The organism is Actinomadura bangladeshensis (genome assembly GCF_004348335.1).
GTDB lineage: Bacteria > Actinomycetota > Actinomycetes > Streptosporangiales > Streptosporangiaceae > Spirillospora > Spirillospora bangladeshensis.
The window spans coordinates 1-46,442 of sequence record NZ_SMJW01000028.1 but is presented as its reverse complement, the minus strand read 5'-3'; the positions used below and the strand labels follow the sequence as shown (position 1 = coordinate 46,442).

Here is a 46,442-nt window from a genome sequence, read left to right as displayed (position 1 = left end):
TCGCCACGGCGAGGGACGGCAGCATGTCGGTCAGCATGTTCACGACCAGGAGCTGGCGGGTGCTGAGCGGTGCCCGCCCGCCGAGGGCCGTGCCGAGGACGGTGAAGGCCACCTCCCCCGCGTTGCCGCCGACGAGGATCGCGGCGGCGTCGCGCACGCTGTGCCACAGGGCGCGGCCCTCGCGCAACGCGTCCAGGATGAGCGCGGTGTCGGGCGCGGTGAGGACGAGGTCCGCGGCGGACCGGGCCGCGCCGGAGCTGCGGCCGGCGACCGCGATGCCGACGTCGGCGCGGCGGATGGCGGCGGCGTCGTTGGCGCCGTCGCCGGTCATCGCCACGACCCGTCCGGCCTTGCGCAGGTCGCGCACGATGCGGACCTTGTGGGCGGGCGAGACCCGGGCGAAGACGGCGGCGCGCTCGACGGCCCGGACCCGCTCGGCGGCGGGCATCGCGTCGAGCTCGGCGCCGGTGACGACCCGGTCGGCGTCCGGGATGCCGAGCTCGGCGGCGACGGCCGCGGCGGTGTCGGGATGGTCGCCGGTGATCATGGTGACGCGCACGCCCGCCCCGTGCAGCCGCTGCACCGCCTCCTCGGCGCTGGGGCGCGGCGGATCGGCGATGCCGACGAAGCCGAGCAGGGTGAGGTCGGCGACGTGGCCGGCGAGCTCGCCGCGCGCCGCGGCCGCGTCGGGGACGGCGCGCTCGGCGATGGCGAGGACGCGCAGGCCCTGCCCGGCCAGCCGCCGGACCGCCGCGGCGGCCGCCCGGCGCCCGGCGGCGGTGAGCGGCGCGTCCGCCCCGTCCCGCCCGGGGATCCGGGAGCACTTGGCCAGCAGGACCTCGGGCGCGCCCTTCACCGCGATGACGGCCCGGTCGCCGTCGTGTCCGAGGGACGCGGAGAAGCCGCGGGTGGTCTCGAACGGCAGTTCCTCCTCCAGCCGCCACCGGCCGTCGGGCGGCAGGTTCGCGGCGCGGTCCAGCACGGCCCGGTCGGTGGCGTGCGGGGCCTTCCGGCCGCCGGGCGGCGGGCAGGCGCGGGCGGCGGTCCGCAGGATGCGGCGGCCCTCGTCGCCGGTGAGCGGCAGCGGGCGGGCGGGCCCGGCCGCGCGGACGAGGCGGAGCCGGCCCTCGGTGAGGGTGCCGGTCTTGTCGAAGCACAGGGTGTCCACCCGGCCGAGGCCCTCCAGGGCGCGGGTGGAGCGGACGAGCACGCCGAGGCCGGACAGCCGCCGGGCGGCGGCGAGCTGCGAGGCGGTGGCGACGAGGGGCAGTCCCTCGGGGACGGCGGCGACGGCGACCGCGACGCCCGATTCCAGGGCCCGGCGCAGCGGCAGGCCGCGCAGCATGCCGAGGACGGTCACGGCCGCTCCGCCGAGCGCGGTCGCCGGCAGGGCCTGGTGGGTGAGTTCGGCGAGCCGCGTCTGCATGCTGGCGGAGGCGTCGGCGGCCCCGGCCAGCGCGGCGGCGCGTCCGGTCTCGGTGGCGTCGGCGGTGGCGACGACGAGGGCGACGGCGCCGCCCGCGACGACCGTCGTCCCCTCGTAGACCATGCAGTGCCGGTCGGCGGGGTCGGCGCCGGGGGACGGCTCGACGATCTTGTCGACGGGGACGGACTCGCCGGTCAGCGTGGCCTCGTCCACTTCGAGGGACTCGGACCACAGCAGCCGGGCGTCCGCCGGGACGACGTCCTCCGAGCGGAGCAGGATCACGTCGCCGGTGCGCAGGCGGTCGGCGGTCACCTGGTCGCTCGCGGCGTTGCGGAGCCGCGCGAAGTCCGGCTCGCCGGCCGGCGGCGGGACCGCGGACACCCGGCGCGCCTGGATCCGCTGGCCGAGCATCAGCTCGCCGAGGGCGCGCTCGGCCCGCATCCGCTGGACGCCGCCGATGAGGGCGTTTCCGGTCATGACCCCGGCGACCAGCGCCGCGTCCACGCTGGAGCCGACCACCGCCGAGGCCGCCGCGCCGAGCGCGAGGATGGGCGTCAGCGGGTCGTCGAGCTCCTGCCGGACGGCCGCGGCGAGGCGCAGCAGCGTCCCGGCGGGTCCGGGCGCCGGCCGGTGCCGCGGCGGCGCCTGCGGCCGCCCGCCCGCGCCGGGGACCAGCCGCCGGTACGCCTCTTCGGCGGTGAAGACGTGCCAGGCGTCCCGGATGATGGGCGGCGGCAGCGGGCGGTGGTTCAGCCGCCGGGCGCTGAGCGCGTTCGCCAGCATCGCCGACAGGGAGGCGGCGTGCACGGGCGGGATGTCCTGCCAGGAGCCGGTGAGGCGGCGCAGCCTCCCCCGTCCGATGCGGCGGCGCCGTCCGACGATGAGCAGCGCGCCCAGTGCCGACGCGCTCAGCGCGAGCTGCGCGGACCGGTGGGCGGCGCGGCGGGCGAACGGGACGGCCGTCAGCAGCCGCCACGCCTCGGCCAGCCCCGGCCCGCAGACGAGGTCGGCGCGCCAGTCGGCGAGCCCGTGCCCGCGCAGGACGCTGACGCCGACGTCGGCCGCGTCGAGCGCCTCGTCCCGGCCGCAGGCGATGGCGAGGACCCCGTGTCCTTCCTCCTGCAGCTCCCGCACCGACTGCGCCAGGTCCTCGACGGCGGTGGGGGTGTCGTCGCCCCAGGCGAGCAGTTCCCGGGTGCTGGCGTGCTCGGTGAGGACGACCACGTCGGCCGCCTCGTGCGCCGCCGACAGCAGCGCTTCGGCCAGGCGGTCCAGCGAGCAGCCGGCCCGGACCCGGCCGCACCGCTCGCCCCGGTCGTCGAGGAGGTCGAGGGTGACGCCGTCCGGGTCGGCGGGGCCGGCGGACGGTGCGTCGGCCGCCCGCTCCAGCCGCCATCCCGGCTCCGGCCGGCCGGGGTCGGGCTTCTGCGGCCACGGTCCCGGCCGGGCGAGGTCGTCGCGGCCGTACCCGGCGAGCACCGCGCCGGCCAGCCGCCACACGTCCGCGTCATCGAGCGCGCCGCTGGTGGAGACCGCCGACAGCAGCCGCAGCTCCCCGTCGCACAGCACCGCCGAGTCGATGACGACCGCGTCGACCCGGTCGAGCCGGCGCAGCGCTCCCGGGTCCAGGGCGACGACGCCGCGGCGCGCGAGGTCGTGGCCCAGCACGGCGGCGAACGCCTCGCGGCCGGACCGCGCCGCCTTCGGCACGGTCGCGAGCAGCATCTCGGCGACGGCGGACGGGTCGTGGGTGCCGGCCATGACGCCGGCGGAGCCGAGCAGGTCGGCGAGCGCGGTGCGGTTCGCGGCCCGCTCCACCGGCCCGTCCGGCAGCGGGCACGGCCGCTCCGCCGGCCTTCCGCAGTCCTGCGGCAGGCGGCCCGCCACGGCCAGCTGCGGCTCGCGGCGCCGCCACGCGTCGCGGCGCGCCCGGATCTCGTAGAGCTGGAAGACGCGGTGCACGGCGTCGGTGGCCACCGGCGCGACGCCCTGCCCGGCCCCCTGGACGATCGCGTTGGCCGCGCCGAGCAGGGCGTCCGCGCGGAGTCCGCCGAGCCGCCGCTCCAGCGTCGACCGGAGCTGCGGGACCGAGTCGGCCAGCGCCACCGCCGCGCGCACCGGGCTCGGCACCGGCGGGAGGAGCAGCAGCCTGCCGGCCAGGGCCGCCGCGGCGCCCGCGCAGTCGGTGGCGAGCGTCGTCACCGCGCCCGTCCACGCCATGTCGTCGTCCGGCCGCCGGGCGTGCGCGGACTCGTCGAAGCCGCCGGCCTTCTGGGCGTCCTCCACGTCCTCGACGGCCTGGACGAGGGTGTCCAGATCCACGGAGCCCTGCGCGTAGGAGACGAGGACGTGGCCCGCGACGGCGTTGACCTCCGCCCAGCGGACACCGTCCAGGCGCCGCAGCGCCTCGGTCAGCGCCCGCGCGTACCGCCTCTGCCGCAGCCCGTCGCCCGCCAGGCCGTTCGCCTGGATGTGCGCCCGGCCGCCGTGCGCCCACACCCGCCGCGCGGGTCCCCCGGCGGCGAGGACCGCGACGGAACCGGCCGTCCGGCGCACGCCCGTGCCCAGGTCACCGATCCCGTGGGCGGCGCCCGCGGCGGCCCGCGCGCCGGTGCGCGCCCCGGCGGCGGTCGTGCGCGCGCCCAGCGCCGCGCCCTGCAGGGCCAGTTTCGACGCCGTCTCCGCCGCCGCGACCGGGACGGAGAGCGCCGTCCTGGCGAGCGACATCCCCGGAATCCCCACCGCCCGCTCCTCCGACCTGCCGAAACCGAGACCGACCAGGCACCCCGAGTACCCCGCCGGAGGCCCGGCAAACGGTGCGGCCATGCTCGGGGCGGGTCACCACCGGCCTGCCCACCACCGGCCTGCCCACCACCGGCCTGCCCACCGCCTACCTGCCCACCACTGGCCTGCCCACCGGACGCGCGGTGATCGTGCCCGGCCGCCCCGTCAGGGCCGCGGCGCCGGTTCCGGGCGGGGCGCCTCCAGGAGCCGCGTCTGGGCGATCTGGAGCCGGTCGACGACGAGTTCGGTGAAGCGGCGGGTCAGCTCGTAGCCGAGCGCGGGGTCGATCGCGCTGAGCGTGCGGATCAGCCGCCCGTCGAACTCGACGGCCCGCACGTCCGACAGGGCCGTCGCGCCGAAGCGCCACCGGTACGGGTGGAACAGCCAGGACCAGCCGAGGGCGGCGCCGGGCCCGAGCGTGTCGACGACGACCGTGCCGCGGTCGGGCACGCGGAGGTCGAGGGCCACCGTGCCCTCCCGGATCAGCCAGAACCTCTCGGCCGGCTCCGCCTCGGCGATGATCCGGCGGCCCGCCGGGAAGGCGGCGGGACGGGCGGTGCCCGCCAGCCGCGCCAGGTCCGCGGTCCGCATCCCGCGCAGGAAGGTGTCGCGTGCCAGGTCGGCCGCGGTCATGGTGCTCACCGGGTTCGCCCCCCGATCGTGTCTCGAGTGTTCGCGCCCCTCCATCTCACTGCCGGGGTGATCGGCGACACAGGGCCGAAGGGCCCTTTGGCGGCGGGACCTCTGCCGCCCTCCGGGGCCGGGGACGCCCCGGCGGGCCGGGCGATGCCCGGTTCGGGACCTTGGTCCTCCGGATGGCGGGACGTCCGATGATGTGACGCCGCACGGCCGGCGGGTAACGTCCATTCCGTCAGTGACGAGGGGCGAAGGACGATGCCATGACCGGCGATGCCGCCAGGACCGATGCCGCCGAGACCATCCGGGTGTTCCTGCTGGACGACCACGAGGTCGTCCGCCGCGGGGTGGCCGCACTGCTGTCGGCCGAGGACGACATCGAGATCGTCGGGGAGGCCGGCACCGCCGAGCACGCGCTGGCCCGCATCCCCGCCGCCCGCCCCGACGTGGCGGTACTGGACGTCCGGCTGCCCGACGGCGACGGGGTCGGCGTCTGCCGCGAACTCCGCTCCCAGATGCCCGACCTGGCCTGCCTGATGCTGACCTCCTTCGACGACGAGGACGCCCTGTTCGAGGCCGTCATGGCCGGCGCCGCCGGATACGTCCTCAAGCAGATCCACGGCTCGGACCTGGTCGGCGCCGTCCGCACCGTCGCCACCGGCCAGTCCCTGCTCGACCCCCGCTCCACCGCCCGCATGCTGCAGCGGCTGCGCGACCGGCAGGACAAGCAGGACCCGCTCAAGGGCCTGACCGACCAGGAGCGCCACATCTTCGACCTCATCGGCGAAGGGCTGACCAACCGGCAGATCGGCGAGCGCCTCTTCCTGGCCGAGAAGACCGTCAAGAACTACATCTCCAACATCTTCGCCAAGCTCGGCATGAGCCGCCGCACCCAGGCCGCCGCCCTCGCCGCCCGGCTCAAAGCCGATCGCAACGCGCCCCGCCCCTGATGGCGACGGCTCTCGCGCCCTACCGCAGGCCCGCCGGGGACGTCGTGCGCGATCTCGGCGGGGACGCGTCCCAGGGGCTGGCGCCGGCCGAGGCCGCGGCCCGGCTGGAGCGCGAGGGGCCGAACACGCTGCCGGTGGCGCGCGGCCGCGGGCCGGTCGTGCGGTTCCTGCTGCAGTTCAACAGCCCGCTGATCTACGTCCTGCTCGCGGCGGCCGCGGTGACGGCGCTGCTCGGCGAGCACGTCGACGCGATCGTGATCCTCGGCGTGGTGGTCGCGAACGCGATCGTCGGGTTCGTCCAGGAGTCGCGCGCGGAGAAGGCGCTCACCGCGCTCGCCGCGATGGCGCGGACCACGGCGGTGGCCGTCCGGGACGGCGTGCGGCGGCGGATCCCGGCGGCCGACCTGGTCCGCGGCGACCTGGTGGAGCTGGAGGCCGGCGACAAGGTCCCGGCCGACCTGCGGCTGCTGCGCACCGACGAGCTGGCCGTGGACGAGTCGGCGCTGACCGGCGAGTCGGTGCCCGTCGCCAAGGACCCGGCGGAACTGCCCGAGGTCTCCCTCGCCGACCGCACCGCGATGGCCTTCTCCGGGACGCTGGTCACCGCCGGCCGGGCCGCCGGGCTGGTCGTGGCGACCGGCGCGGACACCGAGCTCGGCGGCATCGACCGGCTGGTGCACACCACGGCGACCGTGCAGACCCCGCTCACCCGCAAGATCACCCAGTTCAGCAAGGTCGTGACGGTGGCGATCCTGGTGCTCGCCGCGGTCACCTTCGTGATCGGGATCCTGCGCGGCCGGGACGCCACCGAGATGCTGACCGCGGCGGTGGCGCTCGCGGTCGGCGCGATCCCGGAGGGACTGCCCGCCGTCGTGACGATCACCCTCGCGCTGGGCGTCGCGCGGATGGTGCGGCGCGGCGCGATCGTCCGGCACCTGCCCGCCGTGGAGACGCTCGGCGGCACCACCGTCATCTGCACCGACAAGACCGGCACGCTCACCCAGAACCAGATGACCGTCACCGCGGTCACCGCGGGCGGGCGCGACTACACCGTCACCGGCACCGGCTACGCCCCGGACGGCGGCATCGAGTGCGGCGGGCGCGCGGTCGACCTCGCCGAGCACCCCGTCCTGAAGGAGACGCTGCTGACCGGGCTGGGCTGCAACGACGCGCAGCTCGTCGAGAAGGACGGCGGCTGGCAGATCACCGGCGACCCGACCGAGGGCGCCCTGGTCACCAGCGCCGCCAAGGCGGGGCTCGGCCGCGTCCCGGCCCGCACCGCCACGCAGCCGTTCAGCTCCGAGCGCCGCTACATGGCGACGCTGCACGAGGACGGCACCGTCTACGTCAAGGGGCCGGTCGAGCGGATCCTGGAGCTGTGCGACGGCGCCGCCGGACCCGGCGGTGAGCCGGTCCCGCTGGACCGCGCCGCCGTCGCCGCCCGCGCCGAGTCCTACGGCGGCGAGGCGCTGCGCGTGCTGGCCTTCGCCCGCGGGCGCGCCGCGACGCTGGACGAGCTGCCCCCGCTGACCTTCCTCGGCCTGCAGGCGATGCTCGACCCGCCCCGCCCGGACGCCGCGCAGGCCGTCCGGACCTGCCACGACGCCGGCATCCAGGTCAAGATGATCACCGGGGACCACGCCGCCACCGCCGCCGCCATCGGCGCCCGCGTCGGGCTCGGCGGCACGGTCATGACCGGCGCCGACCTCGCCGCCGACGACTCCCCCGAGCGCATCCGCGACACGACCGTCTTCGCCCGCGTCTCCCCCGAGCAGAAGCTCCGCCTCGTCCGGGCCCTGCAGAGTTCGGGGCACGTGATCGCGATGACCGGCGACGGCGTCAACGACGCCCCCGCGCTCAAGCAGGCCGACATCGGCGTGGCGATGGGCCGCACCGGCACCGACGCCGCCAAGGAATCGGCCGACATGGTGCTCACCGAGGACGACTTCACCTCCATCGAGCGGGCGGTGGAGGAGGGCCGCGGCGTCTTCGACAACCTGGTGAAGTTCATCGTGTGGGCGCTGCCGTCCAACATCGGGCTCGGCCTCGTCCTCGTCGCCGCCATCGTCGCCGGGACCGCGCTGCCGATCCTGCCGCTGCAGGTGCTGTGGCTGAACATGACCGCGGTGCTCGTCCTCGGGCTGCCGTTCGCGGTCGAGCCGAAGGACGAGCACATCATGCGCCGCCCGCCGCGCGACCCGGCGCTGCCGCTGCTCACCCGCGCGATGACGACCCGCATCCTGCTGGTGTCGGCGATCCTGCTCGCCGGCTCCTTCGGGCTGCAGCACTGGGAGCGGTCGCACGGCGCGTCCCCGGAGGTCGCGCAGACGATCGTCGTCAACGTGTTCGCGCTGACCCTGCTGACCTACATGTTCAACTGCCTGTCCCTGGACCGGCCGCTGCTGTGGGGCGGCGTCCGCCGCAACCCGTGGGTCGCCGTCAGTGCGCTGGCGCTCGTCGCGATCCAGGTGCTCTACACCTACACGCCCTTCATGAACGACGTGTTCGGCTCCGCGCCGCTCGACGCGGCCGCGTGGGCCCGCATCGCGGTCATCGCCGCCGCGTCGTACCTGCTGGTGGAGACGTTGAAGCTCGTCCAGCGGGCCCGCTGACAGAGCTACCCGACCTCCGCCTCGACGCGCTGGAGGAGCGTGGCGAGGACCTCTTCGGCCTGGGCGGGGTCGAAGTCCTCGCCCAGGCGCTTGCGGACTCCGTCGTCGCTGAGCCGGTGGTGGACGTCGGGCGCCACGTCGTGCCGGTCGAGGCAGTGGCGGGCGCATTCCAGTGCGCAGCCGTCGATGGCGATGATCCGGCGTCCGCTGGTGGCCTTGCGGACCAGGCTCTTCACATCGCCGCCGACGCCCGCGATGCAGGACATCTCGGCGACGCCGCGGCGGTCGAGCTGGATCGCCAGCCAGTTCGTCATCTGCGCGGCGCTTGAGCAGCCCGAGCACGAGTAGACGAGCGGAAGGTCACGGCGGTCGGTCATGGACGATCCTCCTAGGTGGTGGGCAGGGCGGTGGCGATGAGGACGATGCCGACGGAGCCGACGAGCGAGGTGATCGCCATGGCCCGCGCGAAGGACGGATGCCGGGAACTGGCCCAGCCGTGCACGCCGGCCACGGCCACGACCGCGCCGAACAGCAGCAGCTTCGCGGCCAGGATGCGGCCGTAGCCGGGCTCGGCGAGCGACGCCCACGTGACGCCCTTGTGCCGGGCCATGGCCACGCCCGTGGTGATCTGCACCGGGAGGAAGACGGCACCGGTGAAGATGCCGAACCGGCGGCCGACCTCGCGCGCCATCCCGGCGAACTGCTCCGCGGGCAGCCTCCGCCGGGCGAGCGGCAGCAGGACCAGCGAGATGGTGAGCTGCCCGCCCACCCACAGCGCGGCCCCCGAGACGTGGAGGAAGCGGATGACGGACCACCAGGTCATCGGGTCACCTTCAGGATGCCGTGGGCGCCGGATTCTCCGTGCCGCATGTCGTGGTCGACGAAGGGATAGTGGCCGGGCTCGGGGACGACGGTCTCGACGAAACCGCCCTGGCCGGGCGCCAGGTCCAGGATCTGCGCACCGCCCGGATCGCCCTTGCGCAGCAGGTAGGCGCCCTCCTTATAAACCGTGTCGAACTGCGCGCCGACGATGTGGAACGCGGTCCCGGACGAAGGGCCCGCATCCACCACCCAGACCCGGACCCGGTCACCCGCACGAGCCGTCAGCGGGGCATGGTCGTAGCCGGCAGCGGTCCCGTTGAACATCCACGCGTCCGGACGCCCCTCACGCATCTTGCCCACCTGCGCGTCGCTGCCGGGCTGCCCCAGGTACAGCTCGCCCTGAACGAGGACGTATTCGCGGTCGACACGGGGCAGGTCGGGCGGATCGATGACGACCGCGCCGTACATGCCGTTGGCGATGTGCTGCAGCATCGGCATTGTCGAGCAGTGATACAACCACGCACCCGCACGCTGAGCCTTGAACCGGTAGGTCAAGCGCTCACCCGGCTGAATCGTGCGCATCGGCACATCCGGCGCCAGCGTGCCCGCATGGAAATCGATCCCATGCCCCATGGTCGAGTCGTTCACCAACGTGATCACGAAGACATCACCGACCTTGCCGCGCAGCACCGGAGCCGGGACCGTCCCACCGAACGTCCACATCGTCTGCCGGACCCCGGGCGCCACCTCCAACTCACGGTCGCTGGCACGCAACTCCACACGGTGCTCCTTGGCACCCGGCGCAGGCTTGAGCACCGCGTCATACGGCTTCCAGCCCGGCGACATCGCCGCCGCCAGGTCCAGCTGCCCCGTCCCCATCGCCGTATGGCCCATCGCCTGGTGATCCATCGCCGACGCGGGCCCGGAGGAGGACGCCGTCTTGATCTGCATGGTCATCCCGGCCGCGCGGTGACCGGGCACCGTGCACCAGCCCTCGACCGTGCCCTTCACCGACGGCACCGTCAGCGTCGCCGACTCCCCCTGACCCAGCATCGGCGTCGCCTGACCCGACTCCAGGCGCAAGTCATGCCGCATCGCATCCTTGTTCGTCACCTTCAACACCAGACGCGTACCAGGCGGCGCTTCGATCGTCCCCGGACGGATCCGCATGTTCGCCAGCGTCACCTCCACCACCCGCGTCCCCGACGCGGCCACCGTCTGCACGGGCGCCCCCGTCTGGCCGCTCGACGCGAACGCCACCGCGAGCGCGGTCAGCAGGCAGCCAGCCGCGACGCCCGCGATGGGCGGCGACACACGGGACCTCAGCGAACCGATGACGGCGACGACGGCGAGCAGCACGAATCCTCCGAGGATGGGCGCCAACAGCGGTTCGAGGCCCTGCGCGACCTCGGCCGGCGGCCGGGTGGCGACGACGGCCGCGTCGGCGGCCAGGGCGGCGAGGAACCAGCCGGCCGCGGCGGCGAGCATCCACGCGGCAAAGGCGTGCGGACGCCGCCGGGCGCGGACGAACGGGACGAGCGCCAGGGCGGCGCCCGCCGTGTAGAGCAGGAGCCCGGCCAGCGCGATCCAGCGGGCGCCCGCGGACAGGGCGACCGCGGCCACGACCAGGCCCGGCACGGCCAGCCGCAGGGACAGCCGGGAACTCGCGGCGGTGCCCCGGACGCGCAGCACCGCCGGCCACAGGGCGTGCAGGGTGCCGAGCATGGCCAGGCCGACCCAGCCGAGGAGGTTCACGTGCATGTGCGCGGCCTCCAGCCGCATGTGCCACATGGCCGGGGCCCGCCCGGACGCCATCCAGCCGCCGAGCGTCCCGCCGGCGATCAGCGCGAGGCCCGAGCACGCGTACCAGGCCACCAGGTGGCCGGACCGGCCGCGCCACGCGCGCCGCGACCGGACGACCAGCACGGTCACGTGCGCGCACACGATCCCGACGACGACCGCGGCACCGGCCGTCGCCAGCTCCGGATGCCCGTTGGTGGCGCCGCGCAGGACGGCCGCGATGCCGGCGTTCAGGACCAGGAGCCGGACCGCCGGCCACCACCGGGCCGGGGCGGGCAGCCGCAGCCGCGCGGCGGCGAAGCGGTCCGTCCAGGCGACGACGGCGTTGGTCACCGCACCGAGCAGGAACACGTGGATCAGCAGCCAGTCCGGGGCGGGCAGACGGTCGCGGGCGAGCACGGCCAGCGCGCTCAGGACCAGCCAGGCGGCCACGACGGCGTTCGCGGCGGCATGCCGGGACGCGCGGGGGCGGTGAGCGATCACGATCCCAGCGTTCCGGCCGTCCGCGCGGCGCCAGGAGGGCCCAAGGTCCCATCGTTGGTCCCCACCGTGCGGGACCTTCGGCCCTGGGGCGGCCGAGCGGGCGGGCGGAAGCCTGGGGAGGCACAGCGGCAGCACGAGGAGGTGCGGCATGCCCCATCCGTTCGCGACGCATGTGGGGGTCCGGCGGCTGGTGACCGCGGCCATCGCGGCGCCGTCGGTGCACAACACCCAGCCCTGGTTCTTCCGGCTGGACGAGGACGCGGCGGTCATGGAACTGCACGCCGACACCGGCCGCGCGCTGCCGGTCATCGACCCGCGCGGCCGGGCCCTGCACATCAGCTGCGGCGCCGCGCTGTTCAACCTGCGGCTCGCGATCCGGGTGACCGGGCACCGGCCGCTGGTCGAGCCGCTCCCGGACGCCGGGCGGCAGCCGGCGCTGCTGGCGGCCGTCCGGGCCGCGGACGCGACGATGCCGTCGCCGGGCCAGGCGGAGCTGTACGCGGCGATCCCGCACCGGCGCACCAACCGCGGCCCGTTCGGCAAGCGGCGGGTGCCGCAGATCGTCCGGGACGAGCTGACGGCCGCGGCCCGGGAGGAGGGCGTGGTGCTGAGCCTGCCCGGCCCGCAGACCACGGCGTACCTGCTCAGCCTGATCGCGGCGGCGGACGCGAAGCTCACCGCCGACCCCGGCTACCTCGCCGAGCTGGCCCGCTGGACGCCGGACCGCACCCGCGGCGACGGCGTCCCCTGGTACGCGTTCGGGCCGCGGCCGAGCGGGCGGGGCCTGCCGCTGCGCGACTTCGGCGCGGCCGGCGCGTCCGCCGGGCGGGCGGCCGACGACTTCTCCGCGCGCCCCCAGCTCGGCGTCCTGCTCACCAGGGGCGACGGCCCACAGGACTGGCTGCGGGCGGGGCAGGCCCTGCAGCGGGTCCTGCTCACGGCCGCGCGGCGCGGCGTGGCGACCTCGATGCTCACCCAGCTCCTGGACACGCGCGGTGCCAGGACGGCCGGGGACCGGCCGCACGGCCACATCCAGTCGGTCATCCGGTTCGGCTACGGGCCGACCGTGCCCGGCACGCCCCGCCGCCCGTTCCCCGAGGTCCTCGAACGGGTCTGATCTCCCGAACACAGAAAGGCGAACGATGCCGACACTCGTCCAAGAGTTCACCGACGTCTTCCGGACGGAGCACCGCGGTGTCCGCGACCTCCTGCTCGATCTGGTGGAGGCGTTCCGGCTCCGCGACACCGAGCGGGTGCGCGAGCTGGTCCGGGCCGTCGACGCCGCGACCGGGCCGCACTTCCGCTACGAGGAGGAGTCGATGTACCCGCAGCTCGTCGCCGTCTTCGGCGCCGAGTACGTGGCCAAGCTGCTCACCGACCACGACGGCGCGATCCGCAACGTCCGGCGGCTGTACGGGCTCGCCGAGCACGACCGGCTGACGCCGCGGCTGGCCGAGCACGGGATCGCGCTGACCCGGCAGATCCTGCCCCACGTCAGCGACTGCGACGGGCTGTCGATCATGGTGGAGACGCTCCCCGACGACACGGTCGAGGCGATCCTGGCGACCCGGCGCGACGCGCGCGCCGCCGGCCTGACCCTGCTGACGTGGGCGGCGACCGCGCGGGACCGGGATGTCTGAGCCGGCGGGGCCGCGCATCGTCCAGGGCGGCATGGGCGCCGGCGTCTCCGGGTGGCGGCTCGCGAGCGCCGTCGCCCGGACCGGGCAGCTCGGCGTCGTCTCCGGGGTCGCGCTGGACGCGCTGCTCGCCCGCGGCCTCCAGGCCGGGGACGAGGGCGGCCACCTGCGCCGCGCGCTCGCCCACCTGCCGCTGCCGGGGATCGGCGAACGCATCCTGGAGCGCTACTTCGTGCCGGGCGGGATCGCGCCCGGCCAGCGGTTCCGGCCCGTGCCGAAGCTCGGCCTGCGGGCGAACCGGACGCGGGACGAGCTGACCGTCGCCGGGAACTTCGCCGAGGTGTGGCTCGCCAAGCAGGGGCACGGCGGGCCGGTCGGGATCAACTACCTGGAGAAGATCCAGCTCGCCACCCCGGCCGCCGCCTACGGGGCGATGCTGGCCGGCGTCGACTACGTCCTGATGGGCGCGGGGATCCCGAGCGAGATCCCGGCGCTGCTGGACGCGCTGGCCGCCGGGTCCCCGGGCCGCGTGACCGTGGCGGTCGCGGGCGCCGACGAGGGCCGCCCGTTCGCGTTCGACCCGGCGTCGCTGTCCGGCGGCCCGGTGAAGCGGCCGCGGTTCCTGGCGATCGTGTCGTCGTCCGTCCTCGCCCTGTACCTGCACCGGTCGCCGGTGACCCGCCCGGACGGGTTCGTGCTGGAGACGGCCGTCGCGGGCGGGCACAGCGCGCCGCCGCGCGGGCGGCTGCGCCTGGACGAGGCCGGCGAGCCGGTCTACGGGCAGCGGGACCGGGTCGACCCGGCGAAGGTCGCCGCGCTCGGCCTGCCGTTCTGGATGGCGGGCGGCTACGCGCGGCCCGGCACGCTCGCCGAGGCGCGGGCGGCCGGCGCCGCCGGCATCCAGGCGGGCAGCGTGTTCGCGCTGTGCCGCGAGTCCGGCCTCGAACCGGGGCTGCGCAAGGAGCTGATCGACCGCGCGCTGGACGGCACCCTCCGCGTCCGCAACGATCCCCGCGCCTCGCCGACCGGGTTCCCCTTCAAGGTCGCCGCGCTGCCCGGCACGCTCTCCGAGCCGGACGTCTACACGAGGCGCCCCCGCCTCTGCGACCTGAGCTACCTCCGCACCCCCTACCTGAAGGAGGACGGGAAGGTCGGCTACCGCTGCCCGGCCGAGCCCATCGACGCCTACGTCCGCAAGGGCGGGGCCATCGAGGAGACCGACGGGCGCCGCTGCCTGTGCAACGCGCTCGTCGCGAACATCGGCCACGGCCAGCACCGGCCCGACGGCTATGTCGAGCCGCCGCTGCCGACCCTCGGCCAGGACCTCGGCTTCCTGCCCGACCTCGTCCGCGCGACCGGCGGCGACTACACCGCCGCCGACGCGATCGACTACCTGCTGCGAACGTGAGCCCGCCATGACCGTGGAAGCGACCGTGAAACAGATCCGCGTGCCCCGGCACGACACCGCCGAGCGGCCGTTCATCGTGATCTGGGAGGCGACGCAGGCGTGCCCGCTCGCCTGCCGGCACTGCCGCGCCGAGGCCCGGCCCGACCGGGACCCCGGCGAGCTGAGCACGGCCGAGGCGTTCGGCCTGATGGAGCAGGTCGCCTCGTTCGGCAGCCCGCCGCCGATGTTCGTGATCACCGGCGGCGACCCGTTCCAGCGCCCGGACCTGCTCGACCTCGTCCGGCACGGCTCGCGGATCGGCCTGCCGGTCGCGGTGTCGCCGTCGGGCACGCCGACGCTCACCGAGGCCGGCCTCACCGGGCTGCGGGACGCGGGCGCGCGGGCGATCTCGCTCAGCCTGGACGGCTCGAACGCGCGGATCCACGACGACTTCCGCGCCACGCCGGGCGTCTACGGCTGGACGATCGACGCCTGGCGGACCGCCCGCGACCTGGGCCTGAAGGTGCAGATCAACACCACGGTGACCGGGCACAACCTGACCGACCTGCCGGAGATCGTCCGGATCGTCCACGAACTGGGGGCGCTCACCTGGAGCGCGTTCCTGCTCGTCCCGACCGGCCGCGGCAAGCTGCTCCCCGGGCTCGGCCCGCGGGAGGTCGAGGACGTCCTCAACTTCGTGTACGACGCCGGCGCCCACATCCCGGCCCGGACGACCGAGGCCCACCACTTCCGCCGGATCGCCGTCCAGCGGGAGATCCTGCGGCGGCACGGCGCCGACCACGTGGCCGCGCTCGGCCTCGGCCCGCTCTACGCCGGCCTGCGGCGGCGGCTGGCCGAACTGGACCTGCCGCTCCGGCGCGCCAGGCGCGCGCCGATGGACGTCGGCTCCGCGCGCGGGTTCGTGTTCGTCTCGCACCGCGGCACCGTCCACCCGAGCGGTTTCCTGCCCACCCCGGCGGGCAGCGTCCGGACCGGGCGGCTGCCCGACATCTACCGGACGTCGCCCCTGTTCGTCGGCCTGCGCGACCCCGCCAACCTCACCGGGAAATGCGGCGCCTGCGAGTTCCGGACGATCTGCGGCGGCTCCCGCTCGCGGGCCCTCGCCACGTCCGGCGACCCGTTCGCGTCCGAGCCGTGGTGCTCCTATACCCCCGGCACCTTCCCCTACCAGGAGGAACTCGCCGCCTACGGCGTGGTCGCGCCCGCCCGGCCAGGACCCCTCCCGGAAAGCCGGGATCCCGCGACATATCCGCTGTGAGCTGGGTAGATGACGCCGTAGAAGGGGTTTTCCGTACAACGGCTGGACGAGACATGTTCGAGATCGAGGACATCCGGGAATGGCGCGGCCGGACGGTGATCGACGAGTCCGGCAGCAAGATCGGCGAGCTGGAGGCCGTCTACGTCGACACCCTCACCGACCAGCCGGTCTTCGCCACCATCAAGACGGGCATGCCGATGCGGCAGCGGCTCGTGTTCGCGCCGCTGGACGGGGCGACCGTCGGGCCGGAGCACCTGCGCGTCGCGCACCCGAAGAAGCAGATCAAGGGCGCGCCCGCCATCGGCACCGACGGGGAGCTGCCGGCCGGCGACGAGAGCGCCGTCTTCGCCCACTACGACCTGGCCTACGAGGCGGCACCCGAGGAGCGCCGGCTCGCCCGCCGCTGACGTGCGTCCAGGAAGGATCGAGCCATGGCCCTGTTCCTGTTCATCCTGCTCGTCGCGGTGGCGCTCGGCATCGTCGGCGTCGTCGTGCACGGCCTGTTCTACCTGCTGATCATCGGCATCGTGCTGTTCCTCATCAACCTGGTGTGGAGCGGCATCCGGGTCGGCCACCGCCGCGGCTCCCGCCCGGCCCGCTGACCTGGGCGGCCGGCCGTTAGAGGCGAGCATCCCCGGGTAGCCCGTAGCGCGACGGCCGGACGCGCCGGCGAGCCGCGACGGCGACCGCCGTGACGGACAGACCTGTGAAGCCATACGAGACGGGGGCAGAGATGACCACGCCTGAGGAGAACGCGCCGAAGACCGACGACACCGATCAGGTCGTGATGAAGCGCGGCGGCGGCCCGGACCGGGACGCGGGCCGGGAGAAGCCCCGGCCGGGCCCGGACACGCGCAACGAACTCGGCGCCGAGCTGGAGGACAAGATGGCGGAGAAGGGCCTGTCCCGGGACGACTTCAGCGAGTCCTGACCCGTGGCCCGCGGCTGACGCGCCCCCTCCCCTCCCGGGCCTGTCTTCCGAACCCGCAGCTGGCGAGCCCGCGGCCGGTCCGGCCGCGGGCTCGCTCGCGCATGCCCGCCCGGAAAATAGGTGTATAGCCAAGAGGTCACGGTTGTGACGCAGCGCACCAGGGGGGCCTTGACATGGCAGTGTGACCGGTAACAGTGTGTCCGGGGACACCGGCACCACCCCCGAGGTGAGACGTGAAGCGTAGGAAGTTCGTCAGCCTGGCGCTGGGCCTCGGCCTCGCGCTCGGCATGACCGCGTGCGGCTCGACGCAGAAGACCGTCGACAAGGAGAAGGCCGAGAAGAAGCCGGCGGCCGGCGCCCTGATCGGCGTCACGATGCCGACCCGCTCGTCCGAGCGCTGGATCCACGACGGCGACAACCTCAAGAAGCAGCTGGAGCAGCTCGGCTACAAGGTCGACCTCCAGTACGCCGAGAACGACATCCCGACCCAGGCCAACCAGATCGACAACCAGATCACCAAGGGCGCCCGGCTGCTGGTCATCGCCTCCATCGACGGCACGGCGCTGACGACGCAGCTGCAGAAGGCGGCCGACAAGGGCGTCCCGGTCATCTCCTACGACCGGCTGATCCGCAACTCCCCGAACGTCGACTACTACGCCACCTTCGACAACTACAAGGTCGGCGTGCTGCAGGCGACGTCCCTGCTCGTCGGGCTCGGCCTGAAGAAGGCCGACGGCTCGGAGGGCACCGCCAAGGGCCCGTTCAACATCGAGGTGTTCGCGGGCTCCCCCGACGACAACAACTCCTCGTTCTTCTACAACGGCGCGATGGACACCCTGAAGCCGTACCTGGACAAGAAGACCCTCGTCGTCAAGAGCGGCCAGACCGACTTCAAGACGATCGCGACGCTCCGCTGGGAGCCCGAGCGCGCGCAGAAGCGCATGGAGGACCTCCTCACCCGCTACTACGGCGGCGGGACGAAGGTCCAGGGCGTCCTGTCCCCCTACGACGGCCTGTCGATCGGGATCCTGTCGGCGCTGAAGTCCAACGGCTACGGGACGCCCGGCCAGCCGTACCCCATCGTGACCGGGCAGGACGCCGAGGTCGCGTCGGTGAAGTCGATCATCGCGGGCGAGCAGTACTCGACCGTCTACAAGGACACCCGGCAGCTCGCCGCCGTCACGGTGAAGATGGCCGACGCCGTGCTGAAGGGCGACAAGCCCCAGGTCAACAACACCAAGGACTACGACAACGGGGTGAAGGTCGTCCCGTCGTACCTGCTCAACCCGGTGATCGTGAACAAGGACAACTACAAGAAGGAACTCATCGACACCGGCTACTACACCGAGGCCCAGCTGAAGTGACGCCCGGGTGGGGCGGCCCGCGCCACCTCCGCGGCGGGCCGCCCCACCCGTCCCCGCAAGGAGGACCATGACCGACGCGATACTGCGGATGCGCGGGATCACCAAGACCTTCCCCGCGGTCAAGGCTCTGCAGGACGTGAACCTGGAGGTGCGGCGGGGCGAGATCCACGCGATCTGCGGCGAGAACGGGGCCGGCAAGTCGACGCTGATGAAGGTGCTGTCCGGCGTCTACCCGCACGGCGAGTACAGCGGCGACATCGAGTTCGAGGGCGAGCCGTGCCGGTTCTCCGGCATCCGCGACAGCGAGCAGCGCGGGATCGTCATCATCCACCAGGAGCTGGCGCTCAGCCCGTACCTGTCGATCGCGGAGAACATCTACCTCGGCAACGAGCGCCGCGGCCGGTTCGGGCTCATCGACTGGAACCGGACCAACGCCGACGCCGCGGAGCTGCTGGCGCGGGTCGGGCTGAAGGAGAACCCGGTGACACCGGCGATGGACCTCGGCGTCGGCAAGCAGCAGCTCGTGGAGATCGCCAAGGCGCTGTCGAAGCGGGTGCGGCTGCTCATCCTGGACGAGCCGACCGCCGCGCTGAACGACGCCGACTCCGCGCACCTGCTGGACCTGCTGCGCGGCCTGCGCGACGAGGGCATCACCTGCGTGATCATCTCGCACAAGCTGAACGAGATCCGCGCGATCGCCGACTCCACCACGATCCTGCGGGACGGCCGGACGATCGAGACCCTCGACATGGCCGGCGACGTCTCCGAGGACCGCATCATCTCCGGGATGGTCGGCCGCGACCTCGACAACCGGTTCCCCGACCGCGTCCCCGACATCGGCGCCGAGGTGCTGCGGATCGAGGACTGGACCGTCCACTCCCCCACCCAGCACGGCCGGGTCGTCGTGGACCGCGCCGCGCTCACCCTGCGCCGCGGCGAGATCGTCGGGCTCGCGGGGCTGATGGGCGCGGGCCGGACCGAGCTCGCCATGAGCGTGTTCGGCCGCAGCTACGGCACCGGGATCAGCGGCCGGATCTACAAGGACGGCAAGGAGATCGCGGTCCGGACGGTCACCGAGGCGATCCGGCACGGGCTCGCCTACGCGACCGAGGACCGCAAGACCTACGGGCTGAACCTCATCGAGGACGTCAAGCGCAACGTCTCCGCCGCCGGGCTGCGCGGCCTCGCGAAGGCCGGCTGGGTCGACGAGAACCGCGAGTACGAGGTCGCCGAGCGGTTCCGCGGGGAGATGAACATCAAGACGCCGAGCGTCCTCACGCCGGCCGGGCAGCTGAGCGGCGGCAACCAGCAGAAGGTCGTCCTGTCGAAGTGGATCTTCACGGACGCGGACGTGCTGATCCTGGACGAGCCGACCCGCGGCATCGACGTCGGCGCCAAGTACGAGATCTACTCGATCATCAACCGGATGGCCGACCAGGGCCGCGCGGTGCTGGTGATCTCCTCCGAGCTGCCCGAGCTGATCGGGATCTGCGACCGCCTGTACGCGATGGCGGAGGGCCGCATCACCGGCGAGGTGAGCCGCGCGGACGCGACCCCGGAGCGCCTCATGCAGTACATGACCCAGAACATGACCCGGACCGAGGAGACCAGAGCATGAGCAGCGTCGCGTCGGCCGACAAGGCCGTGTCACCGCCGCCGGCGGAGCGGCCGAAGCCGGGCCGGACCCTGCCGGTCAACCTGCGGCAGAGCGGGATCTACATCGCGTTCGGGCTGATCGTCGCGCTGTTCGCGGTGCTCACCGACGGGCAGCTGCTGTCGCCGCAGAACATCTCCAACATCATCGTCCAGAACTCCTACATCCTGATCCTGTCCATCGGGATGATCATGGTCATCATCGGCGGGCACATCGACCTGTCGGTGGGGTCGGTGGTCGCGGTGACGGGCGCCATCGCGGCCGTGCTGATGGTCGAGCACCACGTGCCGTGGCCGCTGGCGGTGCTCCTGACGATCCTCGCGGGCGCCGTGATCGGCGCGTGGCAGGGGTACTGGATCGCCTACTTCGAGATCCCCTCGTTCATCGTGACACTGGCCGGGATGCTGGTGTTCCGGGCGCTGACGCTGACCGTCCTCGGCAACCAGGGCATCGGCCCGTTCCCGGACGAGGTGCGGACGATCGCCAACGGCTTCCTGGCCGGCTACCTCGGCAACATCGGGCTCGGGCCGCTCGGCGGCGCCGACCTGTTCACGCTGCTCGTCGCGCTGGCGCTGGTCGGCGGGTACGCCGGGCTCGGGTGGCGGAACCGGCAGGGGCGCATCCGCTACGGGCAGAAGGTCGAGCCGCTCACCGTGTTCGTGCTGAGGTACGCCCTCGGCGTCGTGGTCGTCATGTTCATGGCCGTGCAGCTCGCCCGGTTCAAGAACATGCCGTGGGTGCTCGTGCTGCTGGGCGTGCTCGTCCTCGGCTCGACGCTGGTGATGAACCGGGCCGTGTTCGGCCGGCACGTGTACGCGCTCGGCGGCAACCCGCTCGCGGCGAAGCTGTCCGGCATCAAGGTCAAGTCCGTGTCGTTCTGGCTGTTCGTCAACATGGGCGTGCTGTCGGCCATCGCCGGCATCGTGTTCGCCGGGCGGCTCAACCAGGCCGGTCCGACCGCCGGGAACATGTTCGAGCTGGACGCGATCGCGGCGGCGTTCATCGGCGGCGCGGCCGTGCAGGGCGGCGTCGGCAAGGTGGTCGGCGCGATCACCGGCGGCCTCATCATGGGCGTGATCAACAACGGCATGTCGCTGCTCGGCGCGCCGAGCGAGCGGGTCATGCTGATCAAGGGCCTCGTCCTGCTGGCGGCGGTCGCGTTCGACATCTGGGCCAAGCGGCGCGCCGGGGCGTCGCGCTGACCGGTCGGCCCGGGACGGCGGACCCGGTATGTTCCGAGGTGCCATGACCTCCACACCACCCGCCAGACCCGGGCTCCGCGACGTCGCCCGGCTCGCAGGGGTCTCCCACCAGACCGTGTCGCGGGTGTTCAAGAACCATCCGATGGTCAGCGCGAAGACCCGCGACCGGGTGCTGGCCGCCGCCGCGCAGCTGGACTTCCGGCCGAACGCGGCGGCGCGGGCCCTCGCCACCGGCCGGTCCCGGACGCTCGGCGTCGTCAGCTTCGACACCGCCCTGTTCGGCCCCGCGTCGATCATCGCGGCGATCGAGCGGAACGCCCGCGCCGCCGACTTCTTCACCAGCGTCGCGAGCCTGGAGTCGCCGGGGCACGGCGCGGTCGCGGGGGCCGTCGACCGGTTCCGCGACCAGGGCGTGGACGGCATCATCATGATCCCCGGGCACGTCCCGCCGGACGAGGCGCTGCGGCACCTGCCGGGCGACCTGCCGACCGTCCTGCTCGGGCCGGACGCGGCCGTCCCGACCGTGTCCGGCGACCACTACCTGGCGCCCCGCGAGGCCGTCCGGTACCTGCTGGAGCTCGGGCACCGGACCGTCCACCACCTGCCGGGCCCGGACGACTGGTCGGAGGCCACCGAGCGGACGCGCGGCTGGCGGGACGCGCTCACCGAGGCCGGCGCCGACGTCCCCGACTGCGCGCCCGGCGACTGGAGCGCGCGGTCCGGCTACGAGCGCGGCCGGCTGCTCGCCGCCGACGGCGACGTCACGGCGGTGTTCGCGGCCAACGACCAGATCGCGCTCGGGCTGCTGTGGGCGATCCACGAGAGCGGCCGCCGGGTGCCGGACGACGTCAGCGTCATCGGGTTCGACGACATCCCGGAGGCGGCGTTCCTGACCCCGCCGCTCACCACCGTCCGGCAGGACTTCACCGCCCTCGGCCGGCACCTGGTAGAGCAGCTGATCACGCAGCTGACGGGGAACGGCGCCGACCCGACGGCCCCGAAGCTGGTCCCCAGCAAGCTGATCATCCGCCGCAGCACCGCCCCCACCGCCTCCCGCTGACGTTGACCTGCGGCGTGTTGTTGTTATGAGCCGCCGGATAACAACAACACGCCGCAGGTCAACGAAGAGGGGGGTCAGCGGAGGGCGCGGAGGCGGTGCATGATCTCGCCGTCGGCGAAGTGGTCGTGGAGGGTGCGGTAGATCTCGTAGAGGTCGTCGTAGGCGTCGGCTCGGTGCCCGTCCGGGATGTACGCGTTCGGCACGCGGCGGCCCATCTTGGCTGCGGCCGAGGTGATGTCGGGGTAGGCCCCCGCGGCGACGGCCGCGTGGATCGCCGAGCCGAGCGCGGGGCCCTGGGACGACCCGATCACCGAGAGGGGGCGGCGCAGGACGTCGGCGTACACCTGCATCAGGAAGGCGTTCTTCATCAGCCCGCCCGCGACGACGAACTCCTCGACGGCCACGCCGGCCGCCTCGAACGTCTCCACGATCATCCGGGCGCCGAACGCGGTCGCCTCGATGAGGGCCCGGTAGACGTCCTCGGGCTTGGTGGCGAGGGTCTGGCCGACGATGAGCCCGGACAGGTCGTGGTCGACGAGGACCGAGCGGTTGCCGTTGTGCCAGTCGAGCGCGACGAGGCCGTGCCGCCCGACCGGCTGCGCCTCGGCGAGCGCGGTCAGGTGCTCGTGGACGGTCCGCCCCTCGGAGGCGGCGACCTGGTTGTAGTAGGCGGGCACGCAGTTGTCGACGAACCAGCCGAAGATGTCGCCGACGCCGGACTGGCCGGCCTCGTAGCCCCACAGCCCCGGCACGATGCCGTCGGCGACGACGCCGCACATGCCGGGGACCTCGGCGAGCCGGTCCGACGACATGACATGGCAGGTGGACGTGCCCATGATCGCGACCATCTGGCCGGGCCGGACGGCGTCGGCGGCCGCGGCGGTGACGTGCGCGTCGACGTTGCCGACCGCGACCGCGATGCCCGCGGGCAGGCCCGTCCAGCCGGCGGCCTGCGCGGTCAGCGTCCCGGCGAGGCCGCCGAGCGGCGCGAGGTCGTGGCCCAGCTTGTCGGTGACGTCGGCGAAATCCGGGTGGAGGTCGGCGAGGTACTCGCGGGACGGGTACCGGCCGTCCTGGTGGATGCCCTTGTAGCCGGCCGTGCAGGTGTTGCGGGACTCGGTGCCGGTGAGCCGCCAGATGATCCAGTCGGCGGCCTCGATCCAGCGGTCGGCCTCGGCGTACAGCTCCGGGTCCTGCTCCAGGACCTGCAGGGCCTTCGCGAACTGCCACTCCGAGGAGATCTTGCCGCCGTAGCGGCCCAGCCACGGCTCGCCGCGCTCGGCGGCCAGCGCGTTGATCCGGTCGGCCTGCGGCTGCGCGGCGTGGTGCTTCCACAGCTTGGGCCAGGCGTGCGGGCGGTCGGGGTGGCGCTCGCACAGGGGGGTGCCGTCCGCCGCCGCCGGGAGGACGGTGCAGGCGGTGAAGTCGGTCCCGATGCCGATGACCCGCGACGCCGGGACGCCCGCGACCGCCAGCGCCTTCGGCACGGCGAGGCGCAGCACGTCCAGCCAGTCCTCGGGCGACTGGAGGGCCCAGTCCGGCGGAAGCCCGGCCCCCGACGGCAGCCGCTCGTCGATCACCCCGTGGCCGTACTCGTGGACGCCGTCGCCGAGTTCGGCGCCGTCCCGGACGCGGACGACCACCGCCCGCCCCGACAGCGTGCCGAAGTCGACCCCGACGACGTACCGCTCGTCCCCGCTCATGGGGCTCCTCCTCTAAAGGCCCTGCTCATGACAGGCCGCGGGCCAGGCGATGGTACGCCTGGTTCCAGCGGATCTCCTTGGTGAACTGGCGCAGCGTCGTACCGGCGTCGATGGTGAGCAGCTCGACCCCGGCCATCTCGGCGAGATCGTTGAGCTCCTCGGCGCCGAGCGCGGCGGACAGCACGGTGTGGTGCGGCGCCCCCGCCGTCAGCCACGCCTCGGTGGAGGTGCGCAGGTCCGGCAGCGGCCGCCACACCGCGCGGGCGACCGGCAGCATCGGCAGCGGCTCCGGCGGCGCGACGACCTCGATCTCGTTCGCGACGAGCCGGAAGCGGTCCCCCATGTCGGCGAGGCCGGCCACGACGGCCGGGCCCGGCTCGGCGTCGAACACGAGCCGCACCGGGTCCTCGCGCCCGCCGATGCCGAGCGGGTGGATCTCCAGCGACGGCCGCCCGGCCGCGATGGACGGGCAGACCTCCAGCATGTGCGCGCCGAGGATCAGCTCGTTGCCCGGTTCCAGGTGGTAGGTGTAGTCCTCCATGAACGACGTGCCGCCGGACAGGCCGGCGGACGCGGCCTTCAGCGTGCGCAGCAGCGTCGCCGTCTTCCAGTCGCCCTCGCCGCCGAAGCCGTAGCCGTCGGCCATCAGCCGCTGCACGGCGAGGCCGGGCAGCTGCCGCAGGCCGCCGAGGTCCTCGAAGTTCGTCGTGAACGCCTTGAAGCCGCCGCCGTCGAGGAACGTCCGCAGGCCGAGCTCGATGCGGGCGCCGTAGCGGAGGGACTCGTGCCGGTCGCCGCCCGGCCGCAGCTCCGGGACGACGTCGTAGGCGTCCTCGTACTCCTTGACCAGCTCGGTGACGTCGACGTCGGGGACGGCGTCCACCACGTCGACCAGGTCGTTCACGCCGTAGGTGTTGACGGAGACGCCGAACCGGAGCTGCGCCTCGACCTTGTCGCCCTCGGTGACCGCGACGTCCCGCATGTTGTCGCCGAACCGGGCCAGCTTCAGCGTGCGCAGCTCGTGGTGCCCGGCCGCCGCGCGCGCCCACCCGGCGATGCGGGCGCCCACCGCCGGGTCGGAGACGTGCCCGGCGACGGTCTTGCGGGCGACGCCGAGCCGGGACTGGATGTAGCCGAACTCCCGGTCGCCGTGCGCGGCCTGGTTCAGGTTCATGAAGTCCATGTCGATCGAGTGCCACGGCAGCTCGACGTTCGCCTGCGTGTGCAGGTGCAGCAGCGGCTTGGACAGCACGTCCAGGCCGGCGATCCACATCTTCGCCGGGGAGAAGGTGTGCATCCACGCGATCACGCCGATGCAGGAGTCGTCGGCGCTCGCGTCCAGGCAGATCCGGCGGATCGCGTCCGCGTCGGTCAGCACCGGCGTCCAGCGCAGCGCGACCGGCAGCGCCTCGCCGAGCCGCGCGGCGATCGCGCCGGACTGGTCGGCGACCTGGCGGAGGGTGTCGTCGCCGTACAGGCCCTGGCTGCCGGTGAGGAACCAGATCTCGCGGTTCGGAAAGCTCATGCCTCAGCCCCTCTGGCCGTAGACGTTCTGGTAGCGGTCGTACAACCGGTCGATGTCGCCGGCGTCCATCGGCAGCGGCTCGCCGAGCTGGCGGGACAGATGGACGGTGCGGGCGACGTCCTCGCACATCACGGCCGCCTTCACCGCGGCGCGGGCGTCGGCGCCGATCGTGAAGACCCCATGGTTGCGCATGAGGACGGCGGGGCTGCGGTGCCCGTCGAGCGTCTCGACGATGCCGCGGCCGATGTCGTCGCCGCCGATGAGCGCGAACGGGCCGACCGGGATCTCGCCGCCGAACTCGTCCGCCATCGCGGTGAGCACGCACGGGATCGGCTCGTTGCGCGCCGCCCAGGCGGTCGCGTAGGTGGAGTGGGTGTGCACCACTCCGCCGACGTCGGGGCGGTGCCGGTACACGTAGGCGTGCGCGAACACGTCGCTGGACGGCTTGAGCGGCTGGTCGCCGACCGGTTTGCCCTCCAGGTCGCACAGCACCATCGCGTCGGGGGTGAGGTCCGCGTAGGGGACGCCGCTCGGCTTGATCAGGAAGCTGCCGCCGTCCACCCGGGCGGAGACGTTCCCGGCCGTCCACACGACCAGCCCGCCCTCGACGAGCAGCCGGTGCAGGACGGCGAGTTCGGTGCGGAGCGCGGCGGTCTCGGGGGCTGTCATGTCCGCTCCTTTGTTAGCGCTAACATCATCGGGCTGCCGAAAGGCGCCTCGGTCTCGGACGGGGGTCAGGTGCGGCGGCGCACCCCGGTGCTCTCCCGGACGACGAGCTCGGGTTCCACCACGCGGCGGGCGGCGGCCGGATCGGGAACCGGCCGGGAGGCTCCCTCGATCCGGTCCAGCAGCAGGCCGAACGCGCGCCGCCCCACCTCGCCGAAGTTCTGCCGGACGGTCGTCAGCGGCGGCGGGAAGTAGGCGGCCTCGGGCACGTCGTCGAAGCCGACGACGCTCACCTCGCCGGGCACGTCGCGGCCGGCCTCGCGCAGCGCCCGCAGCAGCCCGAGCGCCATCGCGTCGTTGGCCGCGAACACCGCGGTGACCTCGGGCTCGGCGGCGATCTGCCGGCCGATCTCGTAGCCGGACCGGGCGCTCCAGTCGCCCGCCGGCGCGTCCGGGACCTCCCGTCCGGCGGCCTCCAGCGCGGCCCGCCAGCCGTCCGCGCGGCCGCTGGCGTCCACCCAGTCGGCGGGCCCGGCCAGGTGCAGGACGGTCTCGTGGCCGAGGCTCAGCAGATGCCGGACGGCCCGCTCCGCACCGGCCCGGTGGTCGACCGCCACGGCGGGGAACGGCACGTCGCCCCCGGCGCCGACCGCCACCAGCGTGGTGTCGGAGGGCAGCTCCTTCAGCCCCTCGGCGGCCGACTCGTGCGGGGCCACGACCATGATCCCGTCCGCGGACTGGGCGCGCAGCCGCTCCACGCCCTCCCCGATCGAGCGCCGGTTCAGCGAGCTGAGGCTGACGATGCTGACGTTGTAGCCGTGCTCGCGGGCGGCCTGCTCGATGCTGAACACCGTGGACGCGGGCCCGTACAGGGTGGTGTCGAAGCTGACGACGCCGAGCACCCCGGACCGCCCGGTGGCCAGCACCCGGGCCGCCGAGTTCGGCCGGTAGTCGAGGGCCTGCACCGCCGCCATCACCCGGGCGCGGGTCTGCGGGCGCACCTTCTCGGGGGTGTTCAGCACGCGCGACACGGTCATCGCCGAGACGCCGGCCATCGCGGCCACGTCCTCCATCACCGCCAGCCGCCGGCCGTCGGGCGCCTCCGGTGATTCGGCGGCCACATCGCCTCCCCGATTTCCTCGCTACGCCCCGAATGTTTGCGCTAACTCGCCCGAATGTCAACAGCCGGACGCCCCGCCGAGCAGGGCGTCCGGCACCGGACGTCTGGCCGCCCCGCGCCCCCGCGCGGCGAGCGCGAGCACGGCGGCCGGCGCCTGCGGACCGTCCCGTTCTGGACGTGGGGCGACCCGGGACCGCGGGCGGGACTGGACGCGCTCGTCGACCGCCTCCGCACCGGCCCGCCCCGGGCGGCGCCCGACGCACCGTCGCGCCGTGACGCCGGTTGCCTCTATCGTGGGGTACCGCCCGCGACCGTACCGCCCGATCACGGCCGACGTGCTGCGGTGATTCCGCCGGGAGGACGCGGCGGGCGCCCTGGGAACCGGGCCGTCGAAGGGTACTCCGTGCGAAAGGCCGAGCTGTGAGCCAGCGACGACCGCGGACGTCGGGTGACGAACCGGTGGACGATGCGGCGACCGGCGTCCCGGATGACGTGACGGCCGCGGTGGAGCGGGTGCTGAGCACGACGGCGCAGTTGTGGAGCCGCGCGGAGCAGGGGCTCGAACCGGCCATCTCGCCCATCCAGCTGCGCGCGGTGGAGGCGATCTCGCGGTTCGGGGGGCTGAACCTCGGCGGGCTGGCCGAGGAGCTCGGCGCCATCCCCTCGTCCACGAGCCGGCTGTGCGACCGGCTGGAGGCCGCCGGGCTGATCGTGCGCGAGCCCGCCCGCGCGGACCGGCGGGAGATCATCGTCCGGCTCAGCGACCAGGGCGAGCAGCTGCACGCGCAGCTCGTCCGGCGGCGGCGCGCGGCGGTGCGGGACGTGCTGGCGCACCTGTCGCCGGCGTCCCGGGCCCGGCTGATCGACGCGCTGACGGAGTTCGGCCAGGCGTGCGAGCGGCGGGCGCCCGGCGGGCCGCGGGCCGTCGACTCCCGCACCGCCTGACGGCGCGTGCACAACTCGACGTCAAGTATTTGCCATAAGACAAACTCTTTGGCAGTCTTCCCCTGCGGTCCTCCGTCCCCGGGTGCGAGCGGTGGCCGGGACGGACCGGAGCACCGAGCCGCTCCCCCTGGTGGCCGGCCGGACGGGGGGGCCGGCCGGAGACCGGGGCGCGGCCGCGTCCGGCGTCGGCAGACAGCAACGAGATGGGGTCTCGATGAGCACGCAGGGCCGCCTGGCCACGGGTGAGCGGGGCCGCCCGGCCGCCATCGAGCGGGCGCTGCGCGCCGCGCCCGCGCACGCGGTGCCCGAGGCGCTGGCCGCCGTGCTCCGCCGCGAGTACCCGCAGATCTCCGCCGTCCGGCTGCTGGTGAGCGACTACCACTCGCGGGTGCTGCTGCCGGTCGAGCCGGTCCCGGCCGTGCCCGGAGCCGCCGCCGATGCCGCCGACGACGCGCTCCCCATCCGGCAGAGCACCGCGGGCCGCGCGTACGTCACGCGCGGCGTGCTGGTCGCCGGGGCCGAGGACGGCGGCGGGCCGCGCGAGACGCTGACCTACATACCGGTCACCGCGCGGGGCGAGCGGCTCGGCGTCCTCGAGGTCGCCTCGGCGGAGCCGTGGGGCGCCCCGGACGCGCCGGCGGAGATCGGCGAGCTGCTCGGCATCGCCCTGAAGGTCGCGTGGAACTGGACGGACCGGTACGAGCGGGCCAGGCGCCGGCGGCGCCTCACGCTCGCCGCCGAACTGCAGTGGCAGCTGCTCCCCGGGCACGGGTGCGCGGACGAGACGTTCAGCCTCGCGGGCCACCTGGAGCCCGCGTACTCCATCGGCGGGGACAACTTCGACTGGTCCGCCGAGCACGACCATCTGGCGCTGACCGTCACCAACGGCGCGGGCACCGGCATCAGCGCGGCACTGCTGACCTCGCTCACCGTCGGCGCGCTGCGCAACGCGCGCCGCTCCGGCGCCGACCTCGGCGAGCAGGCGAGCCTGGCGAACGACATGGTGCACGTCCGCTACGGCGGCCGGGAGTTCACCGAGACCCTCGTCATGCGGATCGACGTCGGCGACGGCACCGTGCACGTCATCGACGCGGGCTCGCCGCGGATCCTGCGGCTGCGCGGCACCGAGGTGACGCGGGTGCCGCTGGAGCAGCAGCTCCCGCTCGGCATGTTCCCCGACACCGAGTACCGCCCGCAGCGGTTCGCGCTCGAGCCGGGCGACCGGCTGGTCATCGTCAGCGACGGCGTCTTCGCCGCGACGACCGGCCGCGGCGAGTTCGGCACGCAGGCACTGGAGCAGGCGACCCGGCGCAGCCGGCTGCAGGACGCGGCGGAGGTGCCGCTCACCATCATCAACGAGCTGATCGAGTTCCACGAGGGCGCCGGGCTCGCCGACGACGCCGTGGTGGTGTGCCTCGACTGGCACGGCCCCGCGAGCGGCGGGTAACCTCCCGCTTACATCGCCCCGGAGCCGAGGAGTCCCCCATGCCGGAACTGACCGCCGCCGAGACCGTGCGGGCCGCTGACGCGATCGTCCACGACATCGGCTCGAAGTGGATGCTGGACCCGGCGGTCTCCGCGCACGGGAAGGAGCTCGGGTACGGCAACCCGTTCGCGTTCTACTTCGCCGGGCGCGGCGGCGTGCTCGGGGACGTCGACGGCGGCGTGGTGCGGGCCGCGCTCGGCTTCTTCGAGCCCGGGGTCGTCCGCGCCATGTGGGACGAGGGCGTCGCGGTCGCCGGGGCCCGGGAGGCGGCACGGCGGTACGCCACCGCGTTCACCGCGTGGGGCGAGGAGCACGTGCCCGACGACCCCCGCCTGTGCGAGCTGGCCGAGCGGGTCGCGGACGCGGCCGAGGGCGCCGGGCTGCCGCTGTTCTGCGGCTGGCGCGCCGAGCCGCTGCCCGCGAGCGGGCCCGGCCGGCTGGTGCAGGTGCTGCAGGTGCTGCGGGAGCTGCGCGGCGGCCTGCACCTCGTCGCGACGACCGCCGTCGGCCTGTCGCCGCTGGAGGCGGTGCTGGTCGACGAGGGTGAGGGGAAGGCCCGGTTCTGCGGCTGGCAGGGCGACCTCCCCGACTGCGCGCACCTCGAGCCCCGGCTCGCGGAGGCCGAGCAGATCACCGACCGGCTCGCCGCCGAGGTGTACGAGCGGGCGCTGACGCCGTCCGAGCGCGCCGAGTACGCCGACCTGGTGGAGAAGGCGGGCGCGGCCGTCCTCGGCTGACCGTTTTGTCGCGCGGGCACAAGGCGCGCGCGGAGATTGCGCAAACGGACGACTGTCGTCAGGAGAACGACAGGTTCATTGTTGCCCCGTAACCGATCACCTCCGGAAGGAGCGAGTGATGGGGCGACCCACCCTGTTCTCCGCGGACGGACGACCCGCCGCGGCTCTGGCGGTCCTCGCCGCGTCCGCGCTGGCGCTGGGCACGTCGGCGCCGGCACTGGGCGCGGCGGCCGGGCCGGTGAGCGCGCAGGAGGCCGGCCGGTCCGAGACGCCGGTGGCGTCCGGTTCACCGGTCACCGACGTCAGCGAGTCGGTGGTGCGGGTAAAGGTGCCGCTGCCGGCGTCCGCCGGCCCCCACCCGCAGGCCTGCGACTGGCTGTCCTACCTGCGCTTCCGGCACAAGGACGGGCCGGCGGCATCAGCGGACGCCGACAAGATCCTCATCGCGCAGCCCGGCATCCTGGAGGGCGCGGGCGCGTTCGACAGCGTCGCGCGGAACACGGTGTCGGCGGCGGCGAAGAGCGGGCGGCACATCGAGTTCTGGGCGCTCGACCGGCGTTCGAACTGCCTGGAGGACCGCACCGGGATCGAGGCCGGCCTGACGGCGAAGGACGTCCATCTCGCCGTGGACTACTACTACCGGCAGAAGGCGGTGGACGGGCGCGAGTTCGCCGGCTACCAGTCCAACGACCAGGTGAAGTGGCTCCAGAACGTCGGCCTTGAGCAGACCGTCCGCGACCAGTACGACCTGATGGCCCGCGAACTGCCGGACCAGGCGGCGCGCAAGCGGAAGATGCTGTGCGGCGGCCACTCGCTCGGCGGGGTCCTCACCGCCTACTTCGCGGAGTGGGACTTCGACGGGGACCACGCCACCACCGGCGACGCCGGCTACAACCAGTGCTCCGGCTACTTCGCGCTCGACACCCGCATCGCGACGGGCCTGCCGGGGATGGGCGGCCAGGTCCCGGAGGAGTGGGTGCCGATCGTGGAGTTCGGCGCGGGCGCCGTCCAGGCGGGGCTGGAGACCGGGGTGGTGCCGCGGACGCTGTCGGCCCCCGCCGTGATCAACACCGAGACGATGAACCTGCTCGGCATCGCGGGCCTCGCCGCCAACCTCGATCCAGGCGGCCTGTCCGACCTCGCGACCTATGTCCCGTCCAGTTCCAACACCGACATGACGTACCGGGTGCTGTTCTCCAAGGACTACCCGACGTTCCTCAAGGGCTCCCCGACGGTGAAGGACTTCCGCTTCACCAACGCCGCCGCGCTCGGCGGGCTGCTGGACGACAACTCCGAACCGCTCGCGTTCATGCAGGCCAGCGTGGGCTTCTGGGACGGCGGAAAGATCGTCGACAAGGAGTTCCCGGCACCGAACAACCTGGACGAGATCGGCCTCGGCGGCCTGTCCCGGCTGCTCGGCACGGACAAGAAGGCGATCCCCGGCGAGCCGGGCGGCCCGCTCTACACGTGGCGGAACTACGACCGCGTCGGCGCCCCCGACGACCCGGTCCACACCTCGAAGGACGGCACCCCGTTCACGTCCGCCGGCAAGGAGGTCACCGACATCGCCGAGCTGGCCCGCAGCCTGTCGGAGCACCCGCTCGACTTCACCGAGCATTACTTCCCGACGAAGATGATCACCGACATCGCGCTGGCGGGCGCACCCGGCATCGCGGACGACGCCGTCCATGAGGACGGCCTCACGGCGAACCCGACCCTCAATCTGGAGGCGGGCGCCGGGCTCCGGGGCGGCGACCCGCAGCCCGGCGACGTCGTCGCGCCCGGCTACCAGCACATCGACGTGCTGACCGCGTCCGCCGTCCAGAACGACGGGAGGCCGGAGCCGGTCTCGGCGAGCCTGGCCGCGTTCGCCCGCTGATCCACGGGTTTGTTTTGCCGCTCCGGCGGCGGGTAGGTGGACGGCGCGCCGACGGTGAAGGGTGGTGTGGCATGGGCGTTCGTACATGGATCGGGTCATGGCCCGTCTACCGCCAGCTCACCGGCGACGATCCGCTCGGCCGCGGAGCCGCGGCGAAGAGCGCGGGGTCCGAGCGGATCAGGGCGCGGGTGAGCACCGCCGACCGGGTCGTGAAGTCCGTCTGCCCGTACTGCGCGGTCGGCTGCGGGCAGGACGTGTACGTCAAGGACGGCAAGGTCACCCAGATCGAGGGCGACCCGGACTCCCCGGTCAGCCGGGGGCGGCTGTGCCCCAAGGGCTCGGCCAGCCTCCAGCTGACCACCGGGTCGGCCCGCGAGCACCGGGTGCTGTACCGGCGCCCCCACGGCACCGGCTGGGAGCCGCTCGACCTCGGCACGGCGATGGACATGATCGCCGACCGGGTGATCGAGGCGCGCCGGCAGGGCTGGCAGTGGGAGCAGGACGGCCTGCGCGTGCGGCGCACGCTCGGGTTCGCCAGCCTCGGCGGCGCGACGCTCGACAACGAGGAGAACTACCTGATCAAGAAGCTGTTCACCGCGCTCGGCGCGGTGCAGATCGAGAATCAGGCGCGCGTTTGACACTCCTCCACCGTTCCCAGTCTGGGGACCTCGTTCGGCCGCGGCGGCGCGACCACCTTCCAGCAGGACCTGCAGAACTCCGACTGCATCGTCATCCAGGGCTCGAACATGGCCGAGTGCCATCCGGTCGGGTTCCAGTGGGTGATGGAGGCGAAGGCGCGCGGGGCGAAGCTGATCCACGTGGACCCGCGGTTCACCCGGACCAGCGCGCTCGCGGACGCGCACGTCCCGCTGCGCGCCGGCAGTGACATCGCGTTCCTCGGCGGGATCATCAACTACGTCCTGCAGAACGACAAGTACTTCCGCGACTACGTGGTGGCCTACACCAACGCGCCGGTGATCCTCACCGAGGACTTCCGCGACACCGAGGACCTCGACGGCGTCTTCTCCGGCCTGGACCCGGACAAGCGCGGCTACGACCACAGGACGTGGCAGTACGAGGGCATGGAGGTGCAGTCGGCCGCCGGCGAGCGGGACATGGAGTACGACGACCGCGTCTCGGAGGCGGGCCGCGGGGAGGCGCACGGTTCCGGCGGCCCCGCGATCGGCGAGGGCCACCCGCCGCGCGACCCGGCGCTGGAGCACCCGCGCTGCGTGTTCCAGGTGCTCAAGCGGCACTACTCGCGGTACACGCCGGAGATGGTCGAGCGGATCTGCGGCGTCCCGCGGGACCAGTTCCTGCAGGTGTGCGAGATGCTCACCGAGAACTCGGGGCGGGACCGGACGTCGGCGTTCGTGTACGCGGTGGGCTGGACGCAGCACACGGTCGGCGTCCAGTACATCCGCACGGCGGCGGTCCTGCAGAGCCTGCTCGGCAACATCGGGCGGCCCGGCGGCGGCATCCTGGCGCTGCGCGGCCACGCGTCCATCCAGGGGTCGACGGACATCCCGACGCTGTTCAACCTGCTGCCCGGCTACATCCCGATGCCGCACGCGCACACCAACGAGGACCTCGACGCGTTCGTCCGGGCGGAGTCGGCGAAGAAGGGCTTCTGGGGCAACATGCGGTCGTACGCCGTGAGCCTGCTGAAGTCCTACTGGGGCGACGCGGCGACCGAGGACAACGACTACTGCTTCGACTACCTGCCCCGGCTGACCGGCTCGCACAGCACCTACGAGACGTCGATGGCGCAGATCGACGGGGTGTGCAAGGGCTACTTCCTGCTGGGCGAGAACCCGGCCGTCGGGTCGGCGAACTCCAAGATCCAGCGGCTCGGGATGGCGAACCTGGACTGGCTCGTCGTCCGCGACTTCTCCCAGATCGAGTCGGCGACGTGGTGGAAGGACGGCCCGGAGATCGAGTCGGGCGAGATGCGCACCGAGGACATCGGCACCGAGGTGTTCTTCCTGCCCGCCGCCACGCACACCGAGAAGGACGGCAGCTTCACCAACACCCAGCGCATGCTGCAGTGGCACCACCAGGCGGTGGAGCCCGCCGGGGACGCGCGCAGCGACCTGTGGTTCATGTACCACCTGGGCCGGATCATCCGGGAGAAGCTCGCCGGGTCGGCCGACGAGATGGACCGCCCCGTCCTCGACCTGACCTGGGACTACCCGACGCACGGCCCGCTCGACGAGCCGGACGCCGAGGCGGTGCTGGCCGAGATCAACGGCTTCGACGGCGACGGGAACCCGCTGTCGTCCTACACGCAGCTGAAGGACGACGGGTCCACGAGGTGCGGCTGCTGGATCTACTGCGGCTGCTACGCGGACGGCGTCAACCAGACCGCCCGCCGCAAGCCCGGCAGGGACCAGCACTGGGTCGCGCCCGAATGGGGCTGGGCGTGGCCGTCGAACCGGCGCATCATCTACAACCGGGCGTCCGCCGACAAGGACGGCAAGCCGTGGAGCGAGCGCAAGGCGTACGTCTGGTGGGACGCCGAGGAGGGCAGGTGGACGGGCCACGACGTGCCCGACTTCATCGCCGACCGCCCGCCCGACTACAAGCCGCCCCGGGACGCGACGGGCCCGGACGCGCTCGCCGGCGACGACCCGTTCATCATGCAGGCGGACGGCAAGGCGTGGCTGTTCGTCCCGGCGGGGCTGACGGACGGCCCGCTGCCGACGCACTACGAGCCGCAGGAGTCGCCGTTCACGAACCCGCTGTACACGCAGCAGCGCAACCCCGTCCGGCACCTGCCGCCGCCGCATCCCGACAACCGGTACGCGCCGGCCGACGGGTCGCCGGGCGCGGAGGTGTACCCGTTCGTGACGACCACCTACCGGCTCACCGAGCACCACACGGCGGGCGGCATGTCGCGCTGGCAGCCGTACCTGGCCGAGCTCCAGCCGGAGTTCTTCTGCGAGGTCTCGCCGGAGCTGGCGGCCATGCGGGGACTGGAGCACGGCGGCTGGGCGACGATCATCAGCCCGCGCGCCGTCATCGAGGCCCGGGTGCTGGTGACCGACCGGATGCAGCCGCTGACCGTGGACGGCCGGACGGTGCACCACATCGGCCTGCCCTACCACTGGGGCCCGAACGGCTACAGCACCGGTGACGCGGCGAACGAGCTGCTGCACCTGTCGCTGGACCCGAACACCCACATCCAGGAGGCGAAGGCGCTGTCGGTCGACATCCGGCCGGGCCGCCGCCCGCGAGGCCCGGCCGCGCCGGCCCTGGTCCGCGAGTACCGCGAGCGCGCCGGCATCACCGAGGACACCGGAACCGAGCTCTGACCCGCGTTGACCTGCGGCGTGTTGTTGTTATCCGGCGGCTCATAACAACAACACGCCGCAGGTCAACGTCAATGGTCAGCGGATGAGGAGGGGGTGCTCGCCGGCGGGGACGAGTTCGCCGATGATCGGCTCGCCGGGGATCTCGCCCGCCACCAGGAGGCCGCCGGAGGTCTGCGCGTCGGCGAGGAGGAGGCGGTCCTCCTCGGGGGTGCCGCCGAAGTCGGTGTGCGGGGCGACCCAGTCGAGGTTGCGGCGGGTGCCGCCGCTGACGTACCCGGCGCGCAGCGACTCGCGGGCGCCGTCCAGGTAGGGGACGGCGGCGGCGTCGACCACGGCGGTCACCCCCGACGCGCGGGCCAGCTTGCAGAGGTGCCCGAGCAGCCCGAAGCCCGTCACGTCGGTGGCGCAGACGGCGCCGCCCTCCAGCGCGGCGGCGGACGCGTCGCGGTTCAGCTCCACCATGGCCGCGACGGCGTCCTCGAACACCTCGCCGGTCGCCTTGTGCCGGTTGTTGAGGACCCCGATGCCGAGCGGCTTGGTCAGGGTGAGCGGCACGCCCGGCTTGCCGGTGTCGTTGCGGAGCAGGGCGGCCGGGTCGGCGACGCCGGTGACGGCCATGCCGTACTTCGGTTCGGGGTCGTCCACGCTGTGGCCGCCGCCGACGTGGCAGCCGGCCTCGGCGGCGACGTCCAGGCCGCCGCGCAGCACCTCGCGGGCGAGGTCGAACGGCAGCACCTCGCGGGGCCAGGCGAGCAGGTTCACCGCGACGAGGGGGCGGCCGCCGACGGCGTAGACGTCCGACAGCGCGTTCGCGGCGGCGATCCGCCCCCAGTCGTAGGGGTCGTCGACGACCGGGGTGAAGAAGTCGGCGGTGGCGACGGCGGCGAGCCCTCCCCGGGAGCCGGGCAGCCGGACGACGGCGGCGTCGTCGCCGGTGTCGAGGCCGACGATGAGCTCGGTGTTGGGCGCGTCCGGGACGGTGTTCAGGCCGGCGACCACGTCCTCCAGCTCGCCGGGCGGGATCTTGCAGGCGCAGCCCCCGCCGTGCGCGTACTGGGTCAGTCTCTTCATCTACCCCTCCCGGTGCAGCGCCGCCGGAGGTCGTCCACCCGGACCGTGTAGCCCTTGTCGTCCAGGTGCTCCAGGAGCGGGACGGCGACGCGGCGGGTGGTGCCGAGCGCGCGGCGCGCCTCGCTCAGCGTGAACGGGCCGCCGAGGCCCGCGAGCAGCGCGGCGGCACGGGCGTCGTCGCCGGGCAGCAGGACGATGCCGTCGCCGACCCTCAGCAGCGCGCCGGTCGCGGCGGCGACGGCGAGGAGCTTCGGGGTGAGTCCGAGTTCGGCGAGCCGGTCGGCGTCCGGTGCCCGGAACGGCGCCTCCCCCAGGTCCCGGCGGACGGCGTCGACGGCCTTGCGGACGGGCGCCGGCAGTTCGGGCGCGGTCGTCTCGCCGTAGATGCGGCCGTCGCGCCGGCGCAGGCCGCCGGCGAGGGCCTCGACGAGGGCCCGGTCGGGCAGGCCGAGTGCGCGGCGGGCGGCGTCGGCGGGCAGGCCGGGGTCGGTCGGGTGCGCGGCGGCGTGCTCCTCGACGGCCGCGACGAGGCGCTTGCGGAGGTCCTCCCAGTGACCGGGGTCGGCGAGCCAGTCGCCCGCCACCGGTTCGGACGGCACGGGGAAGCCCATCGCGACCAGTTCGGCCCGCGTGATGAGCCCGCGGCGGCGGAGCTCGGCGGCGCCGTCGGGCCGCTCGCCGAACGAGGCGAGGTCGCGGGCGCGCGCCGCCGCGGCGCCGCGCCTGCGGAACGGCTCGGGGCGGACGTCCAGCACCGTGACCCCGGCCGGGACGCGGTGGGCGCCGGGGTCGCGCAGCAGCGCGATGTCGCCGGCCCGCAGCGGCAGCGGCCGGCGCAGCGCCAGCCGCGCGGTGTCGGCGCCGAGCGGCCGCACATGGACCGGGACCGCCGCCGACCCCGCGTGCAGGGTCAGCTCGCGCGGCAGGTCGTGCGCGGGCTCGCCGCGCAGCCGCACGTCGACGACGTCGGCGGTGAGCCAGCGTCCGGGGGTGAGCAGGGCCTCGCCCCGGCCCGCCGCCCGCACGCTTGCGTGCAGGTTGACGGCGACGCGGGCGACGGCACTGACCTCGCCGTGGTCTTCCTTGAGGCTCTGCAGGCCGCGGACGCGCGCGACGTCGCCGCCGACGGCGAGGCGGTCGCCGACGCGGATCGTCCCGGCGCCGAGCGTCCCGGTCACGACGGTGCCCCTCCCCCGGACGGTGAAGACGCGGTCGATCCAGAGCCGCACGTCGGCGTCGGCGTCGGGCGTGGGGAGGGACGCGGCCAGCCGTTCCAGCGCGGCGCGCAGATGGTCCAGGCCGTCACCGGTCGTGCCGCTGACCATGACCGATTCGACGTCGCCGAAGGAGGTGGCCGCGATGTGGGCGAGCGCCTCCTCCCGCGCAAGGTCGGCCAGGTCGGGATCGGCCAGGTCGCACCGCGTGACGGCGAGGAGCCCGTGCCGGACGCCGAGCGCGTCCAGCACCGCCAGATGCTCCTCGGACTGCCGCTGCCAGCCCTGGTCGGCGGCCACCACGAACATGACCGCCGGGACGGGCCCGACGCCGGCGAGCATCGTGCCGACGAGCCGTTCGTGCCCGGGGACGTCCACGAACGCGAGGCGGTCGCCGCCGGGCAGGGTCGTCCAGGCGAAGCCCAGCTCGATCGTCAGGCCGCGCCGCCGCTCCTCCTCCAGCCGGTCGGGCTCCATCCCCGTCAGGGCGCGGACGAGGGTGGACTTGCCGTGGTCCACGTGCCCGGCCGTGGCGACCACGTGCATCATCGCGCCGCCGCAGCCCGGATCGCCGCGGCCAGGTCGCCGTCCCGCTCGGGCGGCACGGGCCGCAGGTCGAGCAGGCAGCGCCCGTCCTCGACCCGTCCCATCACCGCCGGGGCGCCCCGCCGCAGCCGCACCGCATAGTGCTCGGGCACCGACACGGCCGCGCTCGGCAGGACGACGCCCGGCGCGCCGCCGCCCCCGACCGCCGCCTCGCTGTCCACCGCGACCGCGTCGACACCGCCGTCCCGCAGCCGCGCGGCGATCCGCTCGGCCCGCTCGCGCAGGGCCGCCGCGTCGGCGTGCAGCGCCTCCTCGGCCGGGGTGCGCGGCCCTCGGAGCGTCGCCTCCAGCGCCGCCAGCGTCATCTTGCCGACGCGCAGCGCCCGCGCGAGCGGATGCCGCGCCAGCCGCCGCACCAGGTCCTGTCGCCCGAGGACGAGCCCGCACTGCGGCCCGCCCAGGAGCTTGTCCCCGCTGGCCGTCACCAGGTGCGCGCCCGCCTTGAGCATGGACGCGGCGTCGGGCTCGTCCGGCAGCAGCGGCTCGTGCGCGAGCAGCCCGGACCCGATGTCGGCGACGACCGGCACTCCGAGCCCGGCCAGCTCCGCGACGTCCGCGCCCCGCGTGAACCCTTCGATCCGGAAGTTCGACGGGTGCACCTTCAGGATGAACCCGGTCTCCTCGCCGACCGCCGCCGCGTAGTCGTCCGGCGTGGTGCGGTTGGTCGTGCCGACCTCCCGCAGCCGCGCACCCGTCGCGGCGAGCAGCTCGGGGATGCGGAACCCGTCCCCGATCTCCACCATCTCGCCGCGGCTGATGACGATCTCCCGCCCCGGCGCGAGCGCGACCGCGGCGAGCACGAGCGCCGCCGCGCCGTTGTTGACGACGTGCGCGGCCTCGGCCTGCGGCACCCGCTCCGCCAGCGCCGCCAGCGCCGACCGGCCCCGCCTCGCCCGCCGCCCGGTCGCGAGGTCCAGTTCGACGTCGGTCGCGCCGGACGCCAGGGCCACGGCCTCCCGCGCGGCGTCCGACAGCGGCGCGCGCCCGAGGTTGGTGTGCAGCAGCACGCCGGTCGCGTTGATGACGGGCCGCAGCCCGGACGCCGTCACCGGCAGCGCGGCGACGGCGGCGTCGGCCACCGCGCCGGGCGGGATCTCGCCCGCGCGCGCCCTGCGCTGGGCCGCGACGACGGCCGCCTTGACCACCCCGCGCCCGAGCCGCCCGGCCGCCTCGGCGAGCCGCGGCTCGGCGAGCAGCACATCGGTGCGGGCGATCCGCCGCCGCCCGTCCTCGGCCACGACGGGCACGGCTCCACGATCCATCAGCGACCTCCGATGCAGAGCGCTACCCGCCCGCACCGCCCCGAAACGGGGGCCTGCCGCCCGGTCGCGCCCTGTCTCGGCGCGGTAGAACGGAACGGTGACCGGTCCGTTCTCCGGCGTGCCGTTCCACCCCGTATGACAACGAAGGCGGCGGCGTTGTCACCGATGTGAGTGTCGTGTGTGATCCAGGTTACCTAGCCTGGCGGCCCGGGTGTTCGCTGACGGAGGTGGCACTGTGACGGAGCTGTACGAGACGTCCGCGGAGACCGACGACCTGTCGGGCGAGCCCTGGCGGGACGTCCCGCGCGAGGAGGCGGGGTGGATCCGCCCGCACCTCCCGGCACTGGCCGACATCATGGTGGAGGGGGTGCTCCGGCACGTCCCCGAGTACGCCCGCCCCGGCGACCCCGTCTACGTCGAGGTGATGCGCGTCGCGGCCACGCGCGGCATGGGGCATTTCGTGCAGATGATCGCCGACCCGGACGCGTCCTGGAAGGAGGTCCACCAGGTCTTCTTCGACATCGGGTACGGCGAGGCGATGGAGGGCCGCTCGCTGGAGCACCTGCAGAACGCGCTGCGGGTCGCGTCCCGGACGGCGTGGCGGTACCTGTCGCGGGAGGCCGACCGGCTGCAGAAGCCGCGCGAGCTCGCGATCGCGCTCACCGAGGTGAACTTCGCCTACCTGGACCTGCTGGCGTCCGCCGCCGCGCAGGGCTACGCGCGGGCGCGCGAGAAGGCGGCGGGCGAGCGCGAGCAGCGGCGCAGCCGGCTGCTGAGCCTGCTGCTGTCCGATCCGGCGGCGCCGCGGGACGTCGTCGTGGAGCAGGCGAACCTCGCCGGGTGGGCACTGCCCGAGCGGCTCGCGGTGATCGTGCTGACCCCGCGTCCCGGCAGCGGCGGCGAGGGGCCCGCGGGGCTGCCGCCGTTCCTGCTGAGCGGCCTCGACCGGGGCCGGCCGTGCCTGGTGATGCCCGACCCGGACCGGCCCGGCGGGCCCGACCGGCTCACCGCCACCCTCGGCGGCTGGACCGGCGCGGTCGGCCCGTCGGTGCCCGCCGACCGGGCCGGGGTGTCGCTGCACTGGGCGCACCGGACCCTGGACCTGCTGGCGGCCGGGCGGCTCGGCCGGGCCGGGACCGGCCTCGTGCACGCCGACCGGCACATGCCCGACCTGTTACTGCAGGAGGGGTGGACGCTCGCCGAGGCGGCGGCGCGGCGCCGGCTCGCGCCGCTCACCGCGGTCGGCGCGCACCGCGGGTCCCGGCTCGCGGTCACGCTGCTGGAGTGCCTCAAGCACGGCTTCAACGCGACGGACGCGGCCGAGGCGCTGTGCGTGCACCCGCAGACGGTCCGGTACCGGCTCGCGCAGCTCCACGAGCTGTTCGACTACGACTTCGAGGACCCGGCGGTCCGGCTGGAGCTGATGCTGCTGCTCCCCGTCTGGCTGCGCGACCGCGCGGACGGGGAGCAGCAGTGAGCGTCACTCGGCGCGCGCGGCGACCTCCGTGACGGGCAGCGTCCCGTCGAGGTGGGCCCGGCGGCAGGCGGACCGGGCGATCTTCCCGCTGCTGGTGCGGAGCAGGCCGCCGGGCTCGATCAGCACGAAGTCGTGGACGCGCAGGTCGTGCTGCTGCTTCACGGCGGCCCGCACCGCCCGCGCCACCTCGTCGACGTCGAGGAGCGCGACCGGCACCCGCCGGTTCCGCTCGGCGATCACGACGAGGCCCTCGGTGCCGCCGGCGTCGCCGGTCTCGACCGAGACGGCGCAGGTGTACTCGCGGCGGATCGCCTTGTGCGCGCCGGACACGGTGAACTCGATGTCCTGCGGGTAGTGGTTGCGGCCGTCGACGATGACCAGGTCCTTGATCCGGCCGGTGACGAACAGCTCACCGCCGTGCAGGACGCCGAGGTCCCCGGTGCGCAGCCACGGCCCGCGCGGCAGGTCGCCGACCGTGCCGGACAACTCCGCCTCGAACGTCTCCTTCGTCGCCTCGGGACGCCCCCAGTAGCCCGCCGCGACGTTCGGGCCGTGCACCCAGATCTCGCCGACCCTGCCGTCCGGGAGCCGGACGCCGGTCTCCGGGTCGGCGATCACGACATGCTGGCCGTAGGACGTCCCGCACGCGATCAGCTGGATCGCGCCGGGCGCGCCGGCGTCGCACGGCTCGGCCGCGCCGCGGCGGAGCGCCTCGTGGTCGAACGCGACGCGGGTCGGCGTCCGGAACCGGGACGACGCCGACACGTACACGGTCGCCTCGGCCAGGCCGTAGGCGCACACCTGCGCCTCCGGCCGCAGCCCGCAGTCCTTGAACGCCTCGTAGAAGCCGGTGAGCGTGCTCTCCCGGATCGGCTCCGCGCCGTTCATGAAGACCTGCACGCCGCTCAGGTCGAGCTTCGCCTTCTCCTCCTCGGTGACCTGCGCGGTGAGGTACTCGTAGGCGAAGTTGGGGCCGCCGGTGAACGCGTGCTCCTGCTCGCTGAGCAGCTCCAGCCAGCGGACCGGCCGCATGATGAACGCCACCGGGTCCATGATCACGCCCGGGTTGCCGTACACGAGCGGCAGCGCGACCGTGGTGACGAGGCCCATGTCGTGGAACACCGGCAGCCAGTTCACCCCGGACGACTCGCGCGGGATGCCCTCGAACGTCCGCCACAGCTGCTCGGCGTTCGTCGCGAAGTTGCCGTGCGTGATGATGACGCCGGCCGGGGTCCGGGTCGACCCGGACGTGTACTGCAGGTAGGCGACGTCGTCGGGGTCGGTCGGCTCGGGCGCCCAGTCGAGCGCCGCGTCCACCTCGTCCGCGACGATGACCTCCGCCGGCGCGCGCACCGACTCGCCGCCGAGGAACGCCTCGACGGCCGGCAGCGACGCGCGCGTGGTGATGACGACGTCGGGCTCGGCGTCCTCGTAGACGGCGAGCAGCCGGTCGCCGTGGCCGGGCAGGTCCGGGGAGAACAGCGGGACGCCGATGACGCGGGCGTACATCGCGCCGAGGAACCCGGTGACGTAGTGCAGGTCCTGCGGGGCGAGCAGCGCGACGCGGCGCCCCGGCTCGGTCGCGCGGCGGATCGCGGCGGCGATGGAGCGGGCGCGCCGGTCCAGCTCGCCCCAGGTGACGTGCGTGGCGACGCCGTCCGGGTCCGCCGTGTAGTCCATGAACGTGTACGCGCGGTCGCCGGGGAAGTCCTTGGCGAATCGGGCGAGCCGCTCGATCAGCGGGGTCCGGTCGAGTGCGGGGAGGTCGTTCATGCTGCTTCTCCGTCGGGGGTGACGCGCCTGGAGGCGAGGCGCTCGTGGTCGGGCCAGCGGACGTCCCAGACCCAGCCGAGCTTCTCCAACAGCCAGATGACGCGGGCGCTGATGTCGATCTGGCCCTTGAGGACGCCGTGCCGCGCGCAGGTCGGGTCGGCGTGGTGCAGGTTGTGCCAGGACTCCCCGAACGACGGGATGGCCAGCCACCACACGTTGCGGGCCTTGTCCCGGGTCTTGAAGTCCTCCTTGCCGAACACGTGGCAGATGGAGTTGATGGAGAACGTGACGTGCTCGCCGACGAACACGCGCATCAGGCCCGCCCAGAACAGCGCGGTGAGGGCGCCGTGCCAGGAGAACGTGAGCAGCGCGCCGAGCCCCATCGGGACGAGGAACGTCGACAGCACGATCACCGCGTAGACGGGATCGAGGGACAGGAACCGGATGTCCTTGTCCTTGAGCAGGTCGGGCGCGTACTTGCTGCGGGACGTGCGGTCCTTGCTGAACAGCCAGCCCATGTGCGCGTGGTACAGCCCCTTGGTCAGGCCCCACACGCCCGGCCCGTACGCCCACGGCGAGTGCGGGTCGCCCTCCTGGTCGGAGTACTTGTGGTGGCGGCGGTGGTCGGCGACCCACCGGACCACCGACCCCTGCATCGCCTGCCCGCCCAGGACGGCGAGCGCGATGCGCAGCCACCGCTTGGCCTTGAAGCCGCCGTGCGTGAAGTGCCGGTGGTAGCCGACCGTGATGCCGAGCGCGTTGAGCGGATAGAGGAAGGCGAAGATGGCGACGTCCGTCCAGCCGATCCCCCAGCCCCACAGGAAGGGGACGGCCGCCAGCAGCCCGAGGATCGGCGCGGCCACGAACACCACGACCGCGATGCGCTCGGGCAACGGGACCGTGCCGGAGATGTCCGGCTGCGGCGTTCGGTTGCCGACGTCGGCGACACCCGCTGTCATGTCCTGGTTCTCCTTAGCTCAGCAGTTGCCCTGGACGGGCTTGCCCTCGAAGCGGTCGCCGAGGAAGTTCGTCACGTCCCCGGCGGCGCCCCAGTCGGTCGACAGGTGCTCGGTCGGGTAGGTGTTCTTCCACAACGTGGTGATGCCGGCCTTGCAGTACGCCTGCCGGGTGCCGTCCTCGGTCTCGTGCGGGATGATCTCCTCCAGCCAGCCGCGGTACTGGAACACCGGGAAGCCGATCTCGTACTCGGCGCCGGAGGAGGGCGTGCCGATGCCCACACCGAGCTTCTGCCGGTCGACGATCTCGCTCCACGTCACGCCGCCGGGCCCCTTGAGCGCGTAGAGCCGCTCCAGGCTGAGCCCGTCCTTGGAGAAGTTCTCGACGCGTGCGCCGAGGAACACCGCGAGCGTCCCGAACAGGCAGTTGGACTTGACGTCCTCGATGGCCCGCCGGCCCTTGTCGTTCATCAGGTCGGTGAACGGCATCTCCGGGTAGGCGGCGTTCAGGCCGACGAGCGCGTCCGCGAGGAAGCCCGCGAAGAAGCCGCCGTTCAGCTGCTTCGCGGTCAGCTTCAGGTCGCCGGGCACCCCGCCCGCCGCCGCGCCCACCACGTCCAGCTCCGGCGCGTAGGAGGACGCGAGCTGCGCGCCCCACAGGGAGGCGGCGCCGCCCTCGGAGTAGCCGGAGATGCCGACCTTGCCGTCCGCCGTGAGCGTCCCGCCCGGGATCCGGCGGGACGTCCGGACGATGTCGAGCAGCGCGTGCCCGGCGTTCGCGCCGATCATGTACGTGTGGACCCGCCCGTTCAGGTACCCGGCCCCGTCGGTCGCGGCGACCGCGAACCCGGCCTTGAGGAACAGCTGCAGGTTCCCGCCCTCGTACATGTCGACGTACTGGCCGGCGAGCTGCTTGGAGAACGCGCACTGCGGGCCGGAGCCGAGCGTCCCGGGGTTGAACGCGACGGTCGGGCGGGAGCCGCCCTTCGTCCAGGTCGCGTCCGGGATCGCGACCGTCCCGGTCACGATGTTCTTCTGCCCCCCGGCGTCGGTCGAGACGTACCGGACCTTCCACGCCTTCATCGGGACGTCGCCGGGGATGTTCGTCAGCTTCGCCGGACGGCAGGCGAGCAGGTCGCCCGGGTTCCCGGTGACCGCCGCCGGCGGCGCCGCGTAGATGTCGGCGTCGGTGGCGTCGCAGCCCGGCGGCGCCGCCGCGGCCTGCGGCGCCGTGACGGGGACCGCGAGCGCCGCGCCGAGCACGGCGGCGCTGAACAAGGTGCGGAGGCGCATTCCTGCTCCAGGGGGTGGCCGAACACCGAACGCTGACGACTGTGCCGACCACGCCCGCCGCGCGGAATGAAGTCTTCTCACATGCTCGGCCGGTCTTCTTAGCAACCAACCCAAGAACGGCGATGTCGGGAGGGTCGCCTAATGTCACGGGCATGAGCGAGTCGCTGCGGGACGCCGAACGGGCCGGCGGGACGCGTCCGCGCCTGGTCACGCGGCCGCTGGTGCTGGTGCTGGCGGTCACCGTCACGAGCCTGTCGGGCGTCTTCCTGCTGCTGTCGGTCGTCCCGATGTACGCGGTCGACAGCGGGGCGGGCCGCGCGGGAGCGGGCCTCGCCACGGGCGCGCTGATGCTGACGACGGTCCTCGCCGAACTCGCCCTGCCCCGGCTGCTCACCCGGTTCGGGTACCGGACGGTGCTCGCGGCCGGCACGCTGCTGCTCGCCGCGCCGCCGCTCGCGCTGGCGCTCTCGTCCGGCACGGCGGTGATCATCGGGGCGAGCCTGGTGCGCGGGTTCGGCTTCGGCGTCGCGGTGGTGCTGCCGAACGCGCTGGTCGCGGCGCTCGCGCCGGACGGGCGGCGCGGCGAGGCGCTCGGCCTGTTCGGCATCACCTCCGGGGCGCCCGCGGTGCTCGCGCTGCCGCTCGGCGTGTGGGCCGCCGACCGGGTCGGCTACCCGCCCGTCTTCGTCGCGAGCACGGTGCTCGCGCTCGCCGCCCTCGCGCTGCTGCCCGGCATCCCGAACCGGCTGCCGTCGCCGTCGCCGTCCGCCGCCCCGGCCGCGGCGAAGGAGCGACCGCTCGGGATGGTCGGGGGGCTGCGGTCGCCGGAGCTGCTGCGCCCGGCGGCGGCGTTCGCCGCGACGGCCATGGCGGCGGGCATCCTGATCACGTTCCTGCCGGAGGCGGTGCCGGCCGGGGGCGTCGCGGCGGCGGCGCTGTTCGTCCAGCCGGCCGCGACCACGGCCGCCCGCTGGTGGGCGGGGCGGGCCGGCGACCGGCACGGCGCCGCGCGGCTGCTGATGCCCGCGCTGGCCGTCGCCGGGGCCGGGATCGCGCTGCTGGTGCTCGTCCCGCACCCGGCCGCCGTGTTCGGCTCGATGGTGCTGTTCGGCGCGGGCTTCGGCGTCACCCAGAACGCGAGCCTGGCGATGATGTACGAGCGGGCGCCGGCGTCCGCGTACGGGACGGTCAGCGCCCTGTGGAACATCGGCTACGACGGCGGCATGGGCGTGGGCGGCGCCGCGTTCGGCGCGGCCGCCGCCCACAGCGGCTTCCCCGCCGCGTTCGCGCTGACGGCCGTCGTGATCCTGCTGGCGCTGCCGCTGGCACGCCGCTCCTGAGCGGGCGCCGGTCAGCCCTCGGCCGGGCGCGGGCGCTCGGGGGACGGG

35 protein-coding genes are annotated in these 46,442 nt (G+C 74.0%); 20 read left to right on the top strand and 15 right to left on the bottom strand.

Annotated features, from left to right (window positions below; all coding sequences use genetic code 11):
- The coding region (locus tag E1284_RS08275; RefSeq protein WP_131938409.1) for a heavy metal translocating P-type ATPase at nucleotides 1-4,168 on the bottom strand (4,168 nt) is incomplete at its 3' end.
- A gap of 207 nt (nucleotides 4,169-4,375) precedes the next feature.
- Nucleotides 4,376-4,843, bottom strand: a complete 468-nt coding sequence (locus tag E1284_RS08270; RefSeq protein ID WP_131938416.1) for a cyclic nucleotide-binding domain-containing protein — start codon at nucleotides 4,841-4,843, stop codon at nucleotides 4,376-4,378.
- Between the two features lie 266 nt (nucleotides 4,844-5,109).
- On the opposite strand from E1284_RS08270, the gene E1284_RS08265 reads away from it, so the two are divergent.
- Both E1284_RS08265 and E1284_RS08260 read left to right on the top strand, forming a co-directional pair.
- The gene (locus tag E1284_RS08265) at nucleotides 5,110-5,796 is read left to right on the top strand and encodes a response regulator transcription factor (protein ID WP_131938408.1); all 687 of its coding nucleotides are present in this window, start codon (nucleotides 5,110-5,112) and stop codon (nucleotides 5,794-5,796) included.
- A complete protein-coding gene (locus E1284_RS08260; protein WP_131938407.1) occupies nucleotides 5,796-8,408 on the top strand; it encodes a cation-translocating P-type ATPase in 2,613 nt (870 codons plus the stop codon). Before E1284_RS08265 ends, E1284_RS08260 begins: the two co-directional genes overlap by 1 nt.
- 5 nt (nucleotides 8,409-8,413) lie before the next feature.
- On the opposite strand, the gene E1284_RS08255 is transcribed toward E1284_RS08260, so the two are convergent.
- Genes E1284_RS08255 through E1284_RS08245 form a run of 3 tightly spaced genes read right to left on the bottom strand, consistent with a single transcriptional unit; the run spans nucleotide 8,414 to nucleotide 11,513 of the window.
- Nucleotides 8,414-8,785: a putative zinc-binding protein gene (locus tag E1284_RS08255; RefSeq protein ID WP_131938406.1), complete on the bottom strand. Its 372-nt coding sequence runs from the start codon at nucleotides 8,783-8,785 to the stop codon at nucleotides 8,414-8,416.
- 11 nt (nucleotides 8,786-8,796) lie between these two features.
- Nucleotides 8,797-9,231 (bottom strand): hypothetical protein, encoded by a 435-nt coding sequence (locus E1284_RS08250; protein ID WP_131938405.1) that lies wholly within the window; start codon nucleotides 9,229-9,231, stop codon nucleotides 8,797-8,799.
- Entirely contained in the window at nucleotides 9,228-11,513 is a 2,286-nt protein-coding gene (locus tag E1284_RS08245) for a multicopper oxidase domain-containing protein (RefSeq protein ID WP_243714339.1), read from the bottom strand. The genes E1284_RS08250 and E1284_RS08245 overlap by 4 nt, the downstream gene beginning before the upstream one ends.
- Before the next feature lie 148 nt (nucleotides 11,514-11,661).
- Here E1284_RS08245 and E1284_RS08240 point away from each other — a divergent pair, with 148 nt between their 5' ends.
- The 11 genes from E1284_RS08240 (at nucleotide 11,662) to E1284_RS08195 (ending at nucleotide 22,027) form a co-directional block, all read left to right on the top strand.
- Complete coding sequence (locus E1284_RS08240; protein ID WP_131938403.1) at nucleotides 11,662-12,630, top strand: Acg family FMN-binding oxidoreductase; 969 nt, start codon at nucleotides 11,662-11,664, stop codon at nucleotides 12,628-12,630.
- Between the two features lie 25 nt (nucleotides 12,631-12,655).
- Entirely contained in the window at nucleotides 12,656-13,153 is a 498-nt protein-coding gene (locus E1284_RS08235; protein ID WP_131938402.1) for a hemerythrin domain-containing protein, read from the top strand.
- Complete coding sequence (locus E1284_RS08230; RefSeq protein ID WP_131938401.1) at nucleotides 13,146-14,558, top strand: beta/alpha barrel domain-containing protein; 1,413 nt, start codon at nucleotides 13,146-13,148, stop codon at nucleotides 14,556-14,558. Before E1284_RS08235 ends, E1284_RS08230 begins: the two co-directional genes overlap by 8 nt.
- Nucleotides 14,559-14,583: 25 nt before the next feature.
- Nucleotides 14,584-15,816 (top strand): TIGR04053 family radical SAM/SPASM domain-containing protein, encoded by a 1,233-nt coding sequence (locus E1284_RS08225; RefSeq protein WP_243714338.1) that lies wholly within the window; start codon nucleotides 14,584-14,586, stop codon nucleotides 15,814-15,816.
- Between the two features lie 53 nt (nucleotides 15,817-15,869).
- Nucleotides 15,870-16,223, top strand: a complete 354-nt coding sequence (locus tag E1284_RS08220; RefSeq protein WP_131938400.1) for a PRC-barrel domain-containing protein — start codon at nucleotides 15,870-15,872, stop codon at nucleotides 16,221-16,223.
- A gap of 24 nt (nucleotides 16,224-16,247) precedes the next feature.
- Nucleotides 16,248-16,418 (top strand): DUF4175 domain-containing protein, encoded by a 171-nt coding sequence (locus E1284_RS41295; RefSeq protein WP_165965175.1) that lies wholly within the window; start codon nucleotides 16,248-16,250, stop codon nucleotides 16,416-16,418.
- A 131-nt stretch (nucleotides 16,419-16,549) separates the two neighbouring features.
- Nucleotides 16,550-16,747: a hypothetical protein gene (locus E1284_RS08215; RefSeq protein ID WP_131938399.1), complete on the top strand. Its 198-nt coding sequence runs from the start codon at nucleotides 16,550-16,552 to the stop codon at nucleotides 16,745-16,747.
- A gap of 233 nt (nucleotides 16,748-16,980) precedes the next feature.
- The gene (gene chvE, locus E1284_RS08210; protein WP_279433031.1) at nucleotides 16,981-18,111 is read left to right on the top strand and encodes a multiple monosaccharide ABC transporter substrate-binding protein; all 1,131 of its coding nucleotides are present in this window, start codon (nucleotides 16,981-16,983) and stop codon (nucleotides 18,109-18,111) included.
- 67 nt (nucleotides 18,112-18,178) lie between these two features.
- A complete protein-coding gene (gene mmsA, locus E1284_RS08205; protein ID WP_131938398.1) occupies nucleotides 18,179-19,729 on the top strand; it encodes a multiple monosaccharide ABC transporter ATP-binding protein in 1,551 nt (516 codons plus the stop codon).
- The gene (gene mmsB / locus E1284_RS08200; protein ID WP_131938397.1) at nucleotides 19,726-20,967 is read left to right on the top strand and encodes a multiple monosaccharide ABC transporter permease; all 1,242 of its coding nucleotides are present in this window, start codon (nucleotides 19,726-19,728) and stop codon (nucleotides 20,965-20,967) included. The genes mmsA and mmsB overlap by 4 nt, the downstream gene beginning before the upstream one ends.
- Nucleotides 20,968-21,010: 43 nt before the next feature.
- Entirely contained in the window at nucleotides 21,011-22,027 is a 1,017-nt protein-coding gene (locus tag E1284_RS08195) for a LacI family DNA-binding transcriptional regulator (protein ID WP_131938396.1), read from the top strand.
- A 74-nt stretch (nucleotides 22,028-22,101) separates the two neighbouring features.
- On the opposite strand, the gene araB is transcribed toward E1284_RS08195, so the two are convergent.
- From araB to E1284_RS08175, 4 genes are all read right to left on the bottom strand, one after another.
- On the bottom strand, nucleotides 22,102-23,730 hold the full coding sequence (gene araB, locus E1284_RS08190) for a ribulokinase (RefSeq protein ID WP_131938395.1): 1,629 nt from the start codon (nucleotides 23,728-23,730) through the stop codon (nucleotides 22,102-22,104).
- A gap of 25 nt (nucleotides 23,731-23,755) precedes the next feature.
- The gene (araA, locus tag E1284_RS08185) at nucleotides 23,756-25,255 is read right to left on the bottom strand and encodes an L-arabinose isomerase (RefSeq protein ID WP_131938394.1); all 1,500 of its coding nucleotides are present in this window, start codon (nucleotides 25,253-25,255) and stop codon (nucleotides 23,756-23,758) included.
- Between the two features lie 3 nt (nucleotides 25,256-25,258).
- Nucleotides 25,259-25,924, bottom strand: coding sequence for an L-ribulose-5-phosphate 4-epimerase (locus tag E1284_RS08180; RefSeq protein WP_131938393.1), 666 nt, complete (start codon nucleotides 25,922-25,924; stop codon nucleotides 25,259-25,261).
- 65 nt (nucleotides 25,925-25,989) lie between these two features.
- The gene (locus E1284_RS08175) at nucleotides 25,990-27,042 is read right to left on the bottom strand and encodes a LacI family DNA-binding transcriptional regulator (protein WP_425544460.1); all 1,053 of its coding nucleotides are present in this window, start codon (nucleotides 27,040-27,042) and stop codon (nucleotides 25,990-25,992) included.
- A gap of 458 nt (nucleotides 27,043-27,500) precedes the next feature.
- On the opposite strand from E1284_RS08175, the gene E1284_RS08170 reads away from it, so the two are divergent.
- The 5 genes from E1284_RS08170 to fdh all read left to right on the top strand — a co-directional run bounded on the left by E1284_RS08170 (nucleotide 27,501) and on the right by fdh (nucleotide 35,402).
- The gene (locus E1284_RS08170) at nucleotides 27,501-27,986 is read left to right on the top strand and encodes a MarR family winged helix-turn-helix transcriptional regulator (protein WP_165965174.1); all 486 of its coding nucleotides are present in this window, start codon (nucleotides 27,501-27,503) and stop codon (nucleotides 27,984-27,986) included.
- Nucleotides 27,987-28,200: 214 nt separating this feature from the next.
- A complete protein-coding gene (locus E1284_RS08165; RefSeq protein ID WP_131938391.1) occupies nucleotides 28,201-29,433 on the top strand; it encodes a PP2C family protein-serine/threonine phosphatase in 1,233 nt (410 codons plus the stop codon).
- 38 nt (nucleotides 29,434-29,471) lie between these two features.
- Entirely contained in the window at nucleotides 29,472-30,209 is a 738-nt protein-coding gene (locus E1284_RS08160) for an SCO6745 family protein (protein ID WP_131938390.1), read from the top strand.
- A gap of 118 nt (nucleotides 30,210-30,327) precedes the next feature.
- Complete coding sequence (locus tag E1284_RS08155) at nucleotides 30,328-32,088, top strand: hypothetical protein (protein ID WP_243714337.1); 1,761 nt, start codon at nucleotides 30,328-30,330, stop codon at nucleotides 32,086-32,088.
- Between the two features lie 71 nt (nucleotides 32,089-32,159).
- Nucleotides 32,160-35,402 (top strand): formate dehydrogenase, encoded by a 3,243-nt coding sequence (gene fdh, locus E1284_RS08145; protein ID WP_165965173.1) that lies wholly within the window; start codon nucleotides 32,160-32,162, stop codon nucleotides 35,400-35,402.
- Nucleotides 35,403-35,477: 75 nt separating this feature from the next.
- On the opposite strand, the gene selD is transcribed toward fdh, so the two are convergent.
- The 3 genes from selD to selA are packed head-to-tail and all read right to left on the bottom strand — an operon-like array spanning nucleotide 35,478 to nucleotide 39,555.
- Nucleotides 35,478-36,473 (bottom strand): selenide, water dikinase SelD, encoded by a 996-nt coding sequence (selD, locus tag E1284_RS08140; RefSeq protein WP_131938387.1) that lies wholly within the window; start codon nucleotides 36,471-36,473, stop codon nucleotides 35,478-35,480.
- Nucleotides 36,470-38,236: a selenocysteine-specific translation elongation factor gene (gene selB, locus E1284_RS08135; protein ID WP_243714336.1), complete on the bottom strand. Its 1,767-nt coding sequence runs from the start codon at nucleotides 38,234-38,236 to the stop codon at nucleotides 36,470-36,472. The genes selD and selB overlap by 4 nt, the downstream gene beginning before the upstream one ends.
- Entirely contained in the window at nucleotides 38,233-39,555 is a 1,323-nt protein-coding gene (gene selA, locus E1284_RS08130; protein WP_131938386.1) for an L-seryl-tRNA(Sec) selenium transferase, read from the bottom strand. The genes selB and selA overlap by 4 nt, the downstream gene beginning before the upstream one ends.
- Nucleotides 39,556-39,790: 235 nt before the next feature.
- On the opposite strand from selA, the gene E1284_RS08125 reads away from it, so the two are divergent.
- On the top strand, nucleotides 39,791-41,032 hold the full coding sequence (locus E1284_RS08125) for a PucR-like N-terminal domain-containing protein (protein WP_243714335.1): 1,242 nt from the start codon (nucleotides 39,791-39,793) through the stop codon (nucleotides 41,030-41,032).
- 3 nt (nucleotides 41,033-41,035) lie between these two features.
- Here the strand turns inward: E1284_RS08125 and E1284_RS08120 are convergent, their stop codons facing one another.
- The 3 genes from E1284_RS08120 to E1284_RS08110 are packed head-to-tail and all read right to left on the bottom strand — an operon-like array spanning nucleotide 41,036 to nucleotide 45,054.
- Nucleotides 41,036-42,805: a fatty acyl-AMP ligase gene (locus E1284_RS08120; protein WP_131938385.1), complete on the bottom strand. Its 1,770-nt coding sequence runs from the start codon at nucleotides 42,803-42,805 to the stop codon at nucleotides 41,036-41,038.
- A complete protein-coding gene (locus E1284_RS08115; RefSeq protein ID WP_131938384.1) occupies nucleotides 42,802-43,764 on the bottom strand; it encodes an acyl-CoA desaturase in 963 nt (320 codons plus the stop codon). The genes E1284_RS08120 and E1284_RS08115 overlap by 4 nt, the downstream gene beginning before the upstream one ends.
- A gap of 18 nt (nucleotides 43,765-43,782) precedes the next feature.
- A complete protein-coding gene (locus tag E1284_RS08110; RefSeq protein ID WP_131938383.1) occupies nucleotides 43,783-45,054 on the bottom strand; it encodes a lipase family protein in 1,272 nt (423 codons plus the stop codon).
- A gap of 152 nt (nucleotides 45,055-45,206) precedes the next feature.
- Here E1284_RS08110 and E1284_RS08105 point away from each other — a divergent pair, with 152 nt between their 5' ends.
- Nucleotides 45,207-46,394 (top strand): MFS transporter, encoded by a 1,188-nt coding sequence (locus E1284_RS08105; RefSeq protein ID WP_131938382.1) that lies wholly within the window; start codon nucleotides 45,207-45,209, stop codon nucleotides 46,392-46,394.
- Nucleotides 46,395-46,442: the final 48 nt, after the last annotated feature.

Coding starts and splice junctions, on each gene's coding strand:
- E1284_RS08270 (WP_131938416.1), bottom strand. CDS start 4,843: ATGACCGCGGCCGACCTGGCACGCGACACCTTCCTGCGCGGGATGCGG.
- E1284_RS08265 (WP_131938408.1), top strand. CDS start 5,110: ATGACCGGCGATGCCGCCAGGACCGATGCCGCCGAGACCATCCGGGTG.
- E1284_RS08260 (WP_131938407.1), top strand. CDS start 5,796: ATGGCGACGGCTCTCGCGCCCTACCGCAGGCCCGCCGGGGACGTCGTG.
- E1284_RS08255 (WP_131938406.1), bottom strand. CDS start 8,785: ATGACCGACCGCCGTGACCTTCCGCTCGTCTACTCGTGCTCGGGCTGC.
- E1284_RS08250 (WP_131938405.1), bottom strand. CDS start 9,231: ATGACCTGGTGGTCCGTCATCCGCTTCCTCCACGTCTCGGGGGCCGCG.
- E1284_RS08240 (WP_131938403.1), top strand. CDS start 11,662: ATGCCCCATCCGTTCGCGACGCATGTGGGGGTCCGGCGGCTGGTGACC.
- E1284_RS08235 (WP_131938402.1), top strand. CDS start 12,656: ATGCCGACACTCGTCCAAGAGTTCACCGACGTCTTCCGGACGGAGCAC.
- E1284_RS08230 (WP_131938401.1), top strand. CDS start 13,146: ATGTCTGAGCCGGCGGGGCCGCGCATCGTCCAGGGCGGCATGGGCGCC.
- E1284_RS08220 (WP_131938400.1), top strand. CDS start 15,870: ATGTTCGAGATCGAGGACATCCGGGAATGGCGCGGCCGGACGGTGATC.
- E1284_RS41295 (WP_165965175.1), top strand. CDS start 16,248: ATGGCCCTGTTCCTGTTCATCCTGCTCGTCGCGGTGGCGCTCGGCATC.
- E1284_RS08215 (WP_131938399.1), top strand. CDS start 16,550: ATGACCACGCCTGAGGAGAACGCGCCGAAGACCGACGACACCGATCAG.
- mmsA (WP_131938398.1), top strand. CDS start 18,179: ATGACCGACGCGATACTGCGGATGCGCGGGATCACCAAGACCTTCCCC.
- mmsB (WP_131938397.1), top strand. CDS start 19,726: ATGAGCAGCGTCGCGTCGGCCGACAAGGCCGTGTCACCGCCGCCGGCG.
- E1284_RS08195 (WP_131938396.1), top strand. CDS start 21,011: ATGACCTCCACACCACCCGCCAGACCCGGGCTCCGCGACGTCGCCCGG.
- araB (WP_131938395.1), bottom strand. CDS start 23,730: ATGAGCGGGGACGAGCGGTACGTCGTCGGGGTCGACTTCGGCACGCTG.
- araA (WP_131938394.1), bottom strand. CDS start 25,255: ATGAGCTTTCCGAACCGCGAGATCTGGTTCCTCACCGGCAGCCAGGGC.
- E1284_RS08180 (WP_131938393.1), bottom strand. CDS start 25,924: ATGACAGCCCCCGAGACCGCCGCGCTCCGCACCGAACTCGCCGTCCTG.
- E1284_RS08165 (WP_131938391.1), top strand. CDS start 28,201: ATGAGCACGCAGGGCCGCCTGGCCACGGGTGAGCGGGGCCGCCCGGCC.
- E1284_RS08160 (WP_131938390.1), top strand. CDS start 29,472: ATGCCGGAACTGACCGCCGCCGAGACCGTGCGGGCCGCTGACGCGATC.
- E1284_RS08155 (WP_243714337.1), top strand. CDS start 30,328: ATGGGGCGACCCACCCTGTTCTCCGCGGACGGACGACCCGCCGCGGCT.
- selD (WP_131938387.1), bottom strand. CDS start 36,473: ATGAAGAGACTGACCCAGTACGCGCACGGCGGGGGCTGCGCCTGCAAG.
- selB (WP_243714336.1), bottom strand. CDS start 38,236: ATGATGCACGTGGTCGCCACGGCCGGGCACGTGGACCACGGCAAGTCC.
- selA (WP_131938386.1), bottom strand. CDS start 39,555: ATGGATCGTGGAGCCGTGCCCGTCGTGGCCGAGGACGGGCGGCGGCGG.
- E1284_RS08120 (WP_131938385.1), bottom strand. CDS start 42,805: ATGAACGACCTCCCCGCACTCGACCGGACCCCGCTGATCGAGCGGCTC.
- E1284_RS08115 (WP_131938384.1), bottom strand. CDS start 43,764: ATGACAGCGGGTGTCGCCGACGTCGGCAACCGAACGCCGCAGCCGGAC.
- E1284_RS08110 (WP_131938383.1), bottom strand. CDS start 45,054: ATGCGCCTCCGCACCTTGTTCAGCGCCGCCGTGCTCGGCGCGGCGCTC.
- E1284_RS08105 (WP_131938382.1), top strand. CDS start 45,207: ATGAGCGAGTCGCTGCGGGACGCCGAACGGGCCGGCGGGACGCGTCCG.